Source organism: Streptomyces sp. RLA012, from assembly GCF_056270325.1.
This window is the reverse complement of sequence record NZ_JBWDPA010000002.1, coordinates 3,207,748-3,265,418: the sequence shown is the minus strand read 5'-3', so window position 1 is coordinate 3,265,418 and position 57,671 is coordinate 3,207,748. Positions and strand designations below refer to the sequence as shown.

The 57,671-nt window shown below is 70.1% G+C and carries 45 protein-coding genes (1 of these 45 running past the window's edge); 26 read left to right on the top strand and 19 right to left on the bottom strand.

Going from position 1 to position 57,671, the window contains the following annotated elements:
* Positions 1–344, bottom strand: the 5' portion of a protein-coding gene (locus RV986_RS14810) for a hypothetical protein (RefSeq protein WP_475917853.1). Its footprint begins 178 nt before the window's first position; the window shows 344 of its 522 coding nt (coding positions 1–344); its start codon is at positions 342–344; its stop codon lies beyond the left edge, outside the window.
* Between the two features lie 67 nt (positions 345–411).
* Here RV986_RS14810 and secA point away from each other — a divergent pair, with 67 nt between their 5' ends.
* From secA to RV986_RS14765, 9 genes are all read left to right on the top strand, one after another.
* Positions 412–3,231: a preprotein translocase subunit SecA gene (gene secA / locus RV986_RS14805; protein WP_475917852.1), complete on the top strand. Its 2,820-nt coding sequence runs from the start codon at positions 412–414 to the stop codon at positions 3,229–3,231.
* 723 nt (positions 3,232–3,954) lie between these two features.
* On the top strand, positions 3,955–5,247 hold the full coding sequence (gene dxr, locus RV986_RS14800; protein WP_475917851.1) for a 1-deoxy-D-xylulose-5-phosphate reductoisomerase: 1,293 nt from the start codon (positions 3,955–3,957) through the stop codon (positions 5,245–5,247).
* On the top strand, positions 5,244–6,548 hold the full coding sequence (locus tag RV986_RS14795; protein ID WP_475917850.1) for a M50 family metallopeptidase: 1,305 nt from the start codon (positions 5,244–5,246) through the stop codon (positions 6,546–6,548). Before dxr ends, RV986_RS14795 begins: the two co-directional genes overlap by 4 nt.
* A gap of 174 nt (positions 6,549–6,722) precedes the next feature.
* Positions 6,723–7,880, top strand: a complete 1,158-nt coding sequence (gene ispG, locus RV986_RS14790) for a flavodoxin-dependent (E)-4-hydroxy-3-methylbut-2-enyl-diphosphate synthase (protein ID WP_266430715.1) — start codon at positions 6,723–6,725, stop codon at positions 7,878–7,880.
* 247 nt (positions 7,881–8,127) lie between these two features.
* Positions 8,128–8,976: a GNAT family N-acetyltransferase gene (locus RV986_RS14785; RefSeq protein ID WP_475917849.1), complete on the top strand. Its 849-nt coding sequence runs from the start codon at positions 8,128–8,130 to the stop codon at positions 8,974–8,976.
* Positions 8,977–9,112: 136 nt separating this feature from the next.
* A complete protein-coding gene (locus RV986_RS14780) occupies positions 9,113–9,682 on the top strand; it encodes a GNAT family N-acetyltransferase (RefSeq protein ID WP_475917848.1) in 570 nt (189 codons plus the stop codon).
* Between the two features lie 72 nt (positions 9,683–9,754).
* On the top strand, positions 9,755–11,449 hold the full coding sequence (locus tag RV986_RS14775) for a proline--tRNA ligase (RefSeq protein WP_475917847.1): 1,695 nt from the start codon (positions 9,755–9,757) through the stop codon (positions 11,447–11,449).
* Positions 11,450–11,493: 44 nt separating this feature from the next.
* Positions 11,494–12,480: a zinc ribbon domain-containing protein gene (locus RV986_RS14770; RefSeq protein WP_475917846.1), complete on the top strand. Its 987-nt coding sequence runs from the start codon at positions 11,494–11,496 to the stop codon at positions 12,478–12,480.
* Between the two features lie 34 nt (positions 12,481–12,514).
* Complete coding sequence (locus RV986_RS14765) at positions 12,515–12,799, top strand: ferredoxin (protein WP_475917845.1); 285 nt, start codon at positions 12,515–12,517, stop codon at positions 12,797–12,799.
* A 33-nt stretch (positions 12,800–12,832) separates the two neighbouring features.
* On the opposite strand, the gene RV986_RS14760 is transcribed toward RV986_RS14765, so the two are convergent.
* From RV986_RS14760 to RV986_RS14750, 3 genes are all read right to left on the bottom strand, one after another.
* On the bottom strand, positions 12,833–13,810 hold the full coding sequence (locus RV986_RS14760; RefSeq protein WP_475917844.1) for an aminoglycoside phosphotransferase family protein: 978 nt from the start codon (positions 13,808–13,810) through the stop codon (positions 12,833–12,835).
* 105 nt (positions 13,811–13,915) lie between these two features.
* The gene (locus tag RV986_RS14755) at positions 13,916–14,422 is read right to left on the bottom strand and encodes a ferritin-like domain-containing protein (RefSeq protein WP_475917843.1); all 507 of its coding nucleotides are present in this window, start codon (positions 14,420–14,422) and stop codon (positions 13,916–13,918) included.
* Positions 14,419–14,961: a hypothetical protein gene (locus RV986_RS14750; RefSeq protein ID WP_475917842.1), complete on the bottom strand. Its 543-nt coding sequence runs from the start codon at positions 14,959–14,961 to the stop codon at positions 14,419–14,421. Before RV986_RS14750 ends, RV986_RS14755 begins: the two co-directional genes overlap by 4 nt.
* A 264-nt stretch (positions 14,962–15,225) precedes the next feature.
* Here RV986_RS14750 and rimP point away from each other — a divergent pair, with 264 nt between their 5' ends.
* The 9 genes from rimP to RV986_RS14705 all read left to right on the top strand — a co-directional run bounded on the left by rimP (position 15,226) and on the right by RV986_RS14705 (position 27,362).
* On the top strand, positions 15,226–15,732 hold the full coding sequence (gene rimP / locus RV986_RS14745; RefSeq protein WP_475917841.1) for a ribosome maturation factor RimP: 507 nt from the start codon (positions 15,226–15,228) through the stop codon (positions 15,730–15,732).
* A 2-nt stretch (positions 15,733–15,734) separates the two neighbouring features.
* Positions 15,735–16,745, top strand: coding sequence for a transcription termination factor NusA (gene nusA, locus RV986_RS14740; RefSeq protein ID WP_475917840.1), 1,011 nt, complete (start codon positions 15,735–15,737; stop codon positions 16,743–16,745).
* Between the two features lie 101 nt (positions 16,746–16,846).
* On the top strand, positions 16,847–17,125 hold the full coding sequence (locus tag RV986_RS14735; RefSeq protein ID WP_475917839.1) for a YlxR family protein: 279 nt from the start codon (positions 16,847–16,849) through the stop codon (positions 17,123–17,125).
* Positions 17,126–17,272: 147 nt separating this feature from the next.
* Entirely contained in the window at positions 17,273–20,443 is a 3,171-nt protein-coding gene (gene infB / locus RV986_RS14730) for a translation initiation factor IF-2 (protein ID WP_475917838.1), read from the top strand.
* A 232-nt stretch (positions 20,444–20,675) separates the two neighbouring features.
* A complete protein-coding gene (locus tag RV986_RS14725; RefSeq protein ID WP_328447438.1) occupies positions 20,676–20,969 on the top strand; it encodes a DUF503 domain-containing protein in 294 nt (97 codons plus the stop codon).
* Between the two features lie 33 nt (positions 20,970–21,002).
* Positions 21,003–21,458 carry a 30S ribosome-binding factor RbfA gene (gene rbfA, locus RV986_RS14720; protein WP_475917837.1) on the top strand — a complete coding sequence of 152 codons (456 nt, stop codon included), beginning with the start codon at positions 21,003–21,005 and terminating at the stop codon, positions 21,456–21,458.
* Positions 21,455–22,360 (top strand): tRNA pseudouridine(55) synthase TruB, encoded by a 906-nt coding sequence (truB, locus tag RV986_RS14715; protein ID WP_475917836.1) that lies wholly within the window; start codon positions 21,455–21,457, stop codon positions 22,358–22,360. The genes rbfA and truB overlap by 4 nt, the downstream gene beginning before the upstream one ends.
* Positions 22,361–22,608: 248 nt before the next feature.
* Positions 22,609–26,292, top strand: a complete 3,684-nt coding sequence (locus tag RV986_RS14710) for a trypsin-like peptidase domain-containing protein (protein ID WP_475917835.1) — start codon at positions 22,609–22,611, stop codon at positions 26,290–26,292.
* Between the two features lie 116 nt (positions 26,293–26,408).
* Positions 26,409–27,362, top strand: a complete 954-nt coding sequence (locus tag RV986_RS14705; protein WP_475917834.1) for a bifunctional riboflavin kinase/FAD synthetase — start codon at positions 26,409–26,411, stop codon at positions 27,360–27,362.
* A gap of 106 nt (positions 27,363–27,468) precedes the next feature.
* On the opposite strand, the gene RV986_RS14700 is transcribed toward RV986_RS14705, so the two are convergent.
* The 8 genes from RV986_RS14700 to eccE all read right to left on the bottom strand — a co-directional run bounded on the left by RV986_RS14700 (position 27,469) and on the right by eccE (position 39,827).
* The gene (locus RV986_RS14700; protein WP_475917833.1) at positions 27,469–28,479 is read right to left on the bottom strand and encodes an ABC transporter ATP-binding protein; all 1,011 of its coding nucleotides are present in this window, start codon (positions 28,477–28,479) and stop codon (positions 27,469–27,471) included.
* Entirely contained in the window at positions 28,476–29,714 is a 1,239-nt protein-coding gene (locus RV986_RS14695) for an ABC transporter ATP-binding protein (protein WP_475917832.1), read from the bottom strand. The genes RV986_RS14700 and RV986_RS14695 overlap by 4 nt, the downstream gene beginning before the upstream one ends.
* Entirely contained in the window at positions 29,711–30,661 is a 951-nt protein-coding gene (locus RV986_RS14690; RefSeq protein ID WP_475917831.1) for an ABC transporter permease, read from the bottom strand. Before RV986_RS14690 ends, RV986_RS14695 begins: the two co-directional genes overlap by 4 nt.
* Complete coding sequence (locus RV986_RS14685; protein ID WP_475917830.1) at positions 30,658–31,728, bottom strand: ABC transporter permease; 1,071 nt, start codon at positions 31,726–31,728, stop codon at positions 30,658–30,660. The genes RV986_RS14690 and RV986_RS14685 overlap by 4 nt, the downstream gene beginning before the upstream one ends.
* Before the next feature lie 53 nt (positions 31,729–31,781).
* Complete coding sequence (locus tag RV986_RS14680; RefSeq protein ID WP_475917829.1) at positions 31,782–33,719, bottom strand: ABC transporter substrate-binding protein; 1,938 nt, start codon at positions 33,717–33,719, stop codon at positions 31,782–31,784.
* Between the two features lie 362 nt (positions 33,720–34,081).
* Positions 34,082–37,318, bottom strand: a complete 3,237-nt coding sequence (locus RV986_RS14675; protein ID WP_475917828.1) for an SCO5717 family growth-regulating ATPase — start codon at positions 37,316–37,318, stop codon at positions 34,082–34,084.
* A 329-nt stretch (positions 37,319–37,647) separates the two neighbouring features.
* Positions 37,648–38,499, bottom strand: coding sequence for a hypothetical protein (locus RV986_RS14670; RefSeq protein ID WP_475917827.1), 852 nt, complete (start codon positions 38,497–38,499; stop codon positions 37,648–37,650).
* Complete coding sequence (gene eccE / locus RV986_RS14665; protein WP_475917826.1) at positions 38,499–39,827, bottom strand: type VII secretion protein EccE; 1,329 nt, start codon at positions 39,825–39,827, stop codon at positions 38,499–38,501. Before eccE ends, RV986_RS14670 begins: the two co-directional genes overlap by 1 nt.
* Positions 39,828–40,024: 197 nt before the next feature.
* Here eccE and eccB point away from each other — a divergent pair, with 197 nt between their 5' ends.
* Both eccB and mycP read left to right on the top strand, forming a co-directional pair.
* A complete protein-coding gene (eccB, locus tag RV986_RS14660; RefSeq protein ID WP_475917825.1) occupies positions 40,025–41,554 on the top strand; it encodes a type VII secretion protein EccB in 1,530 nt (509 codons plus the stop codon).
* Positions 41,555–41,666: 112 nt separating this feature from the next.
* Positions 41,667–42,887: a type VII secretion-associated serine protease mycosin gene (mycP, locus tag RV986_RS14655; RefSeq protein ID WP_475924285.1), complete on the top strand. Its 1,221-nt coding sequence runs from the start codon at positions 41,667–41,669 to the stop codon at positions 42,885–42,887.
* A gap of 132 nt (positions 42,888–43,019) precedes the next feature.
* Here mycP and RV986_RS14650 read toward each other — a convergent pair whose 3' ends face one another.
* The 4 genes from RV986_RS14650 to RV986_RS14635 all read right to left on the bottom strand — a co-directional run bounded on the left by RV986_RS14650 (position 43,020) and on the right by RV986_RS14635 (position 46,792).
* Positions 43,020–43,244, bottom strand: coding sequence for a hypothetical protein (locus tag RV986_RS14650; RefSeq protein ID WP_475917824.1), 225 nt, complete (start codon positions 43,242–43,244; stop codon positions 43,020–43,022).
* Positions 43,245–43,343: 99 nt separating this feature from the next.
* Positions 43,344–44,039, bottom strand: a complete 696-nt coding sequence (locus tag RV986_RS14645) for a hypothetical protein (RefSeq protein ID WP_475917823.1) — start codon at positions 44,037–44,039, stop codon at positions 43,344–43,346.
* A 1-nt stretch (position 44,040) separates the two neighbouring features.
* Positions 44,041–46,329, bottom strand: coding sequence for a hypothetical protein (locus tag RV986_RS14640; protein ID WP_475917822.1), 2,289 nt, complete (start codon positions 46,327–46,329; stop codon positions 44,041–44,043).
* A 4-nt stretch (positions 46,330–46,333) separates the two neighbouring features.
* Positions 46,334–46,792, bottom strand: a complete 459-nt coding sequence (locus tag RV986_RS14635; protein ID WP_475917821.1) for a hypothetical protein — start codon at positions 46,790–46,792, stop codon at positions 46,334–46,336.
* Positions 46,793–47,223: 431 nt separating this feature from the next.
* On the opposite strand from RV986_RS14635, the gene RV986_RS14630 reads away from it, so the two are divergent.
* From RV986_RS14630 to RV986_RS14610, 5 genes are all read left to right on the top strand, one after another.
* On the top strand, positions 47,224–47,664 hold the full coding sequence (locus tag RV986_RS14630) for a hypothetical protein (protein WP_475917820.1): 441 nt from the start codon (positions 47,224–47,226) through the stop codon (positions 47,662–47,664).
* 2 nt (positions 47,665–47,666) lie between these two features.
* The gene (locus tag RV986_RS14625) at positions 47,667–49,466 is read left to right on the top strand and encodes a WXG100 family type VII secretion target (protein WP_475917819.1); all 1,800 of its coding nucleotides are present in this window, start codon (positions 47,667–47,669) and stop codon (positions 49,464–49,466) included.
* A gap of 90 nt (positions 49,467–49,556) precedes the next feature.
* Complete coding sequence (locus tag RV986_RS14620) at positions 49,557–50,771, top strand: S8 family serine peptidase (RefSeq protein WP_475924284.1); 1,215 nt, start codon at positions 49,557–49,559, stop codon at positions 50,769–50,771.
* A 123-nt stretch (positions 50,772–50,894) separates the two neighbouring features.
* Positions 50,895–51,242 carry a WXG100 family type VII secretion target gene (locus RV986_RS14615; RefSeq protein ID WP_475917818.1) on the top strand — a complete coding sequence of 116 codons (348 nt, stop codon included), beginning with the start codon at positions 50,895–50,897 and terminating at the stop codon, positions 51,240–51,242.
* Between the two features lie 74 nt (positions 51,243–51,316).
* Entirely contained in the window at positions 51,317–51,616 is a 300-nt protein-coding gene (locus RV986_RS14610; RefSeq protein ID WP_475917817.1) for a WXG100 family type VII secretion target, read from the top strand.
* A 294-nt stretch (positions 51,617–51,910) separates the two neighbouring features.
* On the opposite strand, the gene RV986_RS14605 is transcribed toward RV986_RS14610, so the two are convergent.
* The gene (locus RV986_RS14605) at positions 51,911–52,099 is read right to left on the bottom strand and encodes a DUF397 domain-containing protein (RefSeq protein ID WP_475917816.1); all 189 of its coding nucleotides are present in this window, start codon (positions 52,097–52,099) and stop codon (positions 51,911–51,913) included.
* Between the two features lie 13 nt (positions 52,100–52,112).
* Positions 52,113–52,964 (bottom strand): helix-turn-helix domain-containing protein, encoded by an 852-nt coding sequence (locus RV986_RS14600; RefSeq protein ID WP_475917815.1) that lies wholly within the window; start codon positions 52,962–52,964, stop codon positions 52,113–52,115.
* A gap of 227 nt (positions 52,965–53,191) precedes the next feature.
* Between RV986_RS14600 and RV986_RS14595 the strand changes: the two genes are divergently transcribed.
* The gene (locus RV986_RS14595; RefSeq protein WP_475917814.1) at positions 53,192–53,653 is read left to right on the top strand and encodes an ATP-binding protein; all 462 of its coding nucleotides are present in this window, start codon (positions 53,192–53,194) and stop codon (positions 53,651–53,653) included.
* Between the two features lie 27 nt (positions 53,654–53,680).
* Here RV986_RS14595 and eccCa read toward each other — a convergent pair whose 3' ends face one another.
* Positions 53,681–57,652, bottom strand: coding sequence for a type VII secretion protein EccCa (gene eccCa, locus RV986_RS14590; RefSeq protein ID WP_475917813.1), 3,972 nt, complete (start codon positions 57,650–57,652; stop codon positions 53,681–53,683).
* Positions 57,653–57,671: the final 19 nt, after the last annotated feature.

Sequence of the window (57,671 nt, the reverse complement as noted above, 5' to 3'; positions counted from 1 at the left end):
TGGATCTCGTAGGGGCCCTGCGGACCGTCCGCAAGGAAGTGCAACCGCTCGCGCAGAAGCTGCGCGAAACCGCGCCGCGGACTTTCGAGGCGCACCGCGACGCCCTCGCCGTGCTCCTCAACGACTGCGCGCTCGCCCTGGTCGACACGGAACCGCGGCCGCCCGTGGCCTCCTTCGACGCCGTACGGATCCGGCGCATCGACCTCCGTGACGTCGACGGTCTGCTGGACGCCGGACGGCCTGGAGAACGGCCCGTCATCCAGCAACTTCTCCGCAGCGCGCTCGACGTGGTCGACGATCCCGTCCTGCGCGAGGTGATCAAAGCGAATCAGCAGGGCGTCCACATTCTGCAACGAGCCAACCACTGGATACGGATGCTTGTGGACGCCGTTTAGTTCTGGGGGAATTCCCATGCCGGGCAAAGGTCTGGACGTCATCACCGGCAGGATCATGCGGGCCGGTGAGGGACGAGTGCTGCGCAGGCTGCAGCGTGTCGTCGATCTGGTCAACTCCTTGGACGCGGAGTTCAAGGAGCTGACCGACGAGGAGCTCCAATCCCTCACCCCGGAGTTCAAACAGCGGTACGCCGACGGCGAGAGCCTGGACGACCTGCTGCCCGAGGCCTTCGCCGCGATGCGCGAGGCGGCCCGGCGCACCCTGGGCATGCGCCACTTCGACGTCCAGGTCATGGGCGGTGCGGCGCTCCACCTCGGCAACATCGCCGAGATGCAGACGGGGGAGGGCAAGACGCTGGTCGCCACGCTCCCCGTCTATCTGAACGCCCTGTCCGGCAAGGGGGTCCACCTCGTCACCGTCAACGACTACCTCGCGGAGCGCGACGCCGAGTGGATGGGCCGGGCCTACCGCTTCCTGGGCCTGACCGTCGGCGTCATCAAGTCCGACTCGACCCCCGCCGTGCGCCGCGCCCAGTACGGCTGCGACATCACCTACGGCACCAACACCGAGTTCGGCTTCGACTATCTGCGCGACAACATGGCCTGGTCGAGGGACGAACTCGTGCAGCGCGGCCACCACTTCGCGATCGTCGACGAGGCCGACTCGATCCTCATCGACGAGGCCCGCACCCCGCTGATCATCTCCGGCCCCGCCGACCAGCCCACCCAGTGGTACGAGGCCTTCGCCAAGCTCGTACGACGGATGAAGGGCGTCCGCGTCCAGGAGGAGCTGTTCACCCGGCCGGCCGAGAAGGAGGAGCTGGCCGGGCTGCGGGCCGCGCACGACTACGAGTACGACCCCAAGAAGCGCACCGTCGCGATCCTGGACCGGGGCGTGGAGTACCTCCAGGACCAGCTCGGCATCGAGAGCCTCTACGAGTCCGACCACACCTCGCTCATCGGGCATCTCAACAACGCGCTCAAGGCCAAGGAGCACTTCAAGAAGGACAAGGACTACGTGGTCGTGGACGGCGAGGTGCTGATCGTCGACGAGCACACCGGCCGCATCCTCGGGGGCCGCCGCTACAACGAGGGACTGCACCAGGCGATCGAGGCGAAGGAAGGGGTGACGATCAAGGACGAGAACCAGACCCTCGCCACCATCACCCTGCAGAACTTCTTCCGCCTCTACGAGAAGCTGGCCGGCATGACCGGCACGGCGATGACGGAGGCGGCCGAGTTCCACCAGATCTACCAGCTCCAGGTGGTACCGATCCCGACCAACCGGCCCCCGCGGCGCGCCGACGACCCCGACCAGATCTACCGCACCGTGGACGCCAAGTACGCCGCGATCGTGGAGGACATCGCGGAGCGGCACGCCCAGGGACAGCCGATCCTGGTGGGCACCACCTCGGTCGAGAAGTCCGAGCTGCTGTCCGCGCTGCTCAGGAAACGCGGCATCCGGCACGAGGTGCTCAACGCCAAGAACCACCAGCGCGAGGCCCAGATCGTGGCCCAGGCGGGCCGCCGGGGCGCCGTCACCGTCGCCACCAACATGGCCGGCCGCGGCACCGACATCATGCTCGGCGGCAATCCGGAGGCCCTGGTGGCCGCCGAGCTGGAGCAGCGCGAACTCACCGAGGAGGAGGCCCCGGACGCCTGCCGCGAGGTGCGCGAACGGGTCACCGCCGTGGTCGGGACGGCGTACGAGGAGGTCAAGGAGCTCGGCGGGCTGTATGTGCTGGGTACCGAACGGCACGAGTCGCGTCGCATCGACAACCAGCTGCGCGGCCGCGCGGGACGCCAGGGCGACAACGGCGCCTCCCGCTTCTACCTCTCCCTCGAAGACGACCTGATGCGCCTGTTCCGCGCCCAGGTCGTGGACCGCGTGATGGCGATGGCGAACGTCCCCGACGACATCCCCATCGAGAACAAGATGGTCACCCGCGCCATCGCCTCGGCCCAGGCCCAGGTGGAGCAGCAGCACTTCGAGTCCCGCAAGGACGTCCTGAAGTTCGACGAGGTGCTCAACCGGCAGCGCACCCTCATCTACGCCGAGCGCCGCCGCGTCCTGGCGGGGGAGGACCTGCGCGAACAGCTTCTGCACTTCATGGACGACACCGTGCGGGCGTACATCAAGCAGGAGACGGGCGAGGGCTTCCCCGAGGAGTGGGACCTGGAGCGGCTGTGGGGCGCCTTCAAACAGCTGTACCCGGTACGGGTCACCATCGAGGACCTGGAGGAGGCGGCCGGCGACCGCGCCAACCTCACCGCCGACGACCTGACCGAAGCCGTGACCCGGGACATCCACGACCGCTACGAGGACCGTGAGTCCGAACTCGGCGCCGAGACCCTGCGCGACCTCGAACGCCTGGTCGTCCTCAACGTCCTCGATCGCAAATGGCGCGAGCACCTCTACGAGATGGACTACCTCCGTGACGGCATCGGCCTGCGCTGGACCCTCGGCCGGGAGCCGATCGTCGAGTACGAGCGCGAGGGCTTCGACATGTACGGCGCGATGACCGAGGCCATCAAGGAGGAGTCCGTCGGCTACGTCTTCAACCTGGACGCCTCGGGTGGTGCGCCGGGCACCCTCGAACGCCGCGACCGGGTCGAGGACCTGCACTTCACCGCCCCGACGATGGACACGGCGGAGGGCGTGGTGCAGGGCGGGTTCGCCCCCGCGGACGCCGTGGACACCCCGGAAACCTCAGAAACCCCAGGCACCCCAGGCACCTCGGCCACCCCGGGGACCGGCGAAGCCGCCGCCCCGGCGCCGTCACGCGGCGGCGCCCGCCCCGGCAGGTCCAAGGCACGGCGCCGCCGCAAACGCTGAAGGGAGCGTCAGCAGTACTTGTCGCTGGGGTCGCGTGTCGTCCACACGATCGGGTAAGGTCCTCGATCTGCGTTGCGAGAACCAAGTGCGCACAGTGTGCTGAGCGAGAGCCAAGCCGGCACAGCAACTCCATTGCTTGTAGTGCCAAACCGGGCAGGTTCCGACCCGGCTGGTGTTGAGGGTGTAAGACCCGTAGGTCCGCTGGACCCGCAGGCAGCCTGAGTCAGGAATCCCCCCTGCTTCAGCGGCGGGGGGAGGGTTCAAATTGGGGAAGGTGTACCTCGTTCTCGTGGCCGGGAGGCGTCCTAACAGGATCCAACCCTTGAGGGAGGTCGCAGCCGAACCGGTGTTCTTGATCTGCACCCACTCGCCGTTGAGGCTCGCGGTGGAGCGGTTGTCCGAGTCCGGGCTGTCGAACCAGACGTGGTGGATCGTCACACCGCCGGCCGCCTGCGCCGGAGTGCTGAGAAGAAACGTGCCCGTCAGTGCCACGGCGCCCGCGAGCGCGGGCAGGGCAGTGCGTATCCGCATGAGAACCCCCCAGGGTTTCGTCCCCCCGGCCGGTCGTCCACCGGCCAGTGATAGTGATGAAGTGCTATCACATGATCTTCACGCCTCTTCCGCAAAGGGTGATTTCGCCTCCTCCGGTACGTCGGGGTGCTAATAGGGTCGGAAGAGGGGCACCCTGTCCTGCGCGGGTCCCGCAGCGGCCACAATGGAGGGATGAGCGACAGTCCAGCCCCCCTCGCCGATCCGCACCTCTTCTTCGACCCCGTGGCCGGAGTCCGGGATGTCGTGATCCTCGGCTCCACCGGTTCGATCGGCACCCAGGCCATCGATCTCGTGCTGCGCAACCCCGACCGGTTCCGGGTCACCGCGCTCTCCGCCGCCGGCGGCCGGGTCGGACTGCTCGCGGAGCAGGCCCACCGGCTGCGCGTACGGGCGGTCGCGGTCGCGCGCGAGGACGTCGTACCGGCGCTGCGGGAGGCGCTCGCCGCCGAGTACGCACCCGGTGAGTCCCTTCCCGAGATCCTGGCCGGCGCGGACGCCGCCACCCAGCTCGCCGCCTCCGACTGCCACACCGTCCTCAACGGCATCACCGGCTCCATCGGCCTCGCCCCCACCCTCGCCGCCCTGGAGGCGGGCCGCACCCTCGCGCTCGCCAACAAGGAATCGCTCATCGTCGGCGGCCCGCTGGTGAAGGCGCTGGCCAGGCCCGGCCAGATCATCCCCGTCGACTCCGAGCACGCGGCGCTCTTCCAGGCCCTGGCCGCCGGTACGCGCGCCGATGTGCGCAAGCTGGTCGTGACCGCCTCCGGCGGACCCTTCCGGGGCCGTACGAAGGCGGAGCTGGCGAACGTGACACCGGCCGACGCGCTCGCGCACCCCACCTGGGCCATGGGACCGGTCATCACCATCAACTCGGCGACCCTGGTCAACAAGGGGCTGGAAGTCATCGAGGCGCACCTCCTCTACGACATTCCCTTCGATCGCATTGAGGTGGTGGTGCATCCGCAGTCGTATGTCCACTCGATGGTTGAGTACACGGACGGATCGACACTGGCCCAGGCGACGCCCCCCGACATGCGGGGGCCGATCGCCATCGGTCTCGGCTGGCCCGAGCGCGTCCCGGACGCGGCGCCCGCCTTCGACTGGACCAAGGCGTCGAGCTGGGAGTTCTTCCCGCTCGACAACGACGCTTTTCCCTCGGTCGGGCTCGCCCGGCACGTGGGGCAGCTCGCGGGCACGGCCCCGGCGGTGTTCAATGCCGCCAACGAGGAATGCGTGGACGCGTTCCTGAACGGCACCCTGCCGTTCAACGGGATCATGGAGACCGTCACCCGAGTGGTCGAGGAACACGGCACACCCGGAACGGGAACTTCCCTGACCGTGGCGGACGTCCTCGAAGCGGAGACCTGGGCACGCGCCCGGGCCCGTGAACTGACAGCACAGGCAGCACAGACAGCACAGGCAGCACCAATGGCACAGACGACAACCGCGGAGGCTCGTGCATGACGACCCTGATGATGATCCTCGGCATAGTCGTCTTCGTGGTCGGCCTGCTCATTTCGATCGCCTGGCACGAGCTGGGACATCTGTCGACGGCCAAGCTCTTCGGCATCCGCGTACCGCAGTACATGGTCGGCTTCGGGCCGACCATCTGGTCGCGGAAGAAGGGCGATACCGAGTACGGGGTGAAGGCGGTCCCGCTCGGTGGCTACATCCGCATGATCGGGATGTTCCCGCCCGGCCCCGACGGTCGTATCGAGGCACGCTCGACCTCCCCCTTCCGGGGCATGATCGAGGACGCCAGGTCCGCCGCCTTCGAGGAGCTCAAGCCCGGCGACGAGACCCGCCTCTTCTACACGCGCAAGCCGTGGAAGCGCGTGATCGTGATGTTCGCGGGCCCCTTCATGAACCTCGTCCTGGCCGTCGCGATCTTCCTCGGCGTGATGATGACGTTCGGTGTGCAGACCCAGACCACCACGGTCGGCAAGGTCTCGGACTGCGTCATCCAGCAGAGCGAGAACCGCTCCAAGTGCGCGACGAGCGACGAGGCCGCACCCGCCAAGGCCGCCGGGCTCAAGGGCGGCGACAAGATCGTCGCGTTCAACGGCAAGGCGATCGACGACTGGGCGGCCCTCCAGACCGACATCCGCGCCAACCCCGGCAAGGACGTCACGATCACCGTCGAGCGCAAGGGGCAGAAGGTCGACCTGGCCGCCCACCTGATCAAGAACCAGGTCAGCAAGACCGACGGCAACGGCGGCTATGTCGAGGGCAAGTACGTGTACGCCGGCTTCCTCGGCTTCACGCCCGCCTCCGGCATCGTCGAGCAGTCGTTCGGCCAGTCCGTGAACCGCATGGGCGACATGATGCAGAGCGGCGTCGAGTCGCTGGTCTCGCTGCCCGGCAAGATCCCCGACCTGTGGGACGCGGCCTTCGGCGACGGCCCGCGCAAGGCGGACTCCCCGATGGGCGTGGTCGGCGCGGCCCGTATCGGCGGCGATGTCTTCACGCTGGACATCCCGGCATCGCAGCAGGTCGCGATGATGCTGCTGCTGGTCGCGGGCTTCAACCTCTCCCTCTTCCTGTTCAACATGCTCCCGCTGCTCCCGCTCGACGGCGGGCACATCGCGGGCGCGCTGTGGGAGTCGCTGCGGCGGAACGCGGCGAAGGTGCTGAAGCGGCCCGACCCGGGTCCGTTCGACGTCGCGAAGCTGATGCCGGTGGCCTATGTGGTGGCCGGAATCTTCGTCTGCTTCACGATCCTCGTACTGATCGCGGACGTTGTTAACCCGGTGAAAATCTCCTAGTCGGTCTCTGGGCAGGACACCGTTCGTGGCGGCCGGGCACCCTGGGTGCCCGGCCGCCATCCGTTGGGTGGGTTTAGGGGCGTGATGTGCTCGGGCGTGCGTCGGTGCCGTAATCTCGGAGCCTGGAGCCCACGATTCCGGGACCTTGATCCACAACTTGGGGTTGCACAGCAGATGACTGCGATTTCTCTCGGCATGCCGTCCGTTCCGACCAAGCTCGCCGAGCGACGGAAGAGCCGGCAGATCCAGGTCGGAACCGTGGCCGTGGGTGGAGACGCGCCCGTCTCGGTGCAGTCGATGACGACGACGCGTACGTCGGACATCGGCGCCACGCTGCAGCAGATCGCCGAGCTGACGGCTTCCGGCTGCCAGATCGTACGGGTGGCCTGCCCGACCCAGGACGACGCCGACGCCCTCGCGACGATCGCCCGCAAGTCGCAGATCCCGGTCATCGCGGACATCCACTTCCAGCCGAAGTACGTCTTCGCGGCGATCAACGCCGGCTGCGCCGCCGTGCGCGTCAACCCCGGCAACATCAAGCAGTTCGACGACCAGGTCAAGGAGATCGCGCGGGCCGCGAAGGACACCGGCACCCCGATCCGGATCGGCGTCAACGCGGGCTCGCTCGACAAGCGGCTGCTCCAGAAGTACGGCAAGGCGACGCCCGAGGCGCTCGTCGAGTCCGCCCTCTGGGAGGCCTCCCTCTTCGAGGAGCACGACTTCCGGGACATCAAGATCTCGGTCAAGCACAACGACCCGGTGGTCATGGTCAACGCGTACCGCCAGCTGGCGGCGGCCTGCGACTACCCCCTGCACCTCGGTGTGACGGAGGCGGGTCCCGCGTTCCAGGGCACGATCAAGTCGGCGGTGGCGTTCGGAGCGCTGCTCTCCGAGGGCATCGGCGACACGATCCGGGTGTCCCTGTCGGCGCCGCCCGCCGAGGAGGTCAAGGTCGGTCTCCAGATCCTGGAGTCGCTGAACCTCAAGCAGCGTGGCCTGGAGATCGTCTCCTGCCCGTCCTGCGGGCGTGCCCAGGTCGACGTGTACAAGCTGGCGGAAGAGGTCACCGCCGGTCTGACGGGCATGGAGGTTCCCCTCCGCGTCGCCGTCATGGGCTGCGTCGTGAACGGTCCGGGTGAGGCCCGTGAGGCCGACCTCGGTGTCGCCTCCGGCAACGGCAAGGGACAGATCTTCGTCAAGGGCGAGGTCATCAAGACGGTCCCCGAGTCGAAGATCGTCGAGACCCTCATCGAGGAAGCGATGAAGCTCGCCGAACAGATGGAGGCCGAGGGTATCGCCTCCGGCGAGCCTTCGGTGTCGGTAGCGGGCTGACCCACCTTGTGGCGCAAGGGACCCGGGCGCCTCTCCGGAGGTGGCGCCCGGGTCCCTTGCGTGCGGTACTGCTCGGTATCTCCGGCTAAAGTACGGAGATCAGCAGACCGTGTGACTCCGCCCCGGGGGGCTTCTCGCAGTGATGCGACGGTCAAGCCCTGACCGGTGCTCACAAACGAGCGCACGACGACGCTAACAGGTGCGCGACGCGCTGTCGTTGCCCGCAAGGAGTGATGGAGTCGTCCCGTTGTTGACCCAGACCACCACCAGGGTCCTCGAACCGAGTGACCTGGACGCCGCGCTCGCCGTCCTCGACCGCGAGCCGGTCGCGAACGCTTTTGTCGCCTCCCGGGTACACATCGCGGGCCTCGACCCGTGGCGCCTCGGCGGCGAGATGTGGGGCTGGTACGAGGACGGCATGCTGCAGTCCCTGTGCTACGCGGGCGCCAACCTGGTCCCGATCTGCGCCACCCCCCGCGCCGTCCGCGGCTTCGCCGACCGGGCGAGAAGGGCGGGCCGTCGCTGCTCCTCGATCGTCGGCCCCGTCGAGGCCACCGCCCAGCTGTGGCGGCTGCTCGAACCCAGCTGGGGCCCGGCCCGCGAGGTCCGCGCCCACCAGCCCCTCATGGTCGCCGACCGGCTCCCCACCGACACGGCCCCCGATCCGTACGTCCGTCGCATCCGCAAGGACGAGATGGAGACGATCATGCCGGCCTGCGTGGCGATGTTCACCGAGGAGGTCGGCGTCTCACCGCTCGCCGGGGACGGCGGGCTGCTCTACCAGGCGAGGGTCGCCGAACTCGTCGGCACCGGCCGCTCCTTCGCCCGGGTCGACCAGAACGGCAAGGTCGTCTTCAAGGCCGAGATCGGCGCCGCCACCCCGCATGCCTGCCAGATCCAGGGCGTCTGGGTCGCCCCCGAGTACCGCGGCCAGGGCCTGGCGGCCCCCGGCATGGCCGCGGTGCTCCGCTACGCACTCGCGGACGTCGCCCCGCTCGTCAGTCTCTACGTGAACGACTTCAACACCCCGGCCAGGGCCACGTACCACCGTGTGGGCTTCCAGGAGATCGGCGCCTTCATGAGCGTCCTGTTCTAGCCCCCCGCTCCGGCCCAGGGCTCCGGCCCCCGCGAGGCACGCGGCGAACCGTGCCCAGCCCCATTGGGCCCGCTCCGGAACCACGACCCGTGGTCCGCGGCGTGATCCGGCGAGGCGCCCGGGTAGTCTCCCGGGCATGCTGCGCTTTCCCGGCCAGGGCCCTCGCAACCCCGACGACGTGGTCGTCGGCCCGCTGGATCTCGCCGCGCGCGTCGACGAGGCGCTCGCCGTACAGGCCCTCGCCTTCGGACTCGGCGCCGACGAGGTCGCCGTACGCAGACAGATCGTGCTGCGGCACCTCACCTACCCGGGAGCCCGCGCGCTCGGCGCCACCACCCCGGACGGGCGGCTGGTCGGCTTCGTCTACGGCATGCCCAACGACCGTACGCACTGGTGGTCCACCGTCGTGGAACCGTATCTGCGCACGCAGGGCAACGATTTCTGGCTCGACGGATCCTTCGTGATCACCGAGCTGCACGTCCACCCGCACTACCAGAACCACGGCGCCGGCCGCGCCCTGATCACCGGTATCACGGACACCGCCGCCGAACCCCGCTCGATCCTGTCCGCCATCGACACGGACAGCCCGGCCCGCGGCCTGTACCGCTCGCTGGGGTACGAGGACCTCGCGCGGCAGGTCCTCTTCCCCAGCGCACCCAAGCCGTACGCGGTCATGGGCGCCCCGCTGCCCCTGCGCAGGCGCTAACCGATTTCCACCGGGATGGGCCGCCCGGCTAACCTCCTAGCCATCACCCTCACGCAGCAGGAGTCGAGAATCATGGCCCAGGTCCAGCGCATGTCCCGTTTGATGGTCAAGACACTGCGTGACGACCCGGCGGACGCCGAGACGCTCAGCCACAAGCTGCTCGTCCGCGCCGGCTATGTGCGCCGCAACTCCGCCGGTATCTGGACCTGGCTGCCGCTGGGCAAGAAGGTCCTCGACAACATCTCCCGGGTGGTGCGCGAGGAGATGGACGCCATCGGCGCCCAGGAGGTCCTGCTCCCGGCCCTGCTGCCCAAGGAGCCGTACGAGGCCTCCGCCCGCTGGGAGGAGTACGGCGACCTCCTCTTCCGTCTCAAGGACCGCAAGGGCGGCGAGTATCTGCTCGGCCCGACCCACGAGGAGATCTTCACGCTCGTCGTGAAGGACCAGGTCGCGTCCTACAAGGACCTGCCGGTCATGCTCTACCAGATCCAGACGAAGTACCGCGACGAGGCCCGCCCGCGCTCCGGCGTGCTGCGCGGCCGCGAGTTCCAGATGAAGGACTCGTACTCCTTCGACACGACCGACGAGGGCCTCGCCGAGTCGTACGCGCTGCACCGCGCCGCCTACCAGAAGATCTTCGCCCGTCTGGGCCTGGACTACCGCATCGTGTCCGCCGTCTCGGGCGCCATGGGCGGCTCGGCGTCGGAGGAGTTCCTGGCCCCCGCCGCGGCCGGTGAGGACACCTTCGTGGACTGCCCGGCCGGCGACTACGCGGCCAACACGGAGGCCGTCACCTTCGCCCTGAAGCCGGTGGACGGCTCCGGTGTCGGCCCGGTCGAGGAGCTGGACACCCCCGACACCCCCACCATCGAGACCCTCGCCGACCACCTCGGCGTCCCGGCCTCCGCCACCCTCAAGAACCTCCTCGTCAAGGTCGACGGCGAGATCGTCGCCGTGGGCGTCCCCGGCAACCGCGAGGTCGACCTCGGCAAGCTGGGCGAGCACCTCGCCCCCGCCGTCGTCGAACTCGTCACGGCCGAGGACTTCGAGGGCCGCGAGGATCTCGTACGGGGTTACGTGGGCCCGCAGGGCCTGGAGAAGGTCCGCTACATCGCCGACCCGCGCGTGGCGCCCGGCACGGCCTGGATCACCGGCGCCAACAAGATCAACACGCATGCGAAGAACGTCGTCGCCGGCCGTGACTTCGAGGTCGACGACTACCTGGACGTGGTCGTGGTGGAGGAGGGCGACCCGTGCCCCGAGTGCGGCACCGGCCTCAAGCTGGACCGCGCCATCGAGATCGGTCACATCTTCCAGCTCGGGCGCAAGTACGCCGACACCTTCCAGCTGGACGTCCTCGGCCAGCAGGGCAAGCCGGTCCGCGTGACCATGGGCTCGTACGGCATCGGCGTCTCCCGCGCGGTCGCGGCGCTGGCCGAGCAGTCGGCGGACGAGCAGGGCCTGTGCTGGCCCAAGGAGATCGCGCCCGCCGACGTCCACGTCGTCGCCGCGGGCAAGGCCCTGCAGACCGAGCTGGCGCTCGACGTGTCCCAGAAGCTGGGTGCCGCGGGTGTGCGCGTCCTCGTGGACGACCGGGCCGGGGTCTCCCCGGGCGTGAAGTTCACGGACGCCGAACTGATCGGCGTACCGCAGATCCTGGTGGCCGGGCGGCGCTCGGCCGAGGGCGTCCTGGAGCTGAAGGACCGCCGTACCGGTGAGCGCGAGGAACTGACCGTCGACGAGGCGATCGCGCGTCTCACGGCGTGACCGCACGACAGCCGGGAGGCGCTCAAGGGGTTCATCTCCAGAGCATGGGCGCCACCCGGACTTCTCTCAGGCCCACACACGCTTGGCTTCGCTCGCGCGGGGGGACCCCCATCCAGCGGCTCACCGCCGGGGTCGACACCCACTACCTGACCGGCAAGCTCGCGATGCTTACCGAGGAGATCCGGCACGTCTCCAACCGCCGGTCGAACCTCAACGACGCCCTGGCCGGGGCTGCCGCCCGCTGGGCCGTCGACCAGGCCATCACTGCCGGGGCGAGTGTCATCTACGTCGAAGACCTCCGCTCGATGGAAGCCCGCGGCATGGGCTGCACGATCAACACACGCATGTCCCAAGCCGTGCGCGGCCGGATCGTGGAACGGATGCGGCACCTGGCCGCTGAGACCGGTATCGCCGTAGTAACCGTTCCCGCCCGGGGCACATCCAGGAACTGTCTGCAGTGCCTGGTTCCGTTGCGGCACCGCAAGGCCCCTGACCGGCCGACCACCCCGGGCTGGAAATGGGCCCTGTGCGGATCCTGCGGCTGGCAGGGCGATCGTGACTCGGGCGCGTGTAAACGTATCGCCGCACGCGGTCTTACCCACCAGTCCAAGACTGTCGTGGACCGCGCCGGCGGGGCCATGACGATCCGTTCGGTGATCGACAGACTCGAAGCGGGCGCGGTCATCGCACCGGTCGCGCCGAAGACCAGCCGCGACCGGTCCAAGACCGGACCCACCCGGCGACACTCAGCATGTCCGACGCCCAGGCGACGCCGGACACCCTCCCCTACCAGGCCTTCGGGTCCGGCGGGCCAGCGTCCGGAGGGACACGCTCACACGGGCCGGACCCGGTTGCCTCGCGCAGCCGACCGGCACCAGGGCGTGACGACGATCAGCACACCCACCACCGGCCGTCACAGGCCACGAGGAGCAGCACTGGGCGCGGGCTTCCACCTGCACGCTCACGCGACTCCTCCACGGTGGGCAATTCCGGTGCCAGACACTACGTCTGATATGGGATCACTTAACTGATCAGAGACGTTGCTCCCCGACCGTAGGACGGCGTGTGGGCGTCCTAGCCGCCCGGCCCGCCGACCGCTGCGGCCTCGCCGACACCGATCCGCGCCTCGACCTCGACTGGACCGCCTGCCAGGGCCACGGCCTCTGCGCGGAACTCCTCCCCGAGCACATCACGCTCGACGAATGGGGCTACCCGATGCTCGGCGAGGCCCCCCTCCCGCCCACGACCCTGAGACGCGCCCGCAGAGCGGCCGCCGACTGCCCGGTCCTCGCCCTCGGACTCACCACCGCACAGGGCGGTCGGAGCGCGACAGGGCAACGGGCGCTCTGACCGCGTGGGTTCACCGGCGCACGATCGGGGCAGTCAGAGCCAGCCCGCGAACTCCAGCAGCAGTTCGGCATCCTGCGGACGTCCGACCCGCCGCGCCCGCACACCCGACTCGACCGCCCGGAACAGGGTCCAGCCGCGCAGCCGTTCCTGGTCCACCTCCAGCGACTCGGCGAGCCGCTTCACCCGCCGCCGGGTGATCGACGACCCGGAAGGGGACGCGATCAGGTCCTCCACCCGGTCCCGGACCAGTCGGGCCAGATCGAAGGCGCACTCGCCGACCACCGGGTCCGGGCCCACGGCCAGCCAGGGCATCCGCTCACCCGCGAGCACCTTGCTCTGCCGGAAGGTGCCGTGCAGCAGCCGTTCCTCGGGCGGGTCGGCGAGCAACTCCTCCCGGGCCGCGAGCGCCGCGTCGACCAGGGGCGCGACCTCGGCATCGGCACGCGTCGCGGCCCGCATCGCCTCGGCCTGCCGCCCCGTCCGCTCGGCGACGGTCTCGAAGACATCGGCGGCGGGCGGCTCGACCCACAGCCGCCGCAGCGTCCCGGCCGCCTCCAACAGAGCCTTCGCCTCCGGCAGCGAACGCACGGACAGATCGGGACGCAACCGCTCCAGCAGCAGTACGCCCTGGTCGTCGCTCTGTGCGTCGTCGGGGTTGAGGAGCCGTACCGCGCCCCGCCCGTCCCAGTGGGCCAGCGCGGCCCGCTCGCTCCGCGGACGGGCCCGCTCCGGCGCCAGTTTCAGCACGGCGGGCGCCCCGTCGGCCTGCCGCACCAGCACGACCAGGCTGCTGCGACCGCCGGGTGCCTGCACCCGCTCCACGGTCAACTCGCGTAGATCGACGGCCTGTTGCACCAGTACGGGCAGCTTGTCCAGCCACTCGTCCGTGCCGTTCATACCGCCCGTGCCGCCCGTGCCGCCCGTGCCGCCCGTGCCGTTCGTTCCCTCGGACCCGCCCCGCTGCGCCTCGCCGAGCGCCCGCACCAGGCGCTGCGGCGGTCCGAAAGCCATGCCCGAGTCCATGCGCGAGGTGTTCCCTTCGAGGTCGTCCTGCTCGTCCTGCTCGTCCAGCCTGTTCGGCTCGTCTCGTGCGGACCGGTCGGCCTGTCGGTCGCGTTACGTGTGTGTCGGCGTAGGCGGCGACGGTGTCGGCGACGGCGATGCGGACGGGGTGACCGCCCGCTCGGCGAGACCAGGGAAGGCTACGCTCTCCCCGCGCCAGCGCACCGCCCGCACCGCCGCCTCCCGCAACGCCTCGGCGGCCGCGCGCCGCCGGTCGCCCGACGAGGCACGTACGAGGTCGGAGTAGACCCCGGCCACGCGCTCCTCCAGCTCGACCGCGAGCCGTACCGCCGCGTCGGAATCCTTCACGGTGAAGGGCAGCGCGTATGCCGCCGCCGACGCCCGGGGCTGCCCGCCCAGGTCCCGTACGGCGCGCGCCAGCTCGTCGCGGCGCGCTCGATGGGCGTCGTACGCCGCTCGGGCCTCGGCCTGCCGCCCCGCGCCGATCCTGCCGCCGACGACTCCGTACCCGTAGACGACGGCGTGCTCGGCGGCGAGCGCGGCCTGCAGGGCGGTGAGCTCGGTCTCCTTGGCCCGCGCGGTCTCCCTGGGCGTACTCATCTGGCCCCCTCCGTCAGCAGGAACGCGTGCGCGGCGCCGGCCGCGGCCACCGAGGCCAGCAGCCTGGCCAGCTCGCCCGGGACCTCCAGCAGGGCCTTCGTACGCCGGTCGGCCAGGGTGCGTTCGGCGGAGGCGAGGTCGGTGAGGGCGTCCTTCTCGCGCGCGGGCACGCCGGGGGAGGCCGCGGAGGAGGGGGACGAGGAGGAGGCGGTTCCGGAGGGCCGCTTACCGGAACTCCCGGAACTCCCGGAACTGCCGAATGCCTCCGCATGCCGTACGACCTCCGCCCGCAGCGGGCCCAGCCGTTCGGCCAGGGGCGGATGGGCGGTGATCACGGCGGCGTACCGTGCGGCCAGCGTCTCGCTGTCGCGGGCCGCACCCGCGCGTACGCGATCCGCGGCCGAGGGGCGCTCGCCCGTGGTGGAGGTGGACGACTCGGGGGCGGAACAGCCCACAAGTACGAAGGTGCCCGCGGCCGACGCGAGCAGGCTCCTTCGGCGCGGCCCCGAGGGGGTGCGCGACGGCAAGGTGAACGGCACGGCAGACGTCCTCGGAGGGCTCGTACGAACGGGAGGGCGGCACGCCCGTGATCACGGTACCCGTGCCCCGCCGGATCGCCGCCCAGCGGCTCTCCCGACCCGGTGCGGGCCCGCCCCGTCAGCGGCGCGGAGAAGGGCGCGACCAGCCCCCGGCCACACGCAGCCGAAAGGCCACGTGGACGGCAACACCCCTTGCGACCGGATACCCTTTGACCAGACACGCGACCAACCCACAACAGCACACGCGGCCGAGGAGTCACCCGGATGAGCACCACCCAGAGCGAGAGGCTGCGAGAACTGCTGGAACCGCTCGTCAGCTCTCAGGGACTCGACCTCGAAGAGGTCGAAGTGGACTCGGTCGGACGCAAGCGTGTGCTGCGTGTCGTCGTCGACTCGGACGCCGGTGCCGACCTGGACCAGATCGCCGATGTGAGCCGCGCGCTCTCGGCGAAGCTCGACGAGACGGACGCGATGGGCGAGGGTGAGTACACCCTTGAGGTCGGAACCCCCGGTGCCGAGCGCGAGCTCAAGGAGCACCGTCACTACGTACGCGCCACGGACCGGCTGGTGAAGTTCCAGCTGGGGGACGATGGCGAGCTGGTCGCGAGGATCCTGCGGGTCGAGGACGACGGTGTCGACGTCGAGGTGCCGGGTGTGAAGGGGCGCAGGCCCACCGCCAGACGGCTCGCCTTCGAAGACATCGCCAAGGCCCGCGTCCAGGTCGAGTTCAGCCGTAAGAACAAGAACGAAGAGAACGCAGAGGAGGCGTAGCCGTGGACATCGACATGAGTGCCCTGCGGGGCTTGGTGCGGGAGAAGGAGATCTCCTTCGACCTGCTGGTCGAGGCGATCGAGTCGGCCCTCCTCATCGCCTACCACCGTACCGAGGGAAGCCGCCGTCACGCGCGCGTGAAGCTCGACCGCGAGACCGGTCATGTGACCGTGTGGGCGAAGGAGGACCCCGAGGATCTGGAGGAGGGGCAGGAGGCACGCGAGTTCGACGACACCCCGTCCGGGTTCGGCCGGATCGCCGCGACCACCGCCAAGCAGGTCATCCTGCAGCGCCTGCGGGACGCCGAGGACGACGCGACGCTCGGTGAGTACGCCGGGCGCGAGGGCGACATCGTCACCGGTGTGGTCCAGCAGGGGCGCGACCCCAAGAACGTGCTCGTCGACATCGGCAAGCTGGAGGCCATCCTGCCGGTGCAGGAGCAGGTCCCCGGAGAGACGTATCAGCACGGGCTGCGGCTGCGCTCGTACGTCGTTCGGGTGGCGAAGGGGGTGCGCGGCCCGTCCGTGACCCTGTCCCGTACGCACCCCAATCTGGTGAAGAAGCTGTTCGCGCTCGAAGTGCCGGAGATCGCCGACGGGTCCGTCGAGATCGCCGCGATCGCCCGCGAGGCCGGCCACCGTACGAAGATCGCCGTCCGGTCCACCCGTTCGGGTCTCAATCCCAAGGGCGCCTGCATCGGCCCCATGGGCGGCCGGGTGCGCAATGTCATGGCCGAGCTGAACGGCGAGAAGATCGACATCGTCGACTGGTCGGACGACCCGGCCGAGATGGTGGCGAACGCGCTGTCCCCGGCCCGGGTCTCCAAGGTCGAGGTCGTCGACCTCGCGGCCCGCTCCGCGCGCGTGACCGTCCCGGACTACCAGCTGTCGCTGGCGATCGGCAAGGAGGGCCAGAACGCCCGCCTCGCCGCCCGCCTCACGGGCTGGCGGATCGACATCCGCCCGGACACCGAACAGCCCGCCGAGCAGGACCTGAGCAGGCGCGGGGAATAGATCCAAGCCGCAGGTGGCTCAGATCACGTCAGTTGTGGCGCGGCAACTGTTCGATTCTTGCCCCGAAGGGGTGAGGTCGGTACGGGGAGGTAGACTTAAGAGTGTCTGGCCGGACGCGAGCCCGCGCATGCCCTGAACGCACCTGTGTGGGGTGTCGGGAGCGAGCGGCCAAGACTGATCTGCTGCGGATCGTGGAGATCGAGGGCGCATGCGTTCCCGATCATCGCGGTACGCTGCCCGGCCGGGGTGCTTATGTGCACCCCGCCCTGGTCTGTTTCGACCTGGCGGTACGTCGCCGGGCGTTTCCACGGGCGCTGCGTGCCCCGGGAGCGCTCGACACAGCGGCGTTGCGCCTCTACGTCGAGCAGGCAACACCGTAAGGAGTGTCGTACGGAACCCCCGTGCGGCCCTGGTACCCCGCGAGTTGGAAGTAGGTCGAGATTGCGATGAGCACTCGATGAGCACGCGATGAGTACGCCCATGAAGTAGCGACGGTCCGGACGCATCCCGGACCTAAAAGGAGCGAAGTGGCTAAGGTCCGGGTATACGAACTCGCCAAGGAGTTCGGGGTGGAGAGCAAGGTCGTCATGGCCAAGCTCCAAGAGCTCGGTGAATTCGTCCGTTCGGCGTCCTCGACGATCGAGGCGCCCGTTGTACGCAAACTGACTGATGCCCTCCAGCAGGGCAACGGCGGCGCCAAGCCCGCCGCCCGCAAGGCTGCCCCGGCGAGGCCGGCAGCCCCCTCTCCGGCGCAGGCAGCCCGTCCGGCCGCCCCGCGCCCGCCGGCCCCCAAGCCGGCCGTGGCCGAGCGGCCCGCCGCTGCTCCGGTCACCCCGGCGGCTCCGGGCCCGCGCCCGACCCCGGGTCCCAAGCCTGCCCCGAAGCCCGCTCCGGCGGCTCCGGCTCCGGCCGTGCCCGAGTTCACCGCGCCTCCGGCGGCTCCCGCGGCTCCGGCCGCTCCCGCCGCGGGTCCCCGTCCGGGCGCCCCGCGTCCCGGTGGCCAGGCTCCGCGTCCCGGTGCCCGTCCGGCCGGTCCCGGCCAGGGTGGTCAGGGCCGTGGTGACCGTCCCGAGCGTGGCGACCGCCCCGAGCGTGGCGACCGCCCCGAGCGCGGCGACCGTCAGGGCGCCCCGCGTCCCGGTGGTCAGGCCCCGCGTCCCGGTGCCCGTCCGGCCGGTCCCCGTCCGGGCAACAACCCGTTCACCTCTGGTGGCTCCACCGGTATGGCGCGCCCGCAGGCGCCCCGTCCGGGCGGTGCCCCGCGTCCCGGTGGCGACCGTCCCGGCGGCGCTCCGCGTCCGCAGGGCGCGGGTGGCCAGGACCGTGCACCCCGTCCCCAGGGCGGTCCCGGCGGCGCTCCGCGTCCGCAGGGCGGTCCGGGCGGTGCCCGTCCGACTCCGGGCGGCATGCCTCGTCCGCAGGGCGGCGCTCCGCGTCCCGGCGGTGGCCCCGCCGGTAACCGTCCGAACCCCGGCATGATGCCGCAGCGTCCCGCTGCGGGCAGTCCTCGTCCCGGCGGTGGCCCCGGTGGCCGCGGTCCCGGTGGCGGCGGCGGTCGTCCCGGTGGTCCCGGCGGTGGCGGCGGCGGTCGTCCGGGTGGCGGCGGCTTCGCCGGTCGTCCCGGTGGCGGCGGTGGCGGCTTCGCCGGTCGTCCGGCCGGTCCCGGTGGCGGCGGTGGCGGTTTCGCCGGTCGTCCCGGTGGTCCCGGCGGTGGCGGCGGTGGCCGTCCCGGCTTCGGCGGTCGTCCGGGTGGTCCCGGTGGCCGTGGTGGCACACAGGGCGCCTTCGGTCGTCCCGGTGGTCCCGCGCGTCGTGGTCGCAAGTCGAAGCGGCAGAGGCGCCAGGAGTACGAGGCCATGCAGGCCCCGTCGGTCGGCGGCGTGATGCTGCCTCGCGGCAACGGACAGTCCGTCCGCCTGTCGCGCGGTGCTTCCCTCACCGACTTCGCGGAGAAGATCGGCGCCAACCCGGCGTCGCTCGTCGGCGTGATGATGAACCTCGGCGAGATGGTCACTGCCACGCAGTCCGTCTCCGACGAGACGCTGAAGCTTCTCGCGGACGAGATGAACTTCGTCCTTGAGATCGTCAGCCCCGAGGAGGAGGACCGCGAGCTGCTCGAGTCCTTCGACATCGAGTTCGGCGAGGACGAGGGTGGCGAGGAGTTCCTCGTCGCGCGTCCGCCGGTCGTGACCGTCATGGGTCACGTCGACCACGGTAAGACCCGCCTCCTCGACACCATCCGCAAGACGAACGTCGTCGCGGGCGAGGCCGGCGGTATCACGCAGCACATCGGCGCGTACCAGGTCGCGACCGAGGTCAACGGTGAAGAGCGCAGGATCACCTTCATCGACACCCCGGGTCACGAGGCGTTCACCGCCATGCGTGCCCGTGGTGCCAAGTCGACCGACATCGCGATCCTCGTGGTGGCGGCCAACGACGGTGTGATGCCCCAGACGATCGAGGCGTTGAACCACGCCAAGGCGGCCGACGTGCCGATCGTGGTCGCGGTCAACAAGATCGACGTCGAGGGTGCCGACCCGACCAAGGTGCGCGGTCAGCTCACCGAGTTCGGTCTGGTGGCCGAGGAGTACGGCGGCGACACGATGTTCGTCGACATCTCCGCCAAGCAGGGCCTCAACATCGAGGAGCTGCTGGAGGCCGTGGTCCTGACCGCGGACGCCTCGCTCGACCTGCGGGCCAACCCGGAGCAGGACGCGCAGGGCATCGCGATCGAGTCCCACCTCGACCGTGGCCGCGGCGCCGTCGCGACCGTCCTGGTCCAGCGAGGCACCCTGCGGGTCGGCGACACCATGGTGGTCGGCGACGCGTACGGCCGTGTCCGCGCGATGCTCGACGACAAGGGCGAGAACGTGGAAGAGGCGGGTCCCTCGACCCCGGTCCTCGTCCTCGGTCTCACCAACGTCCCGGGCGCCGGCGACAACTTCCTGGTGGTCGACGAGGACCGCACGGCGCGTCAGATCGCCGAGAAGCGGGCGGCGCGCGAGCGCAACGCCAACTTCGCCCGCCGGGGTGTCCGGTTCTCCCTGGAGAACCTGGACGAGGCCCTCAAGGCCGGTCTGGTGCAGGAACTCAACCTCATCATCAAGGGCGACGCGTCCGGTTCGGTGGAGGCTCTCGAGTCCTCGCTGCTCCAGCTCGACGTCGGCGACGAGGTCGACATCCGTGTCCTGCACCGCGGTGTGGGTGCGGTCACCGAGTCGGACATCAACCTGGCGACCGGCTCCGACGCGATCGTCATCGGCTTCAACGTCCGCGCTGCGGGCCGCGCGGCGCAGATGGCGGAGCGCGAGGGCGTCGACGTCCGGTACTACTCGGTGATCTACCAGGCCATCGAGGAGATCGAGGCGGCCCTCAAGGGCATGCTCAAGCCGGAGTACGAGGAGGTCGAGCTCGGCACGGCGGAGATCCGCGAGGTCTTCAAGTCGTCCAAGCTGGGCAACATCGCCGGTGTCCTGGTCCGCTCGGGCGAGGTCAAGCGCAACACCAAGGCGCGCCTCGTCCGCGACGGCAAGGTCATCGCGGAGAACCTCAACATCTCCGGGCTGCGTCGCTTCAAGGACGACGTCACCGAGATCCGCGAAGGCTTCGAGGGTGGTATCAACCTCGGAAACTTCAACGACATCAAGGTCGACGACGTCATCGCGACGTACGAGATGCGCGAGAAGCCGCGGGCGTAACGCAGTGGCTTGAGCTGGCCGACGGTGAGAAGTCACCGTCGGCCAGCTTGCCGTTTGCCCCGGTAGTCCTTTGAACGCAGGGCGGTGGGGGCTGGTCGCGCGGTTCCCCGCGCCCCTACGGGGCCGCGAATATCCGTCGAACAGCCCCACCCCTTCGTTGTACGGTTCTGATGTCCCTGCCAAGTGCCTTGGCAGGCCGTCTACCCCGTACCGGCGGGACATCCGGTTACACATGTATGTGGGGACGCTGTCCTTCGATCTGCTCCTCGGCGATGTCCACTCGCTCAAGGAGAAACGCTCCCTGGTCCGGCCGATCGTCGCCGAACTCCAGCGGAAGTACGCGGTGAGCGCGGCGGAGACCGGCAACCAGGACCTCCACCGCAGGGCAGAGATCGGCCTGGCGGTGGTCTCCGGAGACACCGAGCACCTCACCGACGTACTGGACCGGTGCGAACGGCTCGTCGCGGCGCGACCGGAGGTGGAGCTGCTGTCGGTACGGCGCAGACTTCACACAGACGAAGACTGACGGAACAAGCAAGGCGAAGAAGGAGACGGACCAGTGGCCGACAACGCGCGTGCCAAGAGGCTTGCGGACCTCATCCGAGAGGTGGTGGCCCAGAAGCTGCAGCGCGGGATCAAGGACCCGCGGCTCGGCACCCATGTCACCATCACGGACACCCGGGTCACCGGGGACCTCCGGGAGGCGACCGTCTTCTACACGGTGTACGGGGACGACGAGGAGCGCGCGGCCGCGGCCGCGGGCCTGGAGAGCGCCAAGGGCGTGCTCCGCTCGGCGGTCGGCGCGGCGGCGGGCGTGAAGTTCACACCGACGCTCACCTTTGTCGCGGACGCCCTGCCGGACACCGCCAAGACGATCGAGGACCTGCTCGACAAGGCGCGCGCCTCGGACGCGAAGGTGCGCGAGGTCTCGGCGGGTGCCGCCTTCGCCGGTGACGCGGACCCGTACAAGAAGCCGGGCGAGGACGACGAGACGGACGGCGACGCCCCGGAATGACGCAGAAGACCAAGACGCCCGACGGGCTTGTCATCGTCGACAAGCCGTCGGGCTTCACTTCGCACGACGTGGTCGCCAAGATGCGCGGGATCGCCAGGACCCGCCGCGTCGGACACGCCGGCACCCTCGACCCCATGGCCACGGGCGTACTCGTCCTCGGTGTCGAGAAGGCGACCAAGCTCCTCGGGCACCTCGCGCTCACCGAGAAGGAGTACCTGGGGACCGTCCGGCTCGGCCAGAACACGCTGACGGACGACGCCGAGGGTGACATCACGTCGTCCACGGACGCCTCCAGGGTGACCCGGGAGGCCATCGACGCCGGGGTCGCCAAGCTCACCGGGCGGATCATGCAGGTGCCGTCCAAGGTCAGCGCCATCAAGATCGACGGCGTGCGCTCGTACAAGCGGGCGCGTGACGGCGAGGACTTCGAGATCCCGGCCCGCCCGGTGACGGTCTCCTCGTTCGCGGTGTACGACATCCGGGACGCGGTGGCCGAGGACGGCACGCCGGTGCTCGACCTGATCGTCTCCGTGGTCTGTTCGTCCGGGACGTACATCCGGGCGCTCGCCCGTGACCTGGGCGCGGACCTGGGCGTCGGCGGGCATCTCACCGCCCTGCGCCGCACCCGCGTCGGCCCGTACCGGCTCGACTCCGCGCGCACCCTCGAACAGCTCCAGGAGGAGCTGACCGTGATGCCGATCGCTCAGGCCGCCACGGCCGCGTTCCCGCGCTGGGACGTGGATGCCAGGCGGGCCGGGCTGCTGCTCAACGGAGTGCGCCTGGAGATGCCCGAGGAGTACGCGGGCGTCGGCGCCGTGGGCGTCTTCGACCAGGAGGGCCGCTTCCTGGCGCTGGTGGAGGAACAGAAGGGCAAGGCGAAAAGCCTCGCGGTGTTCGGCTGAGGCCGCTGCCGTGTTCGGGCACCTGCCCGAGGAGCGGCGGTCACGGGGCTTCGTGCCCGCCGCTCCACGGTCCCCCCTCGGTTCCCCCACCCAAGGGTGTATCCATCCCACCTCCCCTATTCACCCCATCGGGCAGGCGCTCGGAGTGAACCGAGGGAGCGGAAGGGGGCGCGTTCGCCGAGTGATCTGTTCCACTGATCATTCCGCGCCTACCGTCGTGAGAAAGAGCACGGCGGGGAGGTTCGAGGATGGCGGGACGGGGCCCGCGGACCGGGAGCGAGCAGACACCGGACGACTCCCGCCGCACGCGGGACGAGGCCCTGGTGCGCATCTGCGACCTCGCGGGACGCACGCGCGGTACCGGCTTCGTCGCCGACCACCACGGCACGGTGATCACCAGCCACGAGGCCGTGGACGGCCTGGCCCGCCTCGTCCTGGTCGCCCCCGGCGACCGGATGTGCGTGGTGACCGCCGACGCGGTGACCCCCCTCCCGGAAGCCGACCTGGCGCTCGTGCGCACCGAAGGCCTCGGCGTCGACCCGCTGCCCGTCACCGTCCGGGAGAAGGTCGAGACCGGCACATACGTCCGGATCGCGGCGGGCGGCTGGCGCGAGGCGCGGGTGCTGGGCGCCACCGCCGTGACGTACACGGCGACCGACCGCTGCCATCTCCTCGACGAGGCACTGGAGTTGGCCATCGGTACGGCGGGCGTCGACGCGCTCCGGCGGGGCGGCGGGGCGGCCGGGGGACCCGTGCTCGACGCCTCGACGGGGGCGGTCGTCGGGGTGCTGGGCACCGCTCTGCATACCGAGCACCGAGCGGCCGGGTTCGCCGTGCCCCTGCGGCGACCGGGCGCGGAGGGACCGCTCGCCGCCCTGCTGGCCCTGAACGCCGCCACCGTGCCCGCGTACGGCGCCGACCTCAATCCGGCAGGGCTGCTGGAGCTCACGGCGACCTCGGTCGGCTCGGACGGGCCGGCGGCCGCGACATCGGCCGCGCCCTCGGCGGGGACCGGCGCAGAGGCGTCCGGAGCCGTCGAACGAGCCGTCGTCGCACGGGAGTTCGCGGCCTTCACGAACGGCCCGGCCACCGTCGCCGTCCTCGGGGTCGTCGGCCCGCCCGGCAGCGGCCGTACGACGGAACTCGCGGCCCTCGCCGCCCGCCGCACCCGCGGCCCGGCAGCGGCCCCCACGCTCTGGCTGCGCGGCGCCGACCTCCTCGCCACCGACGCCTCCGTCGCGGACGCGGCCACGCGGGCGCTGGAGCGGGCGGGACGGATCGTGGCGGCCCCGGAGGAAGCCGCACGCCGGGACACCGGGGTGCTGCCGCCCGAGGGGCACGGCGGTGAGCTGGGCGACATCGGTCCCGACCGGCTGGCCCGGCTGGCGCGGGCCGCCGGGCGCCCGCTGCTGCTCCTCCTCGACGGACCGGAGGAGATGCCGCCCGCCCTCGCCCACCGGCTGCCCGGCTGGACCGCCGGCACGGCCGAGTGGCTGGTCTCGACCGGGGCGCGACTCGTCGTCGCATGCCGGGCCGAGTACTGGGAACAGGCGGGGGCGGAGTTCCCGGCGGAGCTGCTGCACCGGGCCGAACGCGGCACGGAATTCCTGCTTCCGTCCTGTGTGCGGCTGGGCGATCTCACCGAGGGCGAGGCGCGGCGGGTCCGCTCACGGAGCCAGATCCCCGAAGACGCCCTGGTGGAAGCCGACGCACGGCACCCGCTGACGCTGCGACTGCTGGCGGAGGTGCGGGCCGCGCTGCCCGACGCACCGCCGTCCCGGCCGCTCGACCGGGACGCGGTCTTCGCCGCCCACCTGGACCTGATGTGCCTGCGCGTCGCCGTCCGGCTCGCGGCGGCGAACGGGCTGCGCGGCACGGCCGTACGACGGCTCGCCGCCCAGGTCTCCGGCCAGGTGCACGAGGCCGCGCGGCGCTGTCTGGGGCCCGGGCAGGGCCAGCTGGACCGCGGGTCCTTCGAAGCCGTCTTCCCGTGGGGGCCCACTCCGGGACGCGACCTCGGCCGTACCACCGGCTGGGCCTCCGCCGTCCTCACCGAGGGGCTTCTGGTCCCCGCCGGGGACGGCTACCGGTTCGCCCACGAGGAGTTCGCCGACTGGATCCAGGGCGCCCACCTGGACCTGGACCCGGCCCTGCACGCCCTGGTCCACCGGCACCGCGCCGACCGCGTACCGGCCCAGCGACCGCCCTCGTCCGCGGCTCACGGCGACCCGGTCCCCGTCCCTCGCCACCGCATTGGCCCCGTCGTACAGTCACTCCTCCTGCTGGCCCGGCAACAGGGCGCCGGTGAGTCGGTCCGCCGTCTCGAAGACCTGGTCGACGCCCTGGACGACCTGCTGCCGCAGGCGCCCACGAAGCAGGCGGACCCCGCCTGGTGGGCCGCCCACCTCCTCGGTGACGTCCTGCTGCGGCTGCCCGACGCGACCCCGTACGCCGGTGTGCTGCGGCTGCTCGCCGAGCGGATCGTGGCGTGGCGGCAAGACGGGCGGAGCGTGCCGGGAGAGTTCGGGCCGTCCTTCTGGGAGGCGTTGCCGCTGCCGCGGGCGGAGCGCTTCGACCTGCTGAGGCGTCTGGTCGTCGTGGACGGGGCACCGCGTCCGGCGAGCCCGACCGAAGGGACCCGCACCCGTACCGGCACCCGTACCCGTACCCGCGCCGACTCCGGTGCGCACCGCCGTCGTACGCCCGAGGACGCGCGCACCCCTCGTTACCTGGACGCGGTGGCCCGGCTTCTCGCCGTCGACCCCACCGGCGTACAACCCCACCTCACCCCCTGGTTCGACGACGACCGCCCGTTGCCCGCGACGCCCCACGCCACCGTGGCGACCGCCGCGCAGGCCCTGCTGTACACGCACCGGCGGCGCGCCCTGGACGACCTGGCGGAGGCGCTGGTCGACTGTGCGCACCGGCGCGGGGACGAACTGCTGGCCGTGCTCGCCGAGGAGGAACCGTCGGCCGTGTGCCGGGCGGTGGACCGCTGGGCGCACGACGAGCGACCGGCCCGGCGGGTCGCGGCGGTGGCCTACGGACTGCGCGCCGCACCGCATGTGCGCACCGAGGCCGACCGTGAGCTGCTGCGCTACGCGGCGCTCGCCCTGCTGGCCCGCCCGGCCGACTGCACCCTGCACGGCGGCGCGCTCGGCCTTCTCGTCCGCGACCCCTGGACGCGGGCCCGGTACCTTCCGCAGGCGCTGGAGCGGTTCGTCGCGGGCGATCCGCAGCTGCCCGCCGGGGCGCTGGTCGCCGCCCTGACCACGCACCCCGATCCGGTGCTCGACGCCTTCCGGGAGCGGCTGCGGCGACCGGGTGCGGACACCTCGCAGGCGCTGCGCACACTCGCCGACGTCACCACGCCCGTCCTCGCCCGCCGTGTGGCCGCGCTGGTCGCGGAAGTGGTGGAGCTGTGTCCCGAGGCCGCCGGGCACGTGGCCGCGTACGTCGAAAGGCGCCTCGACCACGGATCCGCCGCACGCTCCGTGCTCTTCCCGCTGGTCACCGGTCTGCTGGTCGGGTGCCCCGCGCCGGTGCGGGCGGCCCTCGCGACCGTTTTCGCGGCTCCCGGCGGCCCGGACTCCCGTCCGCTGCGGCGCGAGCTGCTCGACCTGCTGCTCGCGCACGAGGGCGACCCGGCCGTCCTGGACACCCTGCTGCGGGCCGCCGCGGACGGCGCGGCCCGCCGGGACGAGGAAGCCACCCGCGAGCTGGTGCACCGCACGGGCCTGCTCCTCGTCCGCACCCCGGCGGGAGCCACCGTTTTCGACCGCGCCCTGGTCGAGCTGGCCCGCCGGATCCCCGGCTTCGCGACCCTCGTGATCCGCTGGCTGACCGGCTCCCCCGACGAGTGGGCCTCGGTCGTCGGTCCGAGCACCCGCCGCATGATCGAGAACATGGCCGGGGCACGGGTTCCGGCTTGAACCATGCGCGATGCGTCACACCACGATGCCGGTGCGAACCGAGCGCACGCGGCATGGCACCCTTAGAGCTGCGAATGAGGCAATCACGGACACAGGTTCGACAAGGAGCGGTCACAGTGCAGCGCTGGCGTGGCTTGGAGGACATCCCCGAGGACTGGGGGCGCAGCGTCGTCACCATCGGTTCCTATGACGGGGTGCACCGCGGACACCAGCTGATCATCAAGCATGCCGTGGACCGCGCCCATGAACTGGGCGTTCCCTCCGTCGTGGTCACCTTCGACCCGCACCCGAGCGAGGTCGTGCGCCCCGGCAGCCACCCCCCGCTGCTCGCCCCCCACCACCGCCGCGCCGAGCTGTGCGCCGAGCTGGGCGTGGACGCGCTGCTCATCCTCCCCTTCACCACCGAGTTCTCGAAGCTGTCGCCCGCCGACTTCGTGGTGAAGGTCCTGGTGGACAAGCTGCACGCCAAGGCCGTCGTCGAGGGCCCCAACTTCCGCTTCGGCCACAAGGCCACGGGCAATGTCGACTTCCTGCGCGAGCAGGGCGCGACCTACGACTTCGACGTCGAGGTGGTCGAGCTGTATGTGAGCGGTTCCGCCGGGGGCGGCCAGCCCTTCTCCTCGACCCTGACCCGGCGGCTGGTCGCCGAGGGCGATGTGGAGGGCGCACGCGAGATCCTGGGCCGCCCGCACCGCGTCGAGGGCGTCGTCGTCCGCGGCGCCCAGCGCGGCCGCGAGCTCGGCTTCCCGACAGCCAACGTCGAGACCCTCCCGCACACCGCGATCCCCGCCGACGGCGTCTACGCCGGGTGGCTGCACGTCGAGGGCGAGGCCATGCCCGCCGCGATCTCCGTCGGCACGAACCCGCAGTTCGACGGCACCGAGCGCACGGTGGAGGCCTACGCCATCGACCGCGTCGGCCTCGACCTGTACGGCCTGCACGTCGCCGTCGACTTCCTCGCCTACGTCCGCGGCATGGCCAAGTTCGCCTCCATCGAGGCGCTGCTGGAAGCCATCGCCGACGACGTGAAGCGCTCCCGGGAACTGATCGGGGCGTACGAGACCGAGTAGGTCCCGCTGCTACGAGGCCGGGGCGGCCGGTGCCTTGGGGTGCCGGGCGGCCGGTGCCTCGTGGAGCCGGGGCGACCGGTGCCTGGCCGCGCACCGGCCGCCGTTCTCAGGTACATGCCCGCGCCCAGTGGCACGCCACCTGCGCCTCGCCGCCTCCGCCCAGCACCTCCAGGTCCGCACCCCGGCAGGCGTCCGCGACGCCCGCCCGCTCGGCCTCCCCGCTCGCCAGGATCTGGCAGCGGGCGTGGAAACGGCAGCCGGAGGGGATGCGGGAGGGGTCCGGGGGTTCGCCGGTGAGGACCACCGGGTCGCCCGGGGCCTCCGGGAGGACGGACAACAGGGCCTGGGTGTACGGGTGCCGGGGCGCCGTCAGGACCTTCTCCACCTCACCCGTCTCCACGATCCGGCCCAGGTACATCACCGCGACCCGGTCGGCGATGTTCCAGGCCAGCCCCAGATCGTGGGTCACCACCAGCGCGGACAGGCCGAGTTCGGTGCGCAGCCGCAGGAGCAGGGCGAGGATCTCGCCGCGTACCGACGCGTCCAGGGAGGCCACCGGCTCGTCCGCGACGATGAGTTCGGGCTCCAGGACCAACGCGCCCGCGATGACGACCCGTTGGCGCTGGCCGCCGGACAGTTCGTGCGGGTAGCGGAGGAAGAAGCGCTCCGGCGGGCGCAGTCCGGCCCGGGAGAGGGCCTCCGCCACCGCCGCCCGTTCGTCGCCGCCGTACCGGTGGATACGCAGCCCCTCGGCCACCGCGTCGTACACCGTGTGCCGGGGGTTGAGCGAGCCGCTGGGGTCCTGCAGGACCAACTGGACGCGCTTGCGGTAGGCCTTGAGGGCGCGGGCGGAGTAGTCGAGCGGTCGGCCGTCGAAGGTGACGCGGCCGGCGGTCGGCGGGACCAGGCCGAGGAGCGAGCGGGCCAGCGTCGTCTTGCCGCAGCCCGACTCGCCGACCAGGGCGACGATCTCGCCGGGGCGGATGTCGAGGTCGACCCCGTCGACGGCCCGGGCGCGGGCGGCGCCGTGGCGGCCGGGGAAGGCGATGTGCAGGCCCTCCGCACGGAGGAGGGGCACGGTCGTCACGGGGGTTGTCGTCGGCGTGGTCGTCGTCATGGGGTGCCGCTCCTGGCCTCGTCCTCCGCCGGGGTGTCCGGCTTGTCCTCCGCGGGGGTGTCCGGCTTGTGCTGCGCCGGGGTGGCGGGTTTGTCTTCAGCCGGGGTGTCCGGTTTGTCTGCCGACGGGATGGTCGGCTTGGCCTCAGCGGGGGTGTCCGGCTTGTCTTTCGGTGGGTCGGCCGGCTCGTGCTCTGCCCGGGTGTCCGGCTCGTGCTCTGCCGGGGTGTCCGGCTTGGCCTCCGGTGGGGCGGTCGGCTCGGGGACGGTCGCGCCCGCGTGCACACAGGCGGCCCGCCGCCCCGCGCCCGCCTCCCGCAGCGCCTGGTCCTCCGTCGCGCAGCTGTCCAGCGCCACCGCGCACCGGGGATGGAACGTACAGCCGGACGGCAGCGCGGACGGGTCCGGCGGGTCGCCCGGCAGTCCGCGCGGCGCGAACCGCGAGGCCGGGTCGCCGATGCGCGGGAACGCCGCCGACAGGGCCTTGCCGTACGGGTGCCGGGCCGCCTCGTACACCTGCCGGGCCGGGCCCTCCTCGACGACGCGGCCCGCGTACATCACCGCGAGCCGGTCGCAGGTGTCGGAGAGGACCGCGAGGTCGTGGCTGATCATGACCAGACCCAGCCGCTGCTCGGCGACGAGCTGTTCGATCAGACGGAGGATCTGCGCCTGGATCATCACGTCGAGGGCGGTGGTCGGCTCGTCGGCGATGACGAGCCGGGGGTCGCAGGCCAACGCCATGGCGATCATGACGCGTTGGCGCTGCCCCCCGGAGAGCTCGTGCGGATACGCGCTCGCGCGGGCGGCGGGCAGGCCCACGTGTTCGAGCAGCTCGCCGGTCTTCTTCCGCGCGCCCGCCGGGGTCGCCTTCTTGTGCAGCAGGATCGGCTCGGCGATCTGGTCGCCGATGCGGTGCACGGCGTTGAGGGAGTGCATCGCGCCCTGGAAGACGATCGAGGCGCCCGCCCAGCGGACCGCCCGCACCCGCCCCCACTTCATCGTCAGGACGTCCTCGCCGTCGAGCAGGATCTCCCCGCTCGTCCGCGTGCCCGCGGGCAGCAGCCGCAGCAGCGCGAGAGCCAGCGTGGACTTGCCGCAGCCGGACTCGCCCGCGATGCCGAGCTTCTGGCCCGCGTCGAGCGAGAGGTCCACACCGCGCACGGCGGCCGCACCGCCCGCGTACGTCACTTCGAGGTTCCTGACCTCCAGGAGCGGGTTCCCGGTGGGACCGGTCATCGGGTCACTCCCAGCTTGGGGTTGAGCACGGACTCGACCGCGCGCCCGCACAGCGTGAACGCCAGCGCGACCACCGCGATCGCGACTCCCGGCGGCACCAGGTACCACCACTTGCCCGCGCTGACCGCACCCGCCTCCCGCGCCTCCTGCAGCAGCCCGCCCCAGGACACGACGGTCGGATCCCCGAGCCCGAGGAAGGCGAGCGTCGCCTCGGCGAGGATCGCGGAGGAGATGATGAGCGTCGTCTGCGCCAGCACCAGCGGCATCACATTGGGCAGCACATGCCGGGACATGATGTGCCAGTGCCCGCCGCCGAGCGCCTTCGCCCGCTCGATGTACGGCCGCGACTCCACGGCCAGGGTCTGCGCCCGGACCAGCCGGGCCGTGGTCGGCCAGGTGGTGACGCCGATCGCCAGGACGATCGTGCCGATCGAGCGCGACATCACGGTCATCAGCGCGATCGCGAGCACCAGGGTCGGCATGACCAGGAACCAGTCCGTGATCCGCATGATCACGGTCGCGTACCAGCCGCGGAAGTGCCCCGCGGTGATGCCGATCAGCGCGCCGATCGCGACGGAGAGCACGGCCGCGAGCAGCCCGACGAGCAGCGATACCCGGGCGCCCCAGACCACGAGCCCGAGCAGGTTGCGTCCGAACTGGTCGGTGCCGAGGGGGAATCGGGTGCTCGGACTCTCCATCGGCCGGCCCGGCGCGTCCGTCACGCTCTGCACATGGGAGCCCACGGTCAGCGGGGCGGTCAGGGCGATGAGCGCGAAGAGGGCGAGGGCGGCGAGACCGAAGACACCCGCCCGGTGGGTGCGGTACTGCTGCCAGAAGCGGGCGGCGGAGTGGCGGCGCCGTTGCCAGGCCAGGGTGCGCGGGCCGGCCGTGGCCACCTGCGAGGTCGCTTCGGTTGTCATCGGCCCGTCCGACTCGGTCGTGGTCATCGGCCCACCCGTGGGTCCAGCAGCGGATAGATCAGATCGGCCAGGGTGTTCATCACGATCACCGCCGAGGCGAAGACGAAGAACAGCCCCTGGACCAGTGGCAGATCGGGCACGCTCAGCGCCTGGTAGAAGAGCCCGCCCAGGCCCGGCCAGGAGAAGACGGTCTCGACGAGGATCACGCCCGCGACCGTCCGGCCGAGGTTGATGAAGATGAGCGTGACGGTCGGCAGCAGCGCGTTCGGCACGGCGTGGCGGCGGCGTACGAGGTCGTCCCTGAGGCCCTTCGCCCGGGCCGTGGTCAGATAGTCGCTGCCCATCTCGTCGAGCAGCGCCGAGCGCGTGACCAGCAGGGTCTGCCCGTATTCGACGGCGACCAGCGTCACCACCGGCAGGATCAGATGGTGGGCGACATCGACGACGTACGCGAAGCCCTCCTTGCCCCCCGACTCCATGCCGCCGGTCGGGAAGAGGCCGGGGACGGGGCCCATGCCCACCGAGAAGACGATGATGAGCAGCAGCCCGAGCCAGAAGGACGGGATGGAGTAGAGGGTCAGGGCCAGGCCGGTGTTGAGGCGGTCGCTCACGCCGCCGTTGCGCCAGGCGGAGCGGGTACCGATGAAGATGCCGAGCGCGGTGTAGAGGACGAAGGCCGTGCCGGTGAGGAGGAGGGTGTTCGGCAGCGCCTCGGTGATCTTGTCGATGACGGGTGCCCGGAACTGGTACGAGGTGCCCAGGTCGCCGGTGAGGGCCTTGCCGCAGTAGTCGGTGAACTGCTGCCACAGCGGCAGGTCGAGCCCGAACTCCTCGCGATAGTGGGCGAGTTGCCCGGCGGACACCTGACGGCCGCCCGTCATGTACTTCACCGGGTCGCCGGGGATGAGACGGAAGAGGAAGAAGCTGGTGACGAGGACGGCGAGCAGCGAGACGGCCGCGCCGCCCAGCTTGCCCGCCACGTACCGCAGATACGCGGGGGTGGTACGCGCCCGCGGTCCACGGGCCGACGACGGTCCGGCCTGAGCCGGACCGTCGGCCGCCTCGACCAGCGAGGGTGTTGCCTCAGCGGTCATGAACTACTCATTCGCTCGTACGTTCATGGGTGCCCTGTGCGGGCGGGGGCGGGCTACTCGCGGTCCTCGGCCGTGGCGCGGCGCCGCATCGCGAAGAACACCCCGACGCCCACGAGGACGACCACGCCCGCGACGATGCCGATGATGACGCCCGTCGAGCTCGAACCGTCGGAGGACGCACCGGAGGCGTCGGCCGGAACCGCCGACCACCAGCTCCAGTACCCGTCCTGGCCGTAGATGTTGCCCGCGGCCTTCGGCATCGTCTCGATCGACTTGATCTGGTCGGTGCGGTAGGCCTCGACCGCGTTCGGGTACGCCATGACGTTCATGTACCCGGTGTCGTAGAGCCGCGACTCCATCCGCTTGACGATCTCCGCCCGCTTGGCGGTGTCGTACTCGGCGAGCTGCTGGTCGTACAGCTCGTCGTACTTCTTGTCGCAGATGAAGTTGTCCGTCGCGCCGGTGTCCTTGGCGGTGGCGGGCAGGGCGGCGCAGGTGTGGATGGACAGTACGAAGTCCGGGTCCGGGTTGACTGACCAGCCGTCGAAGGCCAGGTCGTACTCGCCGGCCAGCCAGGGGTCGGTCACGTTGTCGAGGCAGTCGAGGGTGACACCGATGCCCAGCTTGCCGAACCACTCCTTCACATACTGTCCGACCGCCTTGTCGTTCGGGTCGGTGGCGTGGCACAGGATCCGGTAGTCGATCGGTTTGCCGTTCTTCTCGACGCGCTTGCCGTCGGCGTTCTTCCTGTAGCCCGCCGCGTCGAGGAGCTGGGCGGCCTTCGCCGGGTCGTACGCGAGTTCCTGGCTCGCGGACGGCTTCCAGTGGTACGTGGAGAAGCGCGGCGGGATGTATCCCTCGCCCTCGACGGCGTGGCCCTGGAAGACCTTGTCGATGAGGGTCTTGCGGTCGACGGCCATGAAGAGCGCCTGACGCACCTTCTGGTTCAGCAGCGACTCGGCGCCGTCACCGAAGTGCTTGCCGTCCTTGGCCTGGGCGCCGGGGTTGGTGGCCAGGGCGTAGAAGCGGCGGCCGGGGGCGTCGTTGACCTTGATGTTCGGCTCGCCCTGGAGGGATGCCGCCTGGGCGGGGGTCAGCGCGGGGGAGCCCGCGACGAAGGAGACCTCACCCTTGCGCAGGGCGGCCACCGCGGCGTCCTGGTCCTTGAAGTACTTGAAGACCAGCTCGTCGAACTTGGGGGCACCGCGCCAGAAGGTCTTGTTCGGCTTCAGACGGACATAGCTGTCGGCCTTGTAGTCGGTCAGGACGAAGGGACCGTTGCCGACGATCGGGAACCTCTGGTCGTTGTTGAACTTCGAGAAGTCCTCGACCTTCTCCCAGATGTGCTGGGGGACGATCGGCACATCGAGCGCGCCCATGGTGGCCTGCGGCTTCTTCAGCTCGATGACGAGCCGGGTGGGGCTCGGGGCCGTGACCTTCCTGAAGTTGGTGACGAAGCTGCCGTTGGCGGTGGCCGCGCTCTGGTCCGTCATCATCTTGTTGAAAGTCCATGCCGCGTCCTCGGCGGTGGCCTGCCGGCCGTCCGACCACTTGGAGTTCGACCGGATCGTGTAGGTCCAGGTGAGCTTGTCGGCGGACGGTTCCCACTTGGTGGCCAGGCCCGGGACGGTGTGGTTGTCCGCGGCGTCGTAGTTGGTCAGGTACTCGTACATCAGCCGGTGGATGCTCGTACTGAGCAGGCGTGAGGCCAGGAAGGGGCTCAGCGAGTCGACGCTCTGCGCGACCGCGACGGTGAGGACCTTCTTGCTCTTCTTGGCCTGAGTGCTTTGCATGGCCTGAGTGCTCTGCATGGCCTGGGCGCCCAGCACGGCCTGGGTGCCGGCCTGGGTGCTCTGCTGGGCCCGGGCCTGCTGCGGGGCCGGGTTGAGCGGGGTCGTGAGGCCGGCGGTGAGGGTGAGCGCGGCGGCGGCCGCGGCGGCGAGGAGCCGGGGGCGCAGGTGTCCTCCGGTGGGCTGAGCTTGTCTGTTCATGGGTCGCTGACCTCGCGTCATCGCTCGCACAGGGATGGCTGGTTGACCTACTGGATCAGAGGGATCGGGGGACGCCGGCGGGGTTGATGTGTGTGTCTATCAGCGGCGGTCTCCGGGCGTCAACGGCGCGTGGACCCCATGTGGCCTGCGGAAATAACGAGTTGGCGCGTATTTTTCGCTCATTGGTTCAGACCCTTGAAGCCCTCCAGGTGACGGCCTGACGGCCTGTGACGCCCCTGGATACGGGAAAGGCCCGCACCGTGAGATTCGGTGCGGGCCCGGGCGCCGAATCGGCCCCTTGGAAGGGGCCGATCGGGTGACGGATGTCCGTGACGGTGTCCGTGACGGGTGTCTGGTTCTCGTTACTGCTGGGACTGCTGAGGGGGCGCGGGTGGGGGAGGGGTTTGGGGGGCCTGGCCTTGATCCTGGCCCTGGTACGGGGGGTAGGGCTGACCGGGCTGCGGAGGGTGTGGGGGCTGCGGGTACGCCTGACCCGGCTGTTGCGGGTAGGGCTGGCCGGGCTGTTGCGGGTAGGGGTGGCCGGGAGCCGACTGGCCCGGCATCGGTGCCGCCGGAGGAGCGTACGGATACTGATACTGGGACTGGCCCGGCATCGGCGGGGCGGCCACCGGCGGCGGGTTGCCGTCGGACGTCCACAGCCCGTGCGACTGCTGGTGGCGCACGATGTCCTCGGCGACCATCGCGGAGAGGTTGAAGTAGGCCTCCCGCACCTTGGGCCGCATCATGTCGAGGTCGACCTCGGCGCCCGCGGCCAGGTGCTCGTCGAACGGCACGACCACGACACCGCGGCAGCGCGTCTCGAAGTGGCTGACGATGTCCTCCACCTTGATCATCTTGCCGGTCTCGCGCACCCCGGAGATGACGGTGAGCGACCGCGAGACCAGATCCGCGTACCCGTGCGCGGACAGCCAGTCCAGTGTCGTACTGGCGCTGCTGGCACCGTCGACGGACGGCGTCGAGATGATGATGAGCTGGTCGGCGAGGTCGAGCACTCCGCGCATGGCGCTGTACAGCAGCCCCGTGCCCGAGTCGGTCAGGATGATCGGGTACTGCTTGCCCAGCACGTCGATCGCGCGCCGGTAGTCCTCGTCGTTGAAGGTCGTGGACACGGCCGGGTCGACGTCGTTGGCGATGATTTCGAGACCGGACGAGGCCTGCGAGGTGAACCGCCGGATGTCCATGTACGAGTTGAGGTACGGGATCGCCTGCACGAGGTCGCGGATGGTGGCCCCGGTCTCGCGGCGCACGCGGCGCCCGAGCGTCCCCGCGTCCGGGTTGGCGTCGATCGCGAGGATCTTGTCCTGCCGCTCGGTGGCCAGCGTGGAGCCGAGCGCGGTGGTGGTCGTCGTCTTGCCGACGCCGCCCTTGAGGCTGATGACGGCGATCCGGTAGCAGGACAGCACCGGCGTCCGGATCAGCTCCAGCTTCCGCTGCCGCTCGGCCTCCTCCTTCTTCCCACCGAGCCGGAACCGCGAGGAGCCGCCGGAGGGACGACCGCTCTTGGCCTTCTGCTTCTTGTTGTTCAGCAGGCGATCGGAGGACAGCTCCACCGCGGCGGTGTACCCGAGGGGAGCGGCGGCCGGGTTGACCGGCTGACGCTGGTCGTGCTGGATGGGCTGCGGCCAGGCGCCACCGGCGCGGGGGTCTACGGGGGCCTGCGGGTGCGGGTGCGGGTGGGGCTGGTGGGGCTGGGGATGGGCTTGCGGTTGAGGTTGCGGCTGCGGCTGCGCCTGCTGCTGGGCCTCCGGCGGCGGGCCGGGGTACGGCTGCTGCTGAGGGAAGCCGTAGCCCGACTGCGGGCCGGGGGCCTGGGGGGCCTGCGGAACGCCCTGCTGCGGGAACCCGTAGCCGCCCTGCTGCGGTGCGGGCGGAGGCGGGGGCGGGCCCGGGACGCCCGGCGGCGGGAAGCCGTAACCGCTCGGCTGGACCGGGGGGTTGGGCGCGGCCGGCGCCGGAATCCCTGGGTGGGGGAAGCCGTAACCGTCCTGCGGCGCGGGCGGGACGGGCGGCGCGGGGACGGGCGCCTCGGCGGCCGGAGGGGGTACGGGGCCCGGCACCGGCGGTGTGGTCGGCGGACTCCAGGCCGCGGGTGCGGGCTGCGGGGCCCCCGGCTGGAACGGCGGCTGCGGCGGGGAAACCGGCGGTTGCGACTGGACCGGCGACTGGACCGGCGGCTGGACCGGCGGCGGGCCCGGGTGGGGCCGCTGCTGGGGGAAGTCGTGGCCGCCCTGCTGGTGCGGGTCGGGCGGCTGCCCCTGTGCGCCTGCCGGCTGGGGTGGGACGGGCGGCTGCCCCTGCGCGGCCGTCGGCTGCGGCTGCTGAGGGGAATCGGGCGTCGGCGGCATGACCGGCTGGGGCGAGGGCCACTGGGCGGCCGGGGCCGGGGCGGCGGGCTGGTAGGCGGGCGGCAGCGGCGGCAGCCCACTCTGCGGCAGCGGCGGGGGAGCCCAGGCGGGCGGGGCTGCCTGGGCGTCCTCGGATACGTCGGTGCCGGCGTCCGGCGCGATGTTCTGGGGCCAGTCGTCCAGGGCGTTCGGTTCCGCCGCGTCCTGAGGCACGGCCTCCGTGGTCGCGGCGGCAGCGGGCTGCCCGCCCTCCGCGTCGGCGGTGGTGCCGGCGTCGGCGGTGGTGTCCGCGGACTCCTCGAAGCGGTCGAGGTCGTCGCCCGCGTCTGCCGAGGGCTCCGAAGCCTCGGCCGCACCTTGCGGGCCGTCGGCTTCGCCACCGACAGGGTCCGGCACGTCGGACACGGCGTCAGCGGGTTGCTGCCCGTGTCCCGCGGCGGACTCGGGGGCGTCGGAACCGTCGCCCCCGGGCGTGCCGCCGATGCCGTCGTGCTCACTCGTGCCGTCGTGCTCACTCGTGCCGGCGTCCGAGTCCTCCGGCTGCGCGGACGCTGCCTCCTTTGCGGCGGCTCCGCCACCGGCTGTGGCGCCACCGGAGGTCGCTGTGTCACCGGAAGGCGAGACGTCACCGGAGGGTGTGGCGAATTCCCGCCCGGCGACCGCCACGGCGGGTGCACTCAGTTCGAAGTCACCGCCGGCCGTGCCACCGCCGGCCGTGCCGCTGTCGTCCTGCGCAGCACCGACCGGCTCTCCGGCCGCAGCGGTGGCCCCCGCAGGGGCGGCGGACGGCTCCGCGGCCGCTTGCGCCGCGGCGTCCCGCTCCGTGAACTCACGCTTGAGAGCGGCGGCGGAGAAACGCATGGTCGTGCCGCTCTCGATGTCACCGCTGCCGAGACCCGCCTCGTCGGCCGGCACGGTCGGCCGTGACCACACGGGCTGCGGTGCCGACATGGGCTGCGGTGCCGACACCGGCGGTGTCGGATGCACCGGCGGGGCCGGCTGGAACGGCAGCCGCGGAGCGGACGGCGCAGGAGCCGCCGGTGCAGGAGCCGCCGGTGGAGCGGGAGTCGGCGACGCCTGCGGCGAATTGCCCGACGCGTTCTGCGTGTACCAGGCGGGCGGCGCGTAGTCGATGGTGAACTCGCCCGTCGCCTCGACGGCGGACTCCGCGTCGGACTGGTCATCGCCGGGTGTGGCCCAGCCCCCGCGGATCCCGTCCCGATCGCTGTTCACAGTTCCTCCTGGTGTGGTCAAGCACCCTCAATGCCGGGCCTGCGCGACGGTTCTCTTCGCGCGGGGCGCGGGCAGTCCGTCGACGGGGTGGTCGAGGGGGTGTGTGTCGCGCCCGGTCCCAGCCTAATCACCACGAGCGCCACGACGGCAGGCCCGTCCGCCCCTCCGCTCGGGCCCACTCCGTCTCACCCTGCCCAGCGGCGGTGTGCACACGCGCGAGGGAAGTAAACAAACCGGGCAATCGTGGTGAACGGGCTGGGTGCGGTAAAGGGTGAAATAGGTCTCAAGTGCCCAAAGGTGGACCAGGGTTGCGCCGAGGGCGCGTCGACTCAGTCCATCCTGCGCGGCGTACCGAACAATCCGGTCTCGGCGTCCGTGGGCTGCGTCATCACATACTGCCGGTCGCGGTCGGCGCACCAGAGCGTGACGCCGTCGGCGAGCGTGGGCAGTGAGTCCACATCGCCCCGGGGCAGCGCCAACGCCCGTCCTATTTCAGCGGCTTCGTCCGGTGACACCCGCTGCACACCGACGAGCCGCGCCTGCCGCAGCAGCCGCGGGGCCATCGGGCTGAGATACGGCAACAGCGTCAGCACCGACTGCCAGGGGCCGGAGACCACGCGCCCGCGCGGCGGCCGCATCCCGCAGTCGCGCACCACGAGCACGGGGTTGCCGGCCGAGGAGCCCTGCGGCGGAACCCGGCCCACGTCGTGCACGCTCATGCCGTTCTGCCCGCCCCCCATGGCGTGCACCATCTGCATCCAGGCCGGTGCCCGCCCCGTCTCCACGGCAACCCGCGCACCCGTGGCCGCCGCCCTCAGCGCGAGCACCTGCGCGGTCCACAGGCCGCCGATCAGGACGACGTCGTACGGTGTCGGCCGGTTGAGCCCCAGCACGGCGGGCTGCCCCTCGGCGTCCACCCCGATGACGACCCCGTCGTCCCCGATGGGCAGCGCGAGCGAGTCGACCTGCTCGGGGGACAGCGCGTGCCGCCCGTGCCGAGGCCCGATCAGCCCGAATCCGCTGCGCACCTGGGCACGCAACCGCCCCGAGGACGAGGCCCGGGAAGAGGTTCCGGACCCGTCGAGGGACCCGGGTTGACGTGTCCCGGCCCCCGGAGCGGGTGACGTCCCGTACGCCCCCGATGCGGTCGACCCGTTGGTCCCGCGTGTGGTCATGGCCATTATCGAACACCCCCGAGAGGCAACGTGGCGAGCACACCGGGCAGTTGCTCGCGGTCGAGCCGGGCCAGCCCCGTCCCGGCCTGACGAGCGGCCTGCTCCAAGGAGCGCCGCGCCGCGACCAGTTCGTCGTCGCCGCGCCCGGTCACCCGCATGTGCCCGCACAGCGACACCTCTTGGCGTTCACCGCGCCGCAGCGTCAGGCTGAAGGTGGTGGCCAGCGCGGGCACCGCCGTGAGCAGCGCGACGAGTTGCGGCAGCGACGGTCCGCCGCCACCGCCCAGTTGGGGCCAGCGCCGCACCCAGTACGTCGTATGTCTGCGGTTGTCGCAGCGCCAGCTGCGGCCGGACTCCTCGGTCCGCCGCGCGGGCACGTCGGTCCGCCCCGCCTCGGCCGTCACCAGAGGGTTGGCGCACGCCGAGGTCGCCACCGCGGCCGTCAACTCCTCCTCATTGAGCACGGTGGCACGAAATCCCGCCCCCGTGAGCCGACTCGCGAGGTGGTCCGTGGCGCGCACGACGCACTTCTGCGCCCCGACGAGTCCGCCACCGCGCGCGGCCACCGCCTCCGGGCACAGCTCCGGATCGAGCTTCAACGCGATCCAGGTGATGCGCACGGCGGGCGCCCCGGTCTGCGACTGGAGGGGCGCGTAATTGCTGACGGCCACGGACTGCTGCGGCAGATGCAGCGCGGGCGCGGGCTGTGTGTGCAGCACGATCTGCGCGGACTCCAGACGGATGTCGTCCACGTCCAGCGCGTCCCGCACCAGCCCGAGGGGGAGCGGCTGACGGCTTCGCTCGGCCCGCAGCGCGGTGGCGTCGGCCTCCACCTGAAGGACGGCGGTCACGAACGTCCCGTCCCCGATCACACCGACGGGCCGCCGGTCCCGGGCGCTGTACGAGGACGTGCGAAGGCCCGGGTCGCACTCCACGGCCGGGGCGAGACCGGGCTCCGTACCGGGCGGTATCGGCGTACTCGCCGCGCGCCGCTGTCGCGCCCGCAACGCCCGTGCCGTGGCGAGCCATTCGGGCAGCGAGCGACCCCGGCGGCGTACGACCGCGAGCAGGACGAGGACGACCGCGACGACGGCGGCCGACATCAGCGCGAGCGGACCGACGACCCATCCCACGAGCAGCGCGGCGGCGGCGATCTCCAGCAGAACGATCCGTTGCAACCGGAACGAACCCGACTGTCCGGGACGCACCTTGAGGTGCACGGCCCCCGGCTGACCCTGAGGCCCCGCGGGAGGGGCGGACCGCTGTGACCGGGCCGACGAGGAGCCTCGCTCCTGCGACCGGTCACGCGACCGGAACCGCGTTCCGGAAGCCATCACTGCATCCCCCCGATTTCCTCACAACTCGCTGGAACAACGCCACCGCACAGGGCCCTTGAAGGCGCCGATACCCTACCCGCTCCACAAGTCCGCTCCCGTACCAGGCATAGTAGGGGGCCGGTCTGACAACGAAGGGCGGGGGACGGTGACCCCCGAGCGCAGCCCAGGCGATTCACGGGGAGACACGGGCACACATGGCATCTCGGCGGGACCAGCTCAACGCCTACACCTTCGCGAAGCGACGCACCCTCGCGTCCTTTCTCCAGCCCTCGCCGGTGGGCTCCGAGGAAGGTGCGCCCAAACCGCTCGGCGCGCTGGTGCCCGGCATCGTCGTCGGCGTGGTGATCCTCGCGGTGTTCGGCGCGATCGGCATGTTCAGCCCGACCGCGCCCAAAGGGTGGGACGCGCCGGAGGAGCACGTCATCGTCGCGAGTGAGTCGACCACGAGGTACGTGGTGCTGAAGACGGGCAAGCAGGCGCAGCTGCACCCGGTCCTCAACATGGCTTCCGCCAGACTCCTCCTGGCCCCCAGCAAGGACAGCGTCATCACCGTCGACGAGAAGATCCTGGACAGCGGCAAGCCTCCGCACGGCGCCACGATCGGGATCCCCTACGCCCCCGACCGCCTCCCCTCCTCCGGCGAGGCCGAGGCCGCCAAACACTGGGCGGTCTGCGAGCGCCCCAGTGCCGGCGGACGGGCCATCCAGAAGGCGGCGTTCGTCCTCGCCAAGAAGGACTGGTCCAGGACCGAGGGCCGCGACAAGCTCTCCGGAGGCGACCTGATGTACGTCGTCGCCCCGGACGGCAGGACCCAGTACGTCGTCGACGCACAGGGCACGAAGTACCGGCTGGCCCGGCCGACCGACACGGAGTTGCTCAAGGCCCTCGACACCCAGGGCCGCGCCCCGCAGCGCGTCTCCCAGGAATGGCTCGACACCCTCCACCAGGGCGACGCGATCTCCATTCCGGAGATCACCGGCACACCGGGCGCGAAGGCGGGCGCCTCCAGCCTCCTTGAGCAGTACGACAAGGTCGGCATGGTCATCAAGGCGTACGACGGCCGGCGGATGCAGTACTACGTGGTGCTGAGTGGCGAGGTGGCCCGTATCTCCGAGTTCACCGCCACGCTGCTGCTCAACAGCGGAGAACTCGTCGGGGTCGGGCAGGCGGGTGAGGCGCAGCAGGTCAGCCCCGGTGCGGTCGTCGACAGCACGACGTTCGGCGGGGAGGGGAACTGGCCGACGTACAAGCCGAAGACGGTGAACGACGGCGCCAGTGCCACCACAGGCCGCAACACGGTCTGCAACGTCCTGCGCTCGGTCGACGGGAAGGACAAGGGCAGGACCACCCTTTCCACCTGGGTGGGCACCGACTTCCCCGCGGAGCTGCCCACGGGTTCCTCCAGCGCGTACGTCACCGCCGGCTCCGGCCAGCTCTTCCGCCAGTTCCAAGGCACGGAGACCGACGCGGGCGGCGTGTTCCTGGTCACCGACACGGGCCTGCGCTACGCCCTGCAGTCCAACAGCGACAGCGCCACCGACGACAGCGGCATCGGCAGCTCCGCCAAGCAGCGCAAGGAAGAGCTGAACGAAGCCAGGATCGCCCAGACCCACCTCGGCTACGAGAAGGTCACCCCCACGCCCATCCCCGCGGAGTGGTCGACGTTCCTGCCGACCGGCCCGCGCCTGTCGGAGGCGGCGGCACGGCAGCCGCAGGGCTCGTAGCCGCGGCGGGGAGGAGAACGAACTCATGCTGAACGCAGGCACGTCGAGGACGGCACGGTTCCGGGAAGGACGCGGTACGAGGATCCGTGGCGCCGTGACCAGGACCGCGGCCCTGGCCGCCGCTACCGCCCTCACCGCGACGACCTCGGTACTGGCCCTGCCGTCGACCGCCGCCCGGGCGGACGACAGCGGCCAGTGCACGTTCCCGTCCACGCAGTACTCGGGCCGCCCCTGGGCGCTGCAGCGCGTCAACCTCGACGAACTGTGGGCGCAGTCCACGGGCAAGGACGTCGAGGTCGCTGTGATCGACACGGGCGTCGACATCAAGAACCCGCAGCTCACCCACGCCGTCGACGCGTCCAAGGGCATGAACAACCTCCCCGTCAAGAACTCCAAGGGCGAGAAGATCGACCGCGGCAACGCCCAGGGCACCACCGACACCGTCGGCCACGGCACGCGCGTGGCCGGCATCATCGCGGCCCGCGCCGTCAAGGGAACGGGTTTCGTGGGCCTGGCCCCCGACGCCACGATCATCCCGGTCAAACAGAACGACGCGGAGGGCGACGGCACGGCCGACACCCTTGCCCGGGCGATCCGTTACGCGGTCGACAAGGGTGCCGAGGTCATCAACATCTCCCAGGACACGGCCAACGCGGTGGAACCCGACACGCGGCTGAAGGACGCCATCGACTACGCCCTCGGCCGACGGGTCGTGGTCGTCGCCTCGGCGGGCAACGACGGCCTGGGCGGCAACGTCAAGATCACCTATCCGGCGTCGTACGAGGGCGTCCTCGCGGTGGCGGCCTCCGACCGCAACAACGAACGCGCCTCCTTCTCCCAGTCGGGAGAGTTCGTGGGCGTGGCGGCCCCCGGCGTCGACATGATCTCCACGGTCCCCGGCGGCGGCCACTGCTCCGACAACGGCACCAGCTTCTCCGCCCCCTACGTGGCCGGCGTGGCGGCCCTCCTGAAGTCCAAGTACCCCGAGTGGACGGCCCGCGAGATCGTCGCCCAGATCGAACAGACCGCGGAACGCTCGGTGTCCGGCCACGACCGCCTGGTCGGCTGGGGCGTCGTCGACCCCGTCAAGGCCCTCACCGACGTGGACCCGGCCCACCCCGTGGAGACCCCCCGGGCCGAGGAGGGACCGACCAAGGCGGAAGCCCCCGCGGTCACCCCCCTCCACTTCGGCGAAACAGCGGACGAACGCAACACCCGCCTGGCGACATACGTGGTGGTCGGGGGCCTTGTGGCGGTGGCGGGACTGGGGGGGACGGCTGTGGCGGTGCGGGATGCGCGGAGGCGGCGGCGGGGGTTGGACGGTCAGGCCTGACGAAGCCGGTCGTGATCACCACGGCGCCGGCCGTCCTGTCGCCAAGGGCGGGCTGCCTCCCGGCGGACCGTGCGCGTGCCTGGCGCCACGGCCTCGGCCGTTCGGCACCCGAACTCCGTGCTGCCAGCCGACTCAGGCTCCGGGTTTACAAGGCTGCTGTTTCTGGAGCGCAGCCGTGTACGCGGAAATCAGGCTCTTCAATGCCGACTCGTCCGACCTCGCCGACTTCAAGACCTTGACGAGGGTGCTGATGTCTTCCTTCTCCACGTCGTTACTCGAACCCTTCGCCTCGCCGGCGGTGAGGTCCTTGTCGGAGACGGGCAGAAGACGAGAGAGCGCGTCGGTGGGAACGGGCACCCCACACAGGGCCTCTGGATGTCCTCCGAGGTCCGTTCGAGAGGGGACAGCAGTGGGAACCCGCTCGCCGCAGCAACGGGCGGAGCGTGCGCTCGCGCATCAAGTCGCCGGGACCTTGGCAGGGAGACGAGCCTTCGAGGCACAACCTGCCTTGGCGGCTACTGCGCGGGCGATGGAGTTGAGGATCACCATGTGATCCCTGGCGTCGGTGTCGCTCCGGAGGGGCGAGGACGATGACGTCATCTCTCCTTTGACGTACTGCGTGTTTCCTATGAACGAGTTGGCCGTTCCGCTGGTGACGCAGGCGAAGTAGAGATCGGCTCCGTTGGTCCCGGTTGCCGCATAGGTGCCCACAGCGAAAGGCACCAGATTCCTGGTCGCTTCCTTGAGAGGTTGCGGGTGCTGTTTCGCCGCGTAGAACTGGATCTGGAGAACCGGGAAATCATTGTCGCCACTGGCCTTGTAGATGTTGCAGCGGCTTCGCCGGGTCGTCTCGTCGTGCAGATGTTGCACAGCCCTGGCCACGGAGAACTTGTTCGGTTCACCTGCGTCGTTGGTTCCGGTGAGTTCTGTGAACTGTTTGGTGCCAGAAAGCCGCACCACCGCGGCAGTGGCCTCGGCGTCCAGGGTGCCGTCGCAGACCTGCTGGGCGGAGACCCCCGCCGGCTGCTCCTTGCCGCCCGACGAACTGGAGCAGCCGGAGACCAAAAGCGCCGCGCTCAGGGCCAGGAGAAATCCTTGGCGTACGGGGGCGGCAGCCCGGGGGAACGTCCAACTTCTCAGTGGTTGATGCATCTCAGTCCTTGTGCGGGGACCTGCCCCGGAAGTCGTCCTCTGCTGAGCCCGTCGCCTCGTAGGTCGCCTTGAGGCTCTGGGTCACTTGCTGCGAGTCGGCCTTACCGCCTGCCTCTTCGTACTTGGAGAAGTAACTCTCATAACTCTCCCCGAGATCGTCAACGCCCCTGCCGTAGAACTGCTGACTGGTGAGCTGGGCCTTCTCCGCCGGGTCCTGCTCCGCACCGTCGGTCGCCTTGTCGATCTCCTGGCCGATGAAGGTGTTCACGACCTCACCGCCGAAGTCCGCGGCGATGGGCGCGATGGCCACGCCCGCCGCGGTCGATCCGGGCACCGGGATCGCCGCGACGCCGAGACCGACAGCCGTGCCCGCGATCAGCTTGCCCCAGTCCGCCGACCGTCCGAGAGACTTGTTGGCGTCATCCGACTCGGCGCCGTAGTCAGAGGTCGCCTGCTGCACTCGAGAGTGGTCGAGAATGCCCCTCGCCTCTGCCTCCATGGACAGGGCGTCCACGCCGCGATCGTAGTTCGTGCTGCTCGTGGGCGGATTCGCATCCAACAGGCTGGCCGTATAGAGGTGCTGTGCGGACACGACGATGCCGTGAGACGTCTCGCTCTGCCCGAGCACACTGAGGAAATTGATCGCCCCTTGGTTTCCGAAGTTGGCGCGCGGCCCTCCGTACGCGGCAGGGAAGTCTCCGCCGTCGCGCGCATGGTCGCCCAGGCCGGACAGGCTGTAGTCGATGTCGTCGATGTACGCACCGGCCATCTTGCCGAGGCTGTCGGCCAGCTCGGGCTGGTTGTGGAGCATGTTCGGGCCGTCTTCGCTGCTGTAGAGGTAGGCCACCTCTTCCATGACGCCCGCGGTCGCGGCAGTGCGGTGTTCGCCGCCGGCCTTGATGGTGTCCGCGCTTGCGTCGTACGGGTAGCCGGTCGTGGCGGCCTCCAGGGCGTGGCCGAGTGAGTCGCGTCCGGCGACGTAGCCGTGCTTGCCATCGAGCGTGATGTCGGACATCCACACGCGATCCTTGGTCAGGTACTTCAGGTGCTCGTTGACCTCGGAGTCCTTGTTGACCGTGTCTCCCGAGCCGTCGGGCTGGGCGAAGAACTGCGACGAGGCGTCCGGGTTGTGTCCCAGTGCCTCCAGGAAGCCTGTCACGGGGTCGCGGCCGCGGTCGTTCTTATATCCCCAGTAGTTGAGGTCACCCTGATTGGCGTTGTTGACCCAGAGGCTGATGCCCTCGCCGTTGACCTGTTTGTCGTAGGCCAAGAGCTTGTCGCCGTAGTCGTTGAGGAACTGGTCGTCGTAGTCGCCGAAACGCATCAGGTTGCTCATGACCGCGTAGCCGGTCGGATTGCTCGCGTCGTCGATGCCGAGTTGGTCCGGGCCGAGCCCGATCATCTGCTTCTCCCAGCCCTCCATCCTGTCGCTGTCGGAGAGCGTGGCCTGGCCGATGGTGATCCCGAGGTTCTTCTGGAGCTGTTTGGCCTGCTTGCCGCGTTCGGGGTCGTACCCGGGCTGGTAGGGGTCGGCGATCCCGGCGTAGAAGGTGAGGAGCTTCTTGGGTCCGACACGCTCGGCGAACTCCTCGGCGAAGAGCGGGTCGTTCTTGTACTTGGCCAGGTTGGCGTTGAGCGTGGCGAGTTCCGTGTTCGTCACGTCGTGCGGGTTCTTGGCGAGGATCTTGGCCATCGCGTCGGCCTCTGCGACGGCCTTCGCCGCGGAGGCCCGATCCTCGTAGTCGGCGCCCGAGAAGCCGTACTTGGCCTGGTCGACGATGAGGCGCAGTACCTTGGCGGCAGTGGAGTCGCTCTCGGCGGCCTTGTCGAGAATGCGCTGGATCTCGTCGCGCAGGGCGTTGGCGTCCTGCTGGCTGGTTCCGTCGTCCCGACCGCTGGGATCGGATGCCCAGTCGGGGCGGGTGGTCCTGGTCACCACGAAGGCGCCGTCGCCCGTGTCCAGTACGGTCAGATTCTTCTTGGTACCGCGCTCGATGGCGTCGTTGACCTGAGTGCGATAGCCGATGAGCTCCCCGCGGGTGTCACTGAGGATGTTCGCGACCGTGTCGGCCTGGGTGTGGGCGTCGGAGAACTCGTCAGCCGTCTTGTCGATGAACTCGCGGGTGACGGTGGCGTTCAAGCCGGCCCAGTTGGCCTTGTGGGCCTTGCCCTTGAGGTTCTTGTCGGCATCCGCGGCGAGCGTCTTGAGCTGCTTCGCCATCCACTCCCAGTCGGTGATCGCCTCATCGAGCTGGTGAAAGTTGCCGTAGCGGAGCGCGTCGAGATCCATCGTCTCAGTCGGCCTTCCGCTCGTCGAAGCCCTTGTCGAGCGTGGTGATGCTGCTGATCGTGCCGGCGATGTAGACCTCGTCGCCCGCGTGCGCGCCCTTGGTGTAGTCGAGGTGGTTGGAGATGTGGGCCGTCGCGTCGAGGAGCGACTGGACCTGGTCCACCCAGTGCTGGGCCACGTGGTCCAGTGCCGAACCGATCTCGTAGCCCTCGCTCTTCAGGCCGCCCGCGGCCTTCATCGAGCTGATACGGGCGTGGTCGCTGTAGTGCTCGAAGGCCTGATGCAACTCGTACGCGGCGTTGCCGACCGCGGCGAGGTCGCTCTGACTGACAGCCAGGTCACCCTGCGGGTTGCCGCTCCCACCGCCGGGATCGGCCGGGAGCTGGTTGAGCTGCATGTGCGTGGAACTCTGCTGGCGCCGCAGTGCCTCACCCTTGAGCTGCTCCCATTCGTCCCATGCCATCCGCAGGCCCCTTCCCCCGTGTATCTCACCAACCGCTTACCGTCCTCTGAAAGCACGCTAACAACTCCGTTCGCCTGGCAGGGGAGTTGCCACGTAGTCGTGATCAAGCATGTGTAGAAGTTTGATGAAGATCGCAAACGGTGCCGCGCCGCCCGCGTCGACCGCGTCGACCGCGCTCATGGTGGACCAGGGTCCCGCTGGGTGCGGTGCGGAGGGGCTGTGCTTCCGTTCACAACAGGCTGGCAAAGTTGGACAAAGTGCGGCGTCTGATGCGGTCCCGTAACTGAGTTAACACGCGGGCCGGTTGGCCCGGATGTGCAGGTTGACTAGAGTGGTAAAGGCGGTGTGAGGTCCGGTTCGCTTTGCGATCGTACGGAGAGCGGGCGAGAGCCTCATTCGACAGACACACGGGGAAACGGGGAGGGAGCGTCATGCTTCCGGTAGACATGGTGGGGGGCGTGTCGGCCTCCAGGGCAGCGAACCTGGAGGCCAGTGGTGAGGCGCTGGGCACGTTCATGAAGCGGGTGGACGCGGTTCTGAGCGACCTTGAGTCGTCGGCCGGCAACCCGAAGCGGGTCGGCGCCCAGACGATCAACGCAGGGTCGCTGAACAGCGGGCACCAGGCTGCCTTCCCTGAAGCGCACGACCTGTACAACCAGTACAACACGGTCCACGAGAAGCTCACTTCTCTGTCGAGGACCCTGCACCTGCAGATCGAGGCGATCGGCATCGCCGTTCAGGGCGCGTATCGGGGATTCGACCAGCTGGAAGAGGAGCAGCGTCGGCGCTTCTGGGAGATCCAGACCCAGATCCAGGAGATTCAGGGCGATGACAAGCACGCTGGTGACGGCAACAGCGGCATGAGGTTGTGACGATGACCGACAATCAGCACAAGGCCGACCTGGACCGAGTCTCCAACCAGAACTCCTTCACCGATCTCGCCCGGGGCGTCGAAGAGCGACCGCGAGGAGGCGGGCTCTTCGACAGACTTCTTTACGACCCCCTGCGCACAGCGGTCGAAGACACCCCGTACGGGCATGCCATGCACGGCCGTACGAACTTCGAGCGCCACGATCTCAACCAGATGCTCGACCTGGTCGAGCAGACGAACCCGGAGGATCTGGAATCCTCGGGCAAGGCCCTGTGGGACGCACGGGACGCCATCAAGGCGGCAGCCACGGAACTCGGCGGTCACATCGACAACGTCCACTGGGTCGGTGAATCGGGTGATGCCTTCCGCGATTGGGGCCGCACGCTCGTCACCAACACACACGATCTGAGCGACTTCGCCGGAGGAGCGGGCGATCAGATCACCGCCGCTGCCGTGGGCCTGGCGTCCGTGCGCAGCGCCATGCCGCCTCGCGATCCGCGAACGAACCCGTTGCTGCCCGGAAAGTTGCCGGAGGCCAAGCAGGTCGAGGGCAATCACGAGTACACCGTTGCCGTCCAGCAGGAGAAGCACCGCCAAGAGGCGATCAACCAGATGAATCGGTTGTCGTCGTACTACGCGGTGTCCGGGGAGCAGCTGAAGGCGCTGAACGAGAAGGCTCCTACGTTCGACAGCATGCCGGATGTGGGGGTGCCGAAGCCCCAGCCGACATCGAAAGCCATTTTTTCCGATGGGGATTCCGGCTCACGTGCGTCAGGAGGGACTGACGCACCTGCCGTCGCCAGTCATCACAACGCGGCGGTTGCGTCACCGGGCCATGTCAGCGTGCACGGCACAAGCCACACGCCGACGCCGCCGAAGGACGTCACCGGTGAGATTGCGTACCCAGATCCCCCTGTCGGTACGAATATCGACAGTGTCGGCACGCTGCCACCGCCGTCCACTGCGCCCGCGAGCGGCCACACTCCGCCGATCGTGGGCACGCCTGCCACGGGCGGCGGCCCTACCAGCGGCTTCGAGAGCGGCTACGGGACTCCAATCCCCAGTGGCGTTTCAGGCCGGGGCGTGGGAGCAACAGGCGGTGTCCGAAATTCCGTGTCAGCTCAGGGCCGAGCCGGTACGTCCGGCTTGAGCAATTCGGGCTCTGGGCGTTCTCCCGCGGGTCGAGGGCCCATGAGCGAGATGGGCCGCGCGACAGGGACTGGTCAGCCGGTTGCCAAGGGCACTGCTCCGGGGGCGAAGTCGTCTCCGATGGGACGAGGCGTCACCGGTGGTACCCCGCGGGCCCGTGGTACGGCAACGCCCCGAGTCAACGGTGGCCCGACCACCGGCGCTGGCCGCTCCAACGGCGTGGTCGGGGGGCGGCCCACCAGTGCCGGCGGCAATTCGGCGAAGAACGGATCCAGGATCCCCCGAGGCACGGTCATCGGAGGCGAGGAAACGGCCAACTCCCGTCCTGTCGGTGGTCGCCCCGGACAGCGTGGTGTCTTCGGCGCGTCCGAGTCCACGGCGAGGTCCGGTACGAGCGGAACCACATCACGCGGTGGTACGGGAACGTCCGAGGCCGTGACCGGTAGGCCGGCCGCGCGCAACTCCGTCGCCCGAGCCGAGCGCAACGGTATGACGCGCGGCGGAGCCGGGCTTGTACGCGGGCCTGGTGGCCGCGGAAAACCCGGTGACGAGGGGGAGGCGGAGGGAGCGCCGTGTCCTGACCGCTTGGGTGAAGACGAAGAGACACACCTGCCCACCAAGCCGCGGCGCGATGTGCCGCCGGTCATCAACTGAGCGCGAGCGAGGACAGACAACGCCATGAAGTCAGGGATCAGCCGACGAGCCGAGCGGGCTGCGCTCTTCAGTGCGCGCTGCGGAAGACGAGTGCGTGCTGCGGGTGCGGTCGTCGGCGCCCTGGCTGCTGTGACCGTGGGGTTCGCCCCGAGTGCCGCCGCGTACGACGCCCAGTCGAAAGAGTGGTACCTGGCGCCGATGCAGGCCGAGCAGATGTGGAAGGTCAGCACGGGCAAGGGCGTCAAGGTCGCTGTCATCGATACTGGGGTGAACGCGAATACGTCCTCCCTCAAGGGGCAGGTCCTGACCGCTGAAGTCCCCGGCTCGGTCGCCTACCGCGCTACGGACGACTATGAAGGTCATGGAACGACCATGGCCGAATTGATCGCGGGTACGGGGGCAGGCGGCGGCCTGAAAGGACTAGCGCCGGGTGCGAAGATCGTTCCGTATCGCGTGGAGTTCAAGGGCATGAAGGGCGGGGCGGAAGAGAAGCGCAAGACGCCCGAGCCCGAGGACGCGATCAGGGCAGCAGCTGACACCGACGTAAAGATCATCAATATGTCATTCGGTTCGGATTTGATCGATCCGGATGAGCAGGCGGCGATCAAGTATGCCGCTTCAAAGGGCAAGTTGCTGATCGCGGGCGTCGGAAATGAAGGCACGGATACGGGCCACATTGGTTACCCTGCCGGCTACCCCTACGTGATTGGCGTGTCGTCGATGAATGCGTCCGGCACGGTATCGAAATTTTCCTCATACGGAAACTATGTCGACCTCTCGGCGCCGGGCGAGGGGATTCCCGCGTGGTGTGACACCACTTTTCGTTCGTACTGCGACAGAGAGGGTACGAGCGCTTCAACCGCAATCACCGCCGCCTCCGCCGCCCTCATCTGGTCGGCTCACCCCAACTGGACCGCGAACCAGGTCACCCGCTCACTGATCGACACGGCCAGCCGTACCTGGGCGAAGGACAACCCGAGCAAGTACGCCGGATACGGGGCCATCCGTCCCCGTAAGGTCCTCGAAAACTCTGACTACAACGCTGGTCCCGCTAACGCTGACCCCCTCTCGAAGGAGAACGGCGGCAAGCCGGCGACAGAAGGCTCCGCCTCGCCCTCCGCGTCTGCATCAGCCCCGTCACAAGCCCCGAACACCACTTCAGGCGGCCAGACATCAGCGGCAGGATCGAACGCGGAGTCGTCAAGTGACAGCAATTCCCTGTGGATCGCGCTGGGCGCGGCCGCCGCGGTGATCGTGGTCGGAGGCGTCGGCGTGGCTGTGCTGCGAGCGCGACGCGCCAGGTGAGGTAGTCGCCGTCCGAGCCCCGTGCCGTTCGGGACGGGGCGTTGTGGAGCGTGCTCACCGCCGACGGGCGATGGGCCGAGACAGTCGGATCAACAAACAGACAGAGGAAGGACAGGCTGAATCATGGCCGACAAGCAGAAGCTCGAAGATGCCGCAGTAGTCGAACTTCAGAAGAAGATGTACGAGAAGTACGACGGCATCCGGAAGCGTGTGCACGGGCTTCAGGGAGTCATCGACGGGCTTGAGGGCCAGTGGCAGGGCATCGGTCGCGCCGCGTTCGACAAGAAGCAGTACGAGATCAATGAGTCCCTGCAGAACATCGGCAACATCCTCGGTGACGTCATCGAGGCGATGACCGCGACGCGCAACATCAAGGACAGCAAGGAAGACGAGGTGCGCGCGGCCGTCAACAAGATTGACGTCCAGGACGGCGCTCCCACGGTCCAGTCGTCTTCCCTGAGCTCCTACTGAGTCGAGCGGTAGTCAGGAACTCGGCCGGGCATCCGGCATCTATCAGGCATACGAGCGAGACGAGGTAGACGGGCATGAGCCGTAACTCCGATGGGCTGTCGGTCACTTATGACGGGCTCGACTTCGCGGCGACCACGATTGGTAACGAGGCGAAGCAGCTTGAGCAGGATCTGCAGGAGCTCAAGCAGTTGGTGGTGAGCAGCCTGCAGTACTGGGAGGGCGAAGCCCAGGGCACCTTCAACGAGAAGCTGCACAAGTGGGACAAGGAAGCCAACGACATTCACACGGCGCTGACGGGCATCGGCCACGTTGTCTACACGGCGGGCGGTACCTACATGGAAGGCGACAAGAAGGGCGCCAGCTACTTCCAGTAGAGCGAGCGGCACAGAGGAACACCGGGGTGGGCGCGCACGGGAGGCGCCCACCCCGCTGCTGTGTGGTCACGGGCAGGTGACGGATGTGCTGTACCGAGTTCTGGGCGCGGAGGGCGGGCCTCGGTGGCGTACGGCTCCTGCTCGGGCCGTGGTCCTGGTTGGACTGCGCGCGTACCGCTCGGGAGGAACGTGCCCGTGGCGAGGGGCGTGGACGGTGGTGTCCTGTGATGCTGTGGTGGCTGAAGTCCCTTGGCTCGGCAGAGGCCGTGCGGGCGAGGCGGCACGTATCAGATATTAGTGGGGCGCCTGTGCCGTTTTGAGCGTGCGTATCAGTTCGTGCAGAGCGGCGGGAGTTGTGGTGAGGGTGACTTCCGGTTTGTCGCTTTCCCGGAGGTGGATGGTGTTGGCGGTGGAGGCCGTGAGATAGACGCAGTTGGCGGCCTCGGCGCTGTGCGTGGACTTCTGCCAGGTGAGTTCGGCCATGTCGGGAGGCTCCTTAGAGGTCCTGGGTGATGCGCTGGATGAGGTCTCGGGACTTCGGTTCGGGGAGGGCTCGCGATTCCATGCGGTCCAGTACGGAGCGGTAGCGGTTCAACTGGGCTTCCGCGTCGAGGAACTCACAGCCGTGGTCTGTGTCAAGGACGATGGTGTCCAGCTGGGGGACTTGGCCCACCGCGTGCGTGATGGGTTGGCCCGACGCGGGGAAACCGGTCTGCCCGAACGGGAGTACCCGGACAGTGATGGTGGAGTCCTCGCTCATCTCCAAGAGGTATTGGAGCTGCGCGCGGGCGACCTCCGGTCCCCCGAAGCCCATCCGTAGCGCGGCCTCGTGAACGATGGCCGTGTAGGGAGTGGGGAGGCCTTCGAACAGAACGGCTTGGCGTTTCACACGGTATGACACGCGGTGCTCGATCTCGTACGAGCGCAAGGGCGGAACGGCCTCGCGCACGGTCGCCCGGGCGTGTTCCGGGGTCTGTAGCAGTCCCGGCATGTGAATCGTGACGGCTACGCGCAACGCGGTGGCGTGGTGCTCAAGTTCCGCCAGGTCGAGGAGGCCGGACGGGAGGGTGTCGCGGTACTCCTCCCACCAGCCGCGCATGCGGCCACCCGTCATCGCGGCGACGGCGTCGACATACTCCTCGTCGGTACAGCTGTAGTTGTGCGCAAGTGCGCGTACGCGGTCGGCGCTCACGGCGTACCGTCCGGCTTCGATGTTGCTGATCCGCGCCTGTGGACCACCGAGGAGTGCGGCGGCTGCGGTAGATGTGAGTCCCGCGCGTTCGCGCAGTTTCCGGAGCTCGGCGCCCAGGCGCTGCTGGCGCAGGGTCGCGGTGGGGGTGGGGGGCATCGTGAGTCGACTCTCCTTGATGCGGGTTTGCGGCGTCACTCACACGGGTGGTGATTGGTAGATCTTCGCGGACTCAATGGAAGAGCTTACATTTCAGCCGCTACGTTATGCGACGTAAGCAGCTCAACTGCCCGCCCATAAGCCGGAAGCGCACCAACCCAGGCACTGCCGCCGCCTGGCGCGGCTGTTGAGCGAGTCCAAGTCCCCCTTACTTCCCGGAGTCGTTCATGGTGACCGTATCCCCGCCCGACACCTGGGTGTACGCCCTCCGCCTGCCCCATGACCCCCGCGCCGCACGCGTCGCACGCATGACCGTGCGGGCCGCGCTGAACGGGCACGGCATGCCCGAAGCCCTCGACGTGGTCGAGCTGCTGACGTCCGAGTTGGTCACCAACGCGTACCGGCACACGCAAGGGCCCGCCTCCCTGCGCCTCACCGCGCTGGGAGACGGACGATTGCGGGTGGGCGTATGGGACACGAGCTCCCACATTCCCGCCCCCTTCGACAAGCCGCCCGGCGACTGTGTCCCGCCCGCCCCGCTGGACACCGGTGGCGGGCGCGGGCTGCTCCTTGTGCAGGAGTACGCCGATTCCTGGGGCGGCTGGCCCCTCGGTGACGGTCTGCTCGACCGAGGCGCCGGAAAGTTGCTGTGGTTCGAGGTTGGCGCGGGCGGGATGGGCGGGCGGTAGAGCCGCTGGGACCAATGGGCGGATTCGTTATACCTCCCCGTCCGCCACCAACCCCACCTGAACCAACGGCTTCCCCCGCTTCCGTGACACGAACACGCCCCGCCCCGCGGGCATCGGCCGCGGCCGTACCCCGCCCAGCAGATCGCCCTCCGCCGGATCACCCGCGAGGACCACGCCCTGCGCGCCGAGTTCCTTGATGCGCTGCATGAAGGACTCGTAGCCGGCGCGGCCGCCGCCCGCGGTGGAGCGGGCGATGATGAAGCGGACGCCGACGTCCCGGGCGAACGGCAGGAGTTCCGTCAGGCCCGCCAGCGGATTGCCGCTCGACGTGGACACCAGGTCGTAGTCGTCGATGACCACGTACACATGCGGACCGCGCCACCAGCTGCGGTCGCGCAGCTGCTGCGGAGTGACGTCCGCGGTGGGTGTGCGGCGCTGCATCAGGTCGGCGAGGGCATCCATGTGGTGCTGCATCTGGTTCGACATGGGGATGTACTCCGCCAGATGCGAGGGCGGGGTGACGCCCAGCAGGGAGCGGCGGTTGTCGACCACGAACAGCTTGCAGGCGTCGCCGTCGTAGCGCTCGGTGAGGCGCTTGATGATCAGCTTCAACAGGTTGGACTTGCCGGACTCGCTCTCGCCGAAGACGAGGAAGAACGGGTCCTGCTCAAAGTCCACGAAGACCGGTTCGAGGTTGTCCTCGTCGAGGGCGAAGGAGACACCGCGGTTCGGGAACCGGTCGCCTGAAGGGAGCTGCTCCGCCGGGAACTCCCTGGGCAGCAGGCGTACTTCGGGAGCCCCGGGCTGCTGCCAATGACGGGCGACCTCGGCTGCGAGGGCCGTCGTGGCTTCCGCCAGGTCCGTGTCGGAGGACAGGCCGTCGATCCGCGGCACCGCCGCCATGAAGTGCTGCTTCTGCGGGGTCTGGCCGCGCCCCGGCACGCCCGTGGGTACGTTGGCCGCGACCTTGCGGTCGAACTCGGAGTCCATGGGGTCGCCGAGCCGCAGCTCCAGGCGGTTCATCAGGTGGTCCTTGAGGTTCGCGCGGACCTCCATGGAGCGCGACGCGGTGAGGATCACATGGATGCCGTAACCGAGGCCGCGCGCCGCGATGTCCAGCACCAGCGGCTCCAGCGCCTCGTAGTCCGTACGGAAGTTGCCCCAGCCGTCGATGACCAGGAAGACATCACCCCAGGGCTGGTCGGCCACCGAGATGTCACCCCGCGCGCGGCGTGCGCGGAACTCCGCGATCGAGGAGATGCCCGCGGAGCGGAAGTACTCCTCGCGGCGGGTCATGACGCCGTACACCTCGGCCGTCGTGCGGCGCACCTTCTCGGGGTCGAGGCGCGAGGCCACGCCGCCCACATGCGGCAGACCGGCCACGGCCGACAGACCGCCGCCACCGAAGTCCAGTCCGTAGAACTGCACTTCGTGGGGGGTGTGCGTGAGCGCGAACGACGCGACGAGCGCGCGCAGCAGCGTCGACTTGCCGGACTGCGGACCGCCGAGGATCTGCATATGACCGGCCGCGCCGCCGAAGTCCGTCCACAGCGGGTCGCGCCGCTGCTCGAACGGCTTGTCGACGATGCCGACCGGGACGACGAGCCGGCCCGCGCCCTCGTAACCCGGCTGGGTCATGCCCCGGCCGGACACCGGAGCGAGTCCGGGCAGCAGGGAGTCGAGCGACGGCGGGCTGTCCAGCGGCGGCAGCCACACCTGGTGGGCGGCCGGCCCCTGCGCCTCCAGCCGCCGTACGATCACGTCGAGCACGGTGTCGGCGAGCGCGTCGTCGGGCTCGTCGGGAGCTTCCTGACGCTGCCGCGGCACCGCCGCGTACTGCACCGGGACCTCGGCCGCCGTGAACAGCACGGGCCTGCGGTCCACCGGGAGCGGCCCGCCCAGCGCCGCCGCCTGCTGCGAACCCGAGCGGTACACCCCGGAGACGTACGCCGCCTTGAAGCGCACCATTTCGTCCGTGCCGTACTTCAGGAAACCGGAGCCCGGGACGTTCGGCAGCTCGTAGGCGTCGGGGACGCCGAGTGCGGCACGCGACTCCGCCGCGGAGAACGTCCGCAGACCGATCCGGTACGACAGATAGGTCTCAAGGCCCCGCAGCCGGCCCTCCTCCAGGCGCTGCGACGCGAGCAGTAGATGGACGCCCAGCGAGCGGCCGATGCGGCCGATCTGCACGAACATCTCGATGAAGTCCGGCTTCGCCGTGAGCAGCTCGCTGAACTCGTCGATCACCAGGACGAGCGAGGGGATCGGCTGCAGCGGGGCACCGGCGGCGCGGGCCTTCTCGTAGTCGTGGATGTTCGCGTAGTTGCCCGCGTCGCGGAGCATCTCCTGACGGCGGTTCAGCTCGCCGCGGATCGAGTCGCCCATGCGGTCGACGAGGGTCAGGTCGTCCGCGAGGTTGGTGATCACCGCCGCGACGTGCGGCATCTGCGCCATGCCCGCGAACGTCGCACCACCCTTGAAGTCCGCGAGGACGAAGTTCAGCGTCTCGGAGGAGTGGGTGACGGCGAGGCCGAGGACCAGCGTGCGCAGCAGCTCCGACTTGCCGGAACCGGTCGCACCGACACACAGACCGTGCGGGCCCATGCCCTCCTGCGCCGCCTCCTTGAGGTCCAGCATCACGGGCCGGCCGTCCTCGCCGAGACCGATCGGCACGCGCAGCCGCTCGGACTGCGAGCGTGGCCGCCACGTCCGCTTCGGGTCGACGGAGGCCGCGTCGCCCAGGTTCAGCAGATCCGTGAACTCCAGGTTGGCCAGCAGTGGTTCGTCGTCGTCCCCGCCCGACGCCATGCGCAGCGGCGCCAGCTGCCGGGCCAGTGCTTCCGCGGCCTCGTAGGAGAGAACGTCCGGCGTACCGTCGTAGACCATGCCGTGCGCCGACTCCAGGCGCAGCTCCTGCGCCCGTACGACGACCGAGAGGTCGCCGCGTCCGGCGGTGAGGTCGCCGGGCACGACCTCGATGACCGTCACGCCCTGCAGACCCTCGGGACCGGCCAGGAAGGACGTGGGGGGCAGGGAGACGCCGTCGAGCACGACCACCAGATGCGGCTGTTCGGGAACCGGCGCTCCATCGGGGTGGAAGCGCGGGCGACCCTGGAGACAGGGGGCGAGCAGGTCCTCCAGCTGCACCGGATCGGTCGTGATCAGGCGAGTGCTGCCCGCGCCGTCCGTGCGGCCGGGCGCCTGCGCGTGCGGCAGCCACTTGGCCCATTCCCACGCAGGCGCCGACTCGCGTCCGGTGGCGACGGCGACGACCAGGTCTTCGGGGGAGTGCAGCGAGGCGAGGGAGCCGGTGATCGCGCGGGCGGCGCCGCGCACGGTGTCCGGCTCGCCGCTGATCGTCACGTGGTAGAAGGCCCGGAGCGAGACCGCCATCGGCAGGTCCTCAAGGGTGCTGTGCGTGGCCAGGAAGCGCTGCATGGCACCCGCGGTGAGCGGCTCCAGCTCGTCCACGGGCCCGGTCTGCGGCGCGAACAGCGGAGTGGCCAGGGCCTGCGGGCCGAGGCCCACGCGCACCTGCCCGAAGTCCTCGTCGCCGCTGCGCCGCTCCCACACCCGGCTGCCCTCGGCGACCAGCGCCCACAGTTGCTCCGGTGAAGGGTGCAGGTAGTACTGGGCGTCGCGCTGGACCTGCGCGGTTTCCAGAGCCGTACGCCGGGTCTGCGACAGATAGCGGAGGTAGTCGCGGCGCATGTCGGCCATCTGCCCCTGGTTGCCGCGGCGGTAGCGGACCAGCATCGAGACGCCCATGGCGACCGTGGAGGCCACCATGACCATGCCCATGATCTTCATGAAGGGCTGGGCCGAGGGATTGAAGAAGAACACCACGGAACCGCCCATGCCGAGCATGGGCAGGAGCTGCATCAGAGCGCCTTCCTGCTGCCCGCGCGGAAGCTCCGGCGGAGCCTGCAGTACGACCTCGTCCGTGGGCACTTCCTTCGGCAGCGCCCGTGGTGGGCGCTTGACGACGATGTGGCTCACTACGCACCAATTCCCTTGC

Excerpts from the sequence above, each read along its gene's own strand:
- RV986_RS14780 (WP_475917848.1), top strand. The coding sequence starts at position 9,113 with ATGCTGCGCTTTCCCGGCCAGGGCCCTCGCAACCCCGACGACGTGGTC.
- RV986_RS14610 (WP_475917817.1), top strand. The coding sequence starts at position 51,317 with ATGAGCCGTAACTCCGATGGGCTGTCGGTCACTTATGACGGGCTCGAC.
- RV986_RS14700 (WP_475917833.1), bottom strand. The coding sequence starts at position 28,479 with ATGACGACGACCACGCCGACGACAACCCCCGTGACGACCGTGCCCCTC.
- truB (WP_475917836.1), top strand. The coding sequence starts at position 21,455 with ATGACGCAGAAGACCAAGACGCCCGACGGGCTTGTCATCGTCGACAAG.
- RV986_RS14635 (WP_475917821.1), bottom strand. The coding sequence starts at position 46,792 with ATGGCATGGGACGAATGGGAGCAGCTCAAGGGTGAGGCACTGCGGCGC.
- RV986_RS14755 (WP_475917843.1), bottom strand. The coding sequence starts at position 14,422 with ATGAGTACGCCCAGGGAGACCGCGCGGGCCAAGGAGACCGAGCTCACC.
- RV986_RS14710 (WP_475917835.1), top strand. The coding sequence starts at position 22,609 with ATGGCGGGACGGGGCCCGCGGACCGGGAGCGAGCAGACACCGGACGAC.
- RV986_RS14625 (WP_475917819.1), top strand. The coding sequence starts at position 47,667 with ATGACCGACAATCAGCACAAGGCCGACCTGGACCGAGTCTCCAACCAG.
- RV986_RS14595 (WP_475917814.1), top strand. The coding sequence starts at position 53,192 with ATGGTGACCGTATCCCCGCCCGACACCTGGGTGTACGCCCTCCGCCTG.
- eccB (WP_475917825.1), top strand. The coding sequence starts at position 40,025 with ATGGCATCTCGGCGGGACCAGCTCAACGCCTACACCTTCGCGAAGCGA.
- RV986_RS14725 (WP_328447438.1), top strand. The coding sequence starts at position 20,676 with ATGTATGTGGGGACGCTGTCCTTCGATCTGCTCCTCGGCGATGTCCAC.
- RV986_RS14600 (WP_475917815.1), bottom strand. The coding sequence starts at position 52,964 with ATGCCCCCCACCCCCACCGCGACCCTGCGCCAGCAGCGCCTGGGCGCC.
- RV986_RS14640 (WP_475917822.1), bottom strand. The coding sequence starts at position 46,329 with ATGGATCTCGACGCGCTCCGCTACGGCAACTTTCACCAGCTCGATGAG.
- rimP (WP_475917841.1), top strand. The coding sequence starts at position 15,226 with ATGAGCACCACCCAGAGCGAGAGGCTGCGAGAACTGCTGGAACCGCTC.
- RV986_RS14695 (WP_475917832.1), bottom strand. The coding sequence starts at position 29,714 with ATGACCGGTCCCACCGGGAACCCGCTCCTGGAGGTCAGGAACCTCGAA.
- RV986_RS14670 (WP_475917827.1), bottom strand. The coding sequence starts at position 38,499 with ATGGCCATGACCACACGCGGGACCAACGGGTCGACCGCATCGGGGGCG.
- RV986_RS14685 (WP_475917830.1), bottom strand. The coding sequence starts at position 31,728 with ATGACCGCTGAGGCAACACCCTCGCTGGTCGAGGCGGCCGACGGTCCG.
- RV986_RS14760 (WP_475917844.1), bottom strand. The coding sequence starts at position 13,810 with ATGGCTTTCGGACCGCCGCAGCGCCTGGTGCGGGCGCTCGGCGAGGCG.
- RV986_RS14690 (WP_475917831.1), bottom strand. The coding sequence starts at position 30,661 with ATGACCACGACCGAGTCGGACGGGCCGATGACAACCGAAGCGACCTCG.
- RV986_RS14615 (WP_475917818.1), top strand. The coding sequence starts at position 50,895 with ATGGCCGACAAGCAGAAGCTCGAAGATGCCGCAGTAGTCGAACTTCAG.
- RV986_RS14680 (WP_475917829.1), bottom strand. The coding sequence starts at position 33,719 with ATGAACAGACAAGCTCAGCCCACCGGAGGACACCTGCGCCCCCGGCTC.
- RV986_RS14605 (WP_475917816.1), bottom strand. The coding sequence starts at position 52,099 with ATGGCCGAACTCACCTGGCAGAAGTCCACGCACAGCGCCGAGGCCGCC.
- RV986_RS14795 (WP_475917850.1), top strand. The coding sequence starts at position 5,244 with ATGACGACCCTGATGATGATCCTCGGCATAGTCGTCTTCGTGGTCGGC.
- dxr (WP_475917851.1), top strand. The coding sequence starts at position 3,955 with ATGAGCGACAGTCCAGCCCCCCTCGCCGATCCGCACCTCTTCTTCGAC.
- ispG (WP_266430715.1), top strand. The coding sequence starts at position 6,723 with ATGACTGCGATTTCTCTCGGCATGCCGTCCGTTCCGACCAAGCTCGCC.
- RV986_RS14770 (WP_475917846.1), top strand. The coding sequence starts at position 11,494 with ATGGGCGCCACCCGGACTTCTCTCAGGCCCACACACGCTTGGCTTCGC.
- RV986_RS14775 (WP_475917847.1), top strand. The coding sequence starts at position 9,755 with ATGGCCCAGGTCCAGCGCATGTCCCGTTTGATGGTCAAGACACTGCGT.
- RV986_RS14645 (WP_475917823.1), bottom strand. The coding sequence starts at position 44,039 with ATGCATCAACCACTGAGAAGTTGGACGTTCCCCCGGGCTGCCGCCCCC.
- eccE (WP_475917826.1), bottom strand. The coding sequence starts at position 39,827 with ATGGCTTCCGGAACGCGGTTCCGGTCGCGTGACCGGTCGCAGGAGCGA.
- RV986_RS14630 (WP_475917820.1), top strand. The coding sequence starts at position 47,224 with ATGCTTCCGGTAGACATGGTGGGGGGCGTGTCGGCCTCCAGGGCAGCG.
- secA (WP_475917852.1), top strand. The coding sequence starts at position 412 with ATGCCGGGCAAAGGTCTGGACGTCATCACCGGCAGGATCATGCGGGCC.